Source organism: Umezawaea sp. (assembly GCF_036375055.1).
In the GTDB taxonomy this organism is placed as follows: domain Bacteria; phylum Actinomycetota; class Actinomycetes; order Mycobacteriales; family Pseudonocardiaceae; genus Umezawaea.
Map to the genome: position 1 here is coordinate 1 of NZ_DASUSQ010000078.1, position 56076 is coordinate 56076.

57 protein-coding genes, 1 tRNA gene, 1 pseudogene and 1 riboswitch (1 of these 60 only partly in view) are annotated in these 56076 nt (G+C 71.2%); of the genes and pseudogenes, 34 read left to right on the forward strand and 25 right to left on the reverse strand.

Annotation, left to right across the window (positions count from 1 at the left end; all coding sequences use genetic code 11):
• Both VFZ92_RS21275 and VFZ92_RS21280 read left to right on the forward strand, forming a co-directional pair.
• Positions 1-710: pseudogene (locus VFZ92_RS21275) on the forward strand (hypothetical protein); the annotation flags it as partial.
• Positions 711-1178: 468 nt separating this feature from the next.
• On the forward strand, positions 1179-1463 hold the full coding sequence (locus VFZ92_RS21280) for an Lrp/AsnC ligand binding domain-containing protein (RefSeq protein ID WP_330877751.1): 285 nt from the start codon (positions 1179-1181) through the stop codon (positions 1461-1463).
• Between the two features lie 60 nt (positions 1464-1523).
• On the opposite strand, the gene VFZ92_RS21285 is transcribed toward VFZ92_RS21280, so the two are convergent.
• The 4 genes from VFZ92_RS21285 to VFZ92_RS21300 are packed head-to-tail and all read right to left on the reverse strand — an operon-like array spanning position 1524 to position 5771.
• Positions 1524-3188, reverse strand: a complete 1665-nt coding sequence (locus tag VFZ92_RS21285) for a cytochrome bc complex cytochrome b subunit (protein WP_330877752.1) — start codon at positions 3186-3188, stop codon at positions 1524-1526.
• Positions 3185-4309: a ubiquinol-cytochrome c reductase iron-sulfur subunit gene (locus VFZ92_RS21290; protein ID WP_330877753.1), complete on the reverse strand. Its 1125-nt coding sequence runs from the start codon at positions 4307-4309 to the stop codon at positions 3185-3187. Before VFZ92_RS21290 ends, VFZ92_RS21285 begins: the two co-directional genes overlap by 4 nt.
• On the reverse strand, positions 4306-5112 hold the full coding sequence (locus VFZ92_RS21295) for a cytochrome c (protein WP_330877754.1): 807 nt from the start codon (positions 5110-5112) through the stop codon (positions 4306-4308). Before VFZ92_RS21295 ends, VFZ92_RS21290 begins: the two co-directional genes overlap by 4 nt.
• Positions 5113-5162: 50 nt before the next feature.
• Entirely contained in the window at positions 5163-5771 is a 609-nt protein-coding gene (locus VFZ92_RS21300; protein ID WP_330877808.1) for a heme-copper oxidase subunit III, read from the reverse strand.
• Between the two features lie 93 nt (positions 5772-5864).
• Between VFZ92_RS21300 and VFZ92_RS21305 the strand changes: the two genes are divergently transcribed.
• From VFZ92_RS21305 to VFZ92_RS21320, 4 genes are all read left to right on the forward strand, one after another.
• A complete protein-coding gene (locus VFZ92_RS21305) occupies positions 5865-6269 on the forward strand; it encodes a hypothetical protein (RefSeq protein ID WP_330877755.1) in 405 nt (134 codons plus the stop codon).
• A 51-nt stretch (positions 6270-6320) separates the two neighbouring features.
• Positions 6321-6734 carry a hypothetical protein gene (locus VFZ92_RS21310; RefSeq protein ID WP_330877756.1) on the forward strand — a complete coding sequence of 138 codons (414 nt, stop codon included), beginning with the start codon at positions 6321-6323 and terminating at the stop codon, positions 6732-6734.
• 10 nt (positions 6735-6744) lie between these two features.
• Positions 6745-7794, forward strand: coding sequence for an anthranilate phosphoribosyltransferase (gene trpD / locus VFZ92_RS21315; RefSeq protein WP_330877757.1), 1050 nt, complete (start codon positions 6745-6747; stop codon positions 7792-7794).
• Between the two features lie 181 nt (positions 7795-7975).
• Complete coding sequence (locus VFZ92_RS21320) at positions 7976-8641, forward strand: lysophospholipid acyltransferase family protein (protein WP_330877809.1); 666 nt, start codon at positions 7976-7978, stop codon at positions 8639-8641.
• Positions 8642-8950: 309 nt separating this feature from the next.
• Here VFZ92_RS21320 and VFZ92_RS21325 read toward each other — a convergent pair whose 3' ends face one another.
• Together VFZ92_RS21325 and coxB are read right to left on the reverse strand one after the other, a co-directional pair.
• Positions 8951-9349 carry a cytochrome c oxidase subunit 4 gene (locus VFZ92_RS21325; protein ID WP_330877758.1) on the reverse strand — a complete coding sequence of 133 codons (399 nt, stop codon included), beginning with the start codon at positions 9347-9349 and terminating at the stop codon, positions 8951-8953.
• Positions 9350-9382: 33 nt separating this feature from the next.
• Positions 9383-10318 (reverse strand): cytochrome c oxidase subunit II, encoded by a 936-nt coding sequence (gene coxB / locus VFZ92_RS21330; RefSeq protein WP_330877759.1) that lies wholly within the window; start codon positions 10316-10318, stop codon positions 9383-9385.
• 231 nt (positions 10319-10549) lie between these two features.
• On the opposite strand from coxB, the gene asnB reads away from it, so the two are divergent.
• Positions 10550-12478, forward strand: a complete 1929-nt coding sequence (asnB, locus tag VFZ92_RS21335) for an asparagine synthase (glutamine-hydrolyzing) (protein ID WP_330877760.1) — start codon at positions 10550-10552, stop codon at positions 12476-12478.
• 149 nt (positions 12479-12627) lie between these two features.
• Complete coding sequence (locus VFZ92_RS21340) at positions 12628-12777, forward strand: hypothetical protein (protein ID WP_330877761.1); 150 nt, start codon at positions 12628-12630, stop codon at positions 12775-12777.
• Here VFZ92_RS21340 and VFZ92_RS21345 read toward each other — a convergent pair.
• From VFZ92_RS21345 to VFZ92_RS21355, 3 genes are all read right to left on the reverse strand, one after another.
• On the reverse strand, positions 12765-13058 hold the full coding sequence (locus VFZ92_RS21345; RefSeq protein ID WP_330877762.1) for a hypothetical protein: 294 nt from the start codon (positions 13056-13058) through the stop codon (positions 12765-12767). The genes VFZ92_RS21340 and VFZ92_RS21345 overlap by 13 nt on opposite strands.
• Before the next feature lie 295 nt (positions 13059-13353).
• Positions 13354-13743 (reverse strand): iron-sulfur cluster assembly accessory protein, encoded by a 390-nt coding sequence (locus tag VFZ92_RS21350; protein WP_330877763.1) that lies wholly within the window; start codon positions 13741-13743, stop codon positions 13354-13356.
• A gap of 113 nt (positions 13744-13856) precedes the next feature.
• A complete protein-coding gene (locus tag VFZ92_RS21355) occupies positions 13857-14861 on the reverse strand; it encodes a glycerate kinase (RefSeq protein WP_330877764.1) in 1005 nt (334 codons plus the stop codon).
• 40 nt (positions 14862-14901) lie between these two features.
• Here VFZ92_RS21355 and VFZ92_RS21360 point away from each other — a divergent pair, with 40 nt between their 5' ends.
• From VFZ92_RS21360 to VFZ92_RS21370, 3 genes are all read left to right on the forward strand, one after another.
• Complete coding sequence (locus tag VFZ92_RS21360) at positions 14902-15543, forward strand: DUF3043 domain-containing protein (RefSeq protein ID WP_330877765.1); 642 nt, start codon at positions 14902-14904, stop codon at positions 15541-15543.
• A 142-nt stretch (positions 15544-15685) separates the two neighbouring features.
• Positions 15686-16672 carry an aldo/keto reductase family protein gene (locus tag VFZ92_RS21365; protein WP_330877766.1) on the forward strand — a complete coding sequence of 329 codons (987 nt, stop codon included), beginning with the start codon at positions 15686-15688 and terminating at the stop codon, positions 16670-16672.
• A 48-nt stretch (positions 16673-16720) separates the two neighbouring features.
• The gene (locus tag VFZ92_RS21370) at positions 16721-17101 is read left to right on the forward strand and encodes a GNAT family N-acetyltransferase (RefSeq protein ID WP_330877767.1); all 381 of its coding nucleotides are present in this window, start codon (positions 16721-16723) and stop codon (positions 17099-17101) included.
• On the opposite strand, the gene VFZ92_RS21375 is transcribed toward VFZ92_RS21370, so the two are convergent.
• Positions 17098-17298: a hypothetical protein gene (locus VFZ92_RS21375; protein ID WP_330877768.1), complete on the reverse strand. Its 201-nt coding sequence runs from the start codon at positions 17296-17298 to the stop codon at positions 17098-17100. The two genes, VFZ92_RS21370 and VFZ92_RS21375, sit on opposite strands and share 4 nt — an antisense overlap.
• Before the next feature lie 71 nt (positions 17299-17369).
• Here VFZ92_RS21375 and cobU point away from each other — a divergent pair, with 71 nt between their 5' ends.
• From cobU to cobS, 3 genes are read left to right on the forward strand one after another with little or no spacing between them, the layout of a single operon-like run.
• Positions 17370-17921 (forward strand): bifunctional adenosylcobinamide kinase/adenosylcobinamide-phosphate guanylyltransferase, encoded by a 552-nt coding sequence (cobU, locus tag VFZ92_RS21380; protein ID WP_330877769.1) that lies wholly within the window; start codon positions 17370-17372, stop codon positions 17919-17921.
• Entirely contained in the window at positions 17918-18985 is a 1068-nt protein-coding gene (cobT, locus tag VFZ92_RS21385) for a nicotinate-nucleotide--dimethylbenzimidazole phosphoribosyltransferase (RefSeq protein WP_414719967.1), read from the forward strand. Before cobU ends, cobT begins: the two co-directional genes overlap by 4 nt.
• 42 nt (positions 18986-19027) lie before the next feature.
• Positions 19028-19753 (forward strand): adenosylcobinamide-GDP ribazoletransferase, encoded by a 726-nt coding sequence (gene cobS, locus VFZ92_RS21390; protein WP_330877770.1) that lies wholly within the window; start codon positions 19028-19030, stop codon positions 19751-19753.
• A 30-nt stretch (positions 19754-19783) separates the two neighbouring features.
• On the opposite strand, the gene VFZ92_RS21395 is transcribed toward cobS, so the two are convergent.
• Together VFZ92_RS21395 and VFZ92_RS21400 are read right to left on the reverse strand one after the other, a co-directional pair.
• Positions 19784-20884 carry a branched-chain amino acid aminotransferase gene (locus VFZ92_RS21395; RefSeq protein WP_330877771.1) on the reverse strand — a complete coding sequence of 367 codons (1101 nt, stop codon included), beginning with the start codon at positions 20882-20884 and terminating at the stop codon, positions 19784-19786.
• A gap of 16 nt (positions 20885-20900) precedes the next feature.
• Entirely contained in the window at positions 20901-22211 is a 1311-nt protein-coding gene (locus VFZ92_RS21400) for an amino acid permease (protein ID WP_330877772.1), read from the reverse strand.
• 196 nt (positions 22212-22407) lie between these two features.
• On the opposite strand from VFZ92_RS21400, the gene VFZ92_RS21405 reads away from it, so the two are divergent.
• On the forward strand, positions 22408-23904 hold the full coding sequence (locus VFZ92_RS21405; RefSeq protein ID WP_330877773.1) for a leucyl aminopeptidase: 1497 nt from the start codon (positions 22408-22410) through the stop codon (positions 23902-23904).
• 202 nt (positions 23905-24106) lie between these two features.
• Here the strand turns inward: VFZ92_RS21405 and VFZ92_RS21410 are convergent, their stop codons facing one another.
• Positions 24107-24427 (reverse strand): oxidoreductase, encoded by a 321-nt coding sequence (locus tag VFZ92_RS21410; protein ID WP_330877774.1) that lies wholly within the window; start codon positions 24425-24427, stop codon positions 24107-24109.
• Between the two features lie 193 nt (positions 24428-24620).
• Here VFZ92_RS21410 and lpdA point away from each other — a divergent pair, with 193 nt between their 5' ends.
• The 7 genes from lpdA to VFZ92_RS21445 all read left to right on the forward strand — a co-directional run bounded on the left by lpdA (position 24621) and on the right by VFZ92_RS21445 (position 31757).
• Complete coding sequence (gene lpdA / locus VFZ92_RS21415; RefSeq protein WP_330877775.1) at positions 24621-25991, forward strand: dihydrolipoyl dehydrogenase; 1371 nt, start codon at positions 24621-24623, stop codon at positions 25989-25991.
• Between the two features lie 55 nt (positions 25992-26046).
• A complete protein-coding gene (sucB, locus tag VFZ92_RS21420; protein ID WP_330877776.1) occupies positions 26047-27801 on the forward strand; it encodes a 2-oxoglutarate dehydrogenase, E2 component, dihydrolipoamide succinyltransferase in 1755 nt (584 codons plus the stop codon).
• A gap of 126 nt (positions 27802-27927) precedes the next feature.
• Entirely contained in the window at positions 27928-28821 is an 894-nt protein-coding gene (locus VFZ92_RS21425) for a TIGR01777 family oxidoreductase (protein ID WP_330877777.1), read from the forward strand.
• Positions 28818-29426, forward strand: coding sequence for a phosphatase PAP2 family protein (locus VFZ92_RS21430; protein ID WP_330877778.1), 609 nt, complete (start codon positions 28818-28820; stop codon positions 29424-29426). Before VFZ92_RS21425 ends, VFZ92_RS21430 begins: the two co-directional genes overlap by 4 nt.
• Positions 29413-30156 (forward strand): lipoyl(octanoyl) transferase LipB, encoded by a 744-nt coding sequence (gene lipB, locus VFZ92_RS21435; protein ID WP_330877779.1) that lies wholly within the window; start codon positions 29413-29415, stop codon positions 30154-30156. Before VFZ92_RS21430 ends, lipB begins: the two co-directional genes overlap by 14 nt.
• Positions 30157-30270: 114 nt before the next feature.
• Entirely contained in the window at positions 30271-31278 is a 1008-nt protein-coding gene (locus VFZ92_RS21440; protein ID WP_330877811.1) for a serine hydrolase, read from the forward strand.
• The gene (locus VFZ92_RS21445; RefSeq protein ID WP_330877780.1) at positions 31275-31757 is read left to right on the forward strand and encodes a helix-turn-helix domain-containing protein; all 483 of its coding nucleotides are present in this window, start codon (positions 31275-31277) and stop codon (positions 31755-31757) included. The genes VFZ92_RS21440 and VFZ92_RS21445 overlap by 4 nt, the downstream gene beginning before the upstream one ends.
• A 223-nt stretch (positions 31758-31980) precedes the next feature.
• Here the strand turns inward: VFZ92_RS21445 and VFZ92_RS21450 are convergent, their stop codons facing one another.
• The 3 genes from VFZ92_RS21450 to VFZ92_RS21460 all read right to left on the reverse strand — a co-directional run bounded on the left by VFZ92_RS21450 (position 31981) and on the right by VFZ92_RS21460 (position 34265).
• Complete coding sequence (locus tag VFZ92_RS21450; RefSeq protein WP_330877781.1) at positions 31981-32592, reverse strand: hypothetical protein; 612 nt, start codon at positions 32590-32592, stop codon at positions 31981-31983.
• A gap of 75 nt (positions 32593-32667) precedes the next feature.
• The gene (locus VFZ92_RS21455; protein ID WP_330877782.1) at positions 32668-33594 is read right to left on the reverse strand and encodes an LLM class F420-dependent oxidoreductase; all 927 of its coding nucleotides are present in this window, start codon (positions 33592-33594) and stop codon (positions 32668-32670) included.
• A 26-nt stretch (positions 33595-33620) separates the two neighbouring features.
• A complete protein-coding gene (locus tag VFZ92_RS21460) occupies positions 33621-34265 on the reverse strand; it encodes a TetR/AcrR family transcriptional regulator (RefSeq protein ID WP_330877812.1) in 645 nt (214 codons plus the stop codon).
• A 133-nt stretch (positions 34266-34398) separates the two neighbouring features.
• On the opposite strand from VFZ92_RS21460, the gene VFZ92_RS21465 reads away from it, so the two are divergent.
• The 3 genes from VFZ92_RS21465 to lipA are packed head-to-tail and all read left to right on the forward strand — an operon-like array spanning position 34399 to position 36830.
• Entirely contained in the window at positions 34399-34842 is a 444-nt protein-coding gene (locus VFZ92_RS21465) for a hypothetical protein (protein ID WP_330877813.1), read from the forward strand.
• A gap of 22 nt (positions 34843-34864) precedes the next feature.
• Complete coding sequence (locus VFZ92_RS21470) at positions 34865-35788, forward strand: oxidoreductase (protein WP_330877783.1); 924 nt, start codon at positions 34865-34867, stop codon at positions 35786-35788.
• Between the two features lie 37 nt (positions 35789-35825).
• Positions 35826-36830: a lipoyl synthase gene (gene lipA / locus VFZ92_RS21475; protein ID WP_330877814.1), complete on the forward strand. Its 1005-nt coding sequence runs from the start codon at positions 35826-35828 to the stop codon at positions 36828-36830.
• Between the two features lie 42 nt (positions 36831-36872).
• Here the strand turns inward: lipA and VFZ92_RS21480 are convergent, their stop codons facing one another.
• The 5 genes from VFZ92_RS21480 to VFZ92_RS21500 all read right to left on the reverse strand — a co-directional run bounded on the left by VFZ92_RS21480 (position 36873) and on the right by VFZ92_RS21500 (position 39692).
• Positions 36873-37907: a saccharopine dehydrogenase family protein gene (locus VFZ92_RS21480; RefSeq protein ID WP_330877784.1), complete on the reverse strand. Its 1035-nt coding sequence runs from the start codon at positions 37905-37907 to the stop codon at positions 36873-36875.
• 24 nt (positions 37908-37931) lie between these two features.
• Positions 37932-38204, reverse strand: a complete 273-nt coding sequence (locus tag VFZ92_RS21485) for a hypothetical protein (RefSeq protein WP_330877785.1) — start codon at positions 38202-38204, stop codon at positions 37932-37934.
• Positions 38205-38674: 470 nt separating this feature from the next.
• Positions 38675-38746, reverse strand: a tRNA-Val gene (locus tag VFZ92_RS21490).
• On the reverse strand, positions 38737-39195 hold the full coding sequence (locus VFZ92_RS21495; RefSeq protein WP_330877786.1) for a peroxiredoxin: 459 nt from the start codon (positions 39193-39195) through the stop codon (positions 38737-38739). The genes VFZ92_RS21490 and VFZ92_RS21495 overlap by 10 nt, the downstream gene beginning before the upstream one ends.
• A 65-nt stretch (positions 39196-39260) precedes the next feature.
• Positions 39261-39692, reverse strand: coding sequence for a DUF3052 domain-containing protein (locus VFZ92_RS21500; RefSeq protein ID WP_259621958.1), 432 nt, complete (start codon positions 39690-39692; stop codon positions 39261-39263).
• A gap of 342 nt (positions 39693-40034) precedes the next feature.
• On the opposite strand from VFZ92_RS21500, the gene aceE reads away from it, so the two are divergent.
• Positions 40035-42800, forward strand: a complete 2766-nt coding sequence (gene aceE, locus VFZ92_RS21505) for a pyruvate dehydrogenase (acetyl-transferring), homodimeric type (RefSeq protein WP_330877787.1) — start codon at positions 40035-40037, stop codon at positions 42798-42800.
• A gap of 49 nt (positions 42801-42849) precedes the next feature.
• Here aceE and pnuC read toward each other — a convergent pair whose 3' ends face one another.
• Positions 42850-43479, reverse strand: a complete 630-nt coding sequence (pnuC, locus tag VFZ92_RS21510; protein ID WP_330877788.1) for a nicotinamide riboside transporter PnuC — start codon at positions 43477-43479, stop codon at positions 42850-42852.
• A 73-nt stretch (positions 43480-43552) separates the two neighbouring features.
• Positions 43553-43681: riboswitch (FMN riboswitch) on the reverse strand.
• 114 nt (positions 43682-43795) lie between these two features.
• Between pnuC and VFZ92_RS21515 the strand changes: the two genes are divergently transcribed.
• Positions 43796-45058 carry a phytase gene (locus VFZ92_RS21515; protein ID WP_330877789.1) on the forward strand — a complete coding sequence of 421 codons (1263 nt, stop codon included), beginning with the start codon at positions 43796-43798 and terminating at the stop codon, positions 45056-45058.
• Positions 45059-45299: 241 nt separating this feature from the next.
• Positions 45300-45956, forward strand: coding sequence for an LPXTG cell wall anchor domain-containing protein (locus VFZ92_RS21520; protein ID WP_330877790.1), 657 nt, complete (start codon positions 45300-45302; stop codon positions 45954-45956).
• Positions 45957-46116: 160 nt separating this feature from the next.
• On the opposite strand, the gene VFZ92_RS21525 is transcribed toward VFZ92_RS21520, so the two are convergent.
• Both VFZ92_RS21525 and VFZ92_RS21530 read right to left on the reverse strand, forming a co-directional pair.
• Positions 46117-46911, reverse strand: coding sequence for a mechanosensitive ion channel family protein (locus VFZ92_RS21525; RefSeq protein ID WP_330877791.1), 795 nt, complete (start codon positions 46909-46911; stop codon positions 46117-46119).
• Between the two features lie 200 nt (positions 46912-47111).
• Entirely contained in the window at positions 47112-48629 is a 1518-nt protein-coding gene (locus VFZ92_RS21530) for an alpha/beta fold hydrolase (RefSeq protein ID WP_330877792.1), read from the reverse strand.
• Between the two features lie 96 nt (positions 48630-48725).
• Between VFZ92_RS21530 and VFZ92_RS21535 the strand changes: the two genes are divergently transcribed.
• From VFZ92_RS21535 to VFZ92_RS21555, 5 genes are all read left to right on the forward strand, one after another.
• On the forward strand, positions 48726-49928 hold the full coding sequence (locus VFZ92_RS21535) for a PucR family transcriptional regulator (protein WP_330877793.1): 1203 nt from the start codon (positions 48726-48728) through the stop codon (positions 49926-49928).
• Positions 49929-50132: 204 nt separating this feature from the next.
• A complete protein-coding gene (locus VFZ92_RS21540; RefSeq protein WP_330877794.1) occupies positions 50133-51062 on the forward strand; it encodes an ACP S-malonyltransferase in 930 nt (309 codons plus the stop codon).
• Positions 51059-52036, forward strand: a complete 978-nt coding sequence (locus VFZ92_RS21545; protein WP_330877795.1) for a beta-ketoacyl-ACP synthase III — start codon at positions 51059-51061, stop codon at positions 52034-52036. Before VFZ92_RS21540 ends, VFZ92_RS21545 begins: the two co-directional genes overlap by 4 nt.
• Before the next feature lie 76 nt (positions 52037-52112).
• Positions 52113-52352 carry an acyl carrier protein gene (locus tag VFZ92_RS21550; RefSeq protein WP_259621948.1) on the forward strand — a complete coding sequence of 80 codons (240 nt, stop codon included), beginning with the start codon at positions 52113-52115 and terminating at the stop codon, positions 52350-52352.
• On the forward strand, positions 52349-53584 hold the full coding sequence (locus VFZ92_RS21555; protein ID WP_330877796.1) for a beta-ketoacyl-ACP synthase II: 1236 nt from the start codon (positions 52349-52351) through the stop codon (positions 53582-53584). The genes VFZ92_RS21550 and VFZ92_RS21555 overlap by 4 nt, the downstream gene beginning before the upstream one ends.
• 109 nt (positions 53585-53693) lie before the next feature.
• On the opposite strand, the gene VFZ92_RS21560 is transcribed toward VFZ92_RS21555, so the two are convergent.
• A complete protein-coding gene (locus VFZ92_RS21560; protein WP_330877797.1) occupies positions 53694-54302 on the reverse strand; it encodes a hypothetical protein in 609 nt (202 codons plus the stop codon).
• Positions 54303-55031: 729 nt separating this feature from the next.
• On the opposite strand from VFZ92_RS21560, the gene lanKC reads away from it, so the two are divergent.
• Positions 55032-56076: the beginning of a class III lanthionine synthetase LanKC gene (lanKC, locus tag VFZ92_RS21565; protein WP_330877798.1), read on the forward strand. It continues 1505 nt past the right edge of the window; 1045 of the gene's 2550 nt are visible here — the first part of the coding sequence; its start codon is at positions 55032-55034; its stop codon lies off the right edge, out of view.

Genomic DNA, 56076 nt, shown 5'->3' on the forward strand with positions numbered 1-56076 from the left:
GGTCGCGCCGGGCGGCGGAGACGGCGGCCGACGCGGTGCTGGAAGCGCTGCCGATCCGGGCGTGCACGCAGCGGATCCCGGTGAAGGCGCAGCGGGGCACGCCGTGCGCGCTGCACGAGCTGGGGCGGTGCGCGGCTCCGTGCGCCGGGAAGCAGACGGCGGGGGAGTACTCCCCCGCCGTGGTGGCGCTGCGGGAGTTGATCGCCGGCCGGGACGTGGCGCCGCTGCACGGGCTGGTGGCGCAGCTCGACTCGTACGCGTCGGCGCACCGGTTCGAGGAGGCCGCCGGGCGGAGGGACCGGATGGCGGCGTTGATCCGGGTGCTGGACCGGGGGCAGAGGCTGGCGGCTCTGGCGGCGCTGCCGGAGGTCGTGGCCGCTCGGCCGGACGGGGACGGCGGGTGGGAGTTCGCCGTCGTCCGGTACGGGAGGTTGGCGTCCGCCGGGGTGGCTCGGAGGGGGACCCGGTACCTGCCCGTGGTGGAGGCGTTGGTGGCTTCGGCGGAGACGGTGGTGCCAGGGGACGGGCCGCTGCGGGGGGCTTCGCCGGAGGAGGCCGGGTTGGTGCTGCGGTGGTTGAACCGGGCCGGGACCCGGTTGGTGCGGTGCGAGGAGCCCTGGGCCTCGCCCGCGGCGTCGGCCGGTGGGTGGCGGGAGTGGGTGGAGTTGGCCGACGCCGGGAGGGACCAGTACCGGGAGTACGACCACTGAGGGTTCCGGGGAACCGGGTGACTTGTCGGGTGACTTCCTGGGTGACTTGTCGGGTGCAGTCGGGTGCAGTCGGGCTGTTGGTCCTGGGGACAGTCGCCCCGCTCGCTCAAGTGTCTCGAGCTTCACCCCCGTGTTGTCAATGCGGGAAAGATGCCTTGACAACACGGGGGTGAAGCTGAGGGCGCTGGGGATCGGGGGGACGGGGGAAGTGCGGGCGCCTTCTTCTTGGGTGCTTCCGCTTGGTTCGTGGTGGGACGGTTGCGTGCTGCCGCTTGTGGTGATTCCGCTTGGTCGGTGGCGGGCTCCGCGGTGGGCACGGTTGCGTGTGGTGCGGGTCGGTTGTCGGCCGCTGGGGCCGTGGTCGGTCCTTCTCGGGTGGACGCCGTGGCTGCTGTCGTGGGCTCTGGCGCGACCTGGGTCGCGTTGCCCTCTAGCATTGCCCGCACACCATCTGACTAGGAGGACCCCGTGATCAACGCGATCGTGCTGATCCAGGCCGCTGCCGAATCCATCCCCGAGGCAGCGCAGACGATCGCCGAGATCGAGGGCGTCACGGAGGTGTACTCCTGTGCTGGTGATGTCGACCTGATCGCCATCGTGAAGGTGGCTCGGCACGAGGACCTGGCCGAGCTGGTGCCAGGGCACATCAGCAAGGTGCCCGGTGTGCTGAACACCGACACGCACATCTCGTTCCGGTCGTACTCCAAGCGGGACACCGAGGCGGCGTTCTCGATCGGGCTTGAAGAAGGCTGATCGAGCACAAGCGAAAGGGCCCCGCACCGGAAGTGGTGCGGGGCCCTTGCGCGTCTGACGTCAGGCGTCGGGCTGCTGCGGCTTGCCCGCCAGCTCGCCGGGCATGTTCTCGGCGGAGATCTCCTCCGAGACGCCGTGGGCCTTGCGGGCGTTGACCAGCGCGACGGTCTCCTCGGGGGAGTCCGGGGTGAGGAAGCTGCCGGGGACCGGGTGGCCCGCGGAACCCAGCTTGTTCATCTTCTTGGGCACCGAGGCGCCCTGGTAGGCCAGCGGCAGCGGGTGGCCGTGGTCGTCGACCGGGCCGAGCGGCTGGTGGACCTCGATGAACTCGCCGTGCGGGAGGCGCTTGATGATGCCGGTCTCGACGCCGTGCTCCAGCACCTCGCGGTCAGCGCGCTGGAGACCCAGGCACAGGCGGTAGGTGAGGTAGTACGCCAGCGGCGGCACCAGCAGCATGCCCACGCGGCCGACCCAGGTCAGCGCGTTCAGGGAGATGTCGAACTTCATGGCGATGATGTCGTTGCCGCCCGAGAGCAGCAGGACCATGAAGAACGAGATCGCCATCGCGCCCAGCGCGGTGCGCACCGGGACGTCGCGCGGACGCTGGAGCAGGTTGTGGTGCGCGTAGTCCTTGGTCAGCTTCTTCTCGATCCACGGGTAGACCGCGGCGATGCCGGTCAGCAGCGGGAGACCGAGGAGGAACGGCAGGAACGGCGCCGGGACGGTGTAGTTGCCCAGGTACAGCTCCCACGCGGGCCACAGGCGGATCAGACCGTCGGTCCAGCCCATGTACCAGTCGGGCTGGACGCCCGCGGACACCTGCGCCGGGTTGTACGGGCCGAAGTTCCACACCGGGTTGATCTGGAAGACGCCACCCATGATCGCGGTGATCGCGACGACGACGGCGAAGAAGCCGCCGCCCTTGGCCGCGAACACCGGCATGATGCGCACGCCGACGACGTTGGTCTCCTTGCGGCCGACGCCGGGGAACTGCGTGTGCTTCTGGTACCAGACCAGCGCCAGGTGGACCGCCACGAGACCCAGGATGATCGCGGGGATCAGCAGGATGTGCAGCGTGTAGAACCTGGGGATGATCTCCGTGCCGGGGAACTCCCCGCCGAAGGCCAGCCAGTTGATCCAGGTGCCGACCACCGGGAACGAGATCAGCAGCGCCGCCATCACGCGGAGGCCGGTGCCGGAGAGCAGGTCGTCGGGGAGCGAGTAGCCGAGGAAGCCCTCGATCGCGCCGAGCATGAACAGCAGGATGCCGATGACCCAGTTGATCTCGCGCGGGCGGCGGAACGCGCCGGTGAAGAAGATCCGGAACATGTGCACGACGATCGCGCCCATGAACAGCAGCGCCGCCCAGTGGTGCACCTGGCGGACGAACAGACCGCCGCGGACCTCGAAGGAGATCTGGAGGGTCGACTCGAACGCGCGGGACATCTCGATGCCCTGGAGGTTCGTGAACGCGCCGTTGTAGACGACCTCCTCCATGGAGGGGTCGAAGAACAGCGCCAGGTACGTGCCGGACAGCAGCAGGATGATGAAGCTGTACAGCGCGATCTCGCCGAGCAGGAACGACCAGTGCGTCGGGAAGACCTTGTTGAGCTGCTTCCGCATGCCGCCCGCGAAGTGGTAGCGCTCGTCAGCGGCCTTGGCGGCCCCGCCGACCGCGCGAGCAGCCGCGTTGGGCTGCTTCGTCGGAGTGGTGATGGCACTCATGACTTACGCTCCCAGAACGCCGGACCCACGGCTTCGATGAAGTCACCGCGAGCGATCAAGTATCCGTCCTCGTCCACCGTGATCGGCAGCTGCGGGAGGGCACGGGTGGCCGGACCGAACCGCGGCTTCGCGTAGTGGAAGACGTCGAACTGCGACTGGTGGCACGGGCAGAGCAGCAGACCGGTCTGCTGCTCGTACAACGAGGTCGGACAGCCCAAGTGGGTGCAGATCTTCGAGTACGCGTAGAAGTCACCGTAGTTGAAGTCTTCCTGACCTGCACGCTTGACGACCGGCTGGCCGGGACGCAGGCGGATCAGCATGACCGGACCGTCGGCGCTCTTGATGGCGTGGACGAGCTTGTCCTCGTCCTCCCGGTCGGACTCGCGGAACGGGAAGACGGTCTCGAAGCCACCGGCCTCCAGGTCCTCCGGGCGGACCAGTTCGACCTCGTGGAACCGACCGGTGTGGCGGCGGAGGTAGACCTTCTCGCCGTTCACGGGCTTCCACGCGGTGTGCCAGAGCGACTTGCTGCTCTCGCTGTCCTGCCACGGGTTCTTGATCAGACCGCCGAGCGGGACGGCCAGCACGCCGAGGCCGAAGATGCCCGCGCCGAGGCCGGCGGTCTTCTTGATCAGCGAGCGGCGGCCGAGGGTGCTGCGCTCGCCCGCGTCGGCCAGCTCCGCGAGCACGGTGGCCTGGTCGACCTGGGACGACGGGCCGTCGTGGCGCTGCTGCACCGCCAGCTCGTCCGGGATGAACTTCTTCGTGTAGAGGAGCGCGCCGACGCCGAGGCCGAGGATCGCGATGCCGAGGGTGAGGCCGATGATCGGGTTGTAGAGGCTGTACAGCAGGTGCTTGTCGCTGCCGGGGGCCTCGTAGCGCCACGGCCAGAACAGGAACGCCGCGAGGAACGCCACGCCGCCCAGCGCGGCGATCAGGAACCAGAGCGCGACGACGCGCTCGGCCCGCTTCTCCGCGCGGGTGCCCTTGACCGGCCACTTGTCCTCGTAGTGGACCAGCTCGACGCCGTCCATCTTCAGGCCGAGCTTGACCAGCTCGTCCCTGCTCATCTGCCCGAGCTCGTCCTCAGTGGGCAGCTCGGCCGGCTTGTCGCCGCTCATGCCTTGGCTCCGATCCAGAGGGTCACGCCGATCAGGGCGGCGATCCCCACGATGAACGCGATCAGACCCTCGGATACGGGCCCCAGCCCGCCGAGGGGGGCACCGCCGGGGTTGTTGTTCCCGTCGGTGACCGACTTGATGTACGCGATGATGTCCTTCTTCTCCTCCGGCGTGAGCTGCCGGTCGGAGAACTTCGGCATGTTCTGCGGGCCGGTGAGCATCGCGGTGTAGAGCTGCTCCTCGGTCACACCGTCCAGCTCCGGCGCGAACTTGCCGGACGAGAGCGCCCCGCCGCGGCCGGTGAAGTTGTGGCAGGCCGCGCAGTTCAGGCGGAACAGCTCGCCGCCGCGGGCGGGTTCGTCGCCGCGCAGCGCCTGGCCGGTCTCCTCGGGGCTCTCCGGGCCGCCACCCCTGGACTGGATGAACGCGCCGAGCGCGTCGATCTCCTCAGGGGTGAACTTGACCGGCTTGCGCTGGGCCTGGGCCTCCTGGCGGGCCATCGGCATGCGGCCGGTGGAGACCTGGAAGTACACCGCGGCCTCGCCGACGCCGATGAGGCTCGGGCCGCGGTCCTTCACGCCGTCCAGGGCGGGGCCGTGGCAGCTCAGGCAGGTGTTGTTGTAGAGCTGCTCGCCCTGCCGCACCAGGGCCGGGTCGTCCTGCGCCTGGGCGGTCTGCGGGTTCGGCGCGAGCGCCGTGAACAGAAAGCCGGCGCTGAGCAACGCGAACCCGAGCGCGAGGAGGCCCGAGATCCGCCTGCGCAGCTTGGTGCGCGTCCGGGCCCTCTTGGTGTTGGTGGTCATGTGTGCGGCAACCCTTGCTGTCAGTTCGGGGCTTCGTGCTTCGTGGTGGGTCAGGGCACGATGTAGATGACGGCGAACAGACCGATCCAGACGACGTCGACGAAGTGCCAGTAGTACGACACGACGATCGCGGACGTCGCCTGCGCCGGGGTGAACTTGCTCAGCTTGGTGCGGATGAGCAGGAACACGAAGGCGATCAGGCCGCCGATCACGTGCAGGCCGTGGAAGCCGGTGGTGAGGAAGAAGACGGTGCCGTACGCGGACGACGGGATCGTCGTGCCGTGGTGCACCAGCTCGTAGTACTCCCCGGCCTGTCCAGCGACGAAGATCGCGCCCATGATCAGCGTCACCGTGTACCAGCGGCGCAGACCGAAGACGTCGCCGCGCTCGGCGGCGAACACTCCCCACTGACAGGTGAAGGAGGAGGCCACCAGGATGACCGTGAAGAACAGGGCGTACGGCCTGTTCAGCTCGGTCGGCTCCGGGGGCCAGGCACCTTCGTTCTGGGCTTTCACCGTGAAGAACATGGCGAAGAGCCCAGCGAAGAACATGAGCTCACTGGACAGCCAGACGATCGTGCCGACGCTGACCATGTTCGGGCGGTTCAGCGAGTGCACGCGCTGGCCGGTGGAAGGCGCTGCCGTTGTCACATCACGCATTATTGCTTGCAGGTTTTCCGTCCGCCCATCGGGTCCAACCGGGGCGAACGGCGGCTCACCGCCGCCCGCGAACACGGAGGGTGAACGAAAGCCATGGGAATGCTCGGCTGGTTGCGTGACCGGCTCCGGGGGGATCGGGAACCCGAACTCCTGACCGGATCTCCCGGACTGGTCGTCGTGGTCGAGGCGTTCGACCCGGCGGAGGCCGACTCCGCGGCGCTGGCCCGCTCGCCCCGCTGGCGACCCGATCGGCCCGCGGTGCTGCGCCACCACCTCGTACTACCCCCTGACCAGGTAGAACGTGCCGCCGCACTGCTCGCGCAGGACGGTTACGAGCTGCGGCCGAGCGGTCGCGGGCCCGATCACCTGGAGGCCGTTCGGGTGCAGGTGCTCGACGCGCTGCACTGCGCGCAGGAGCGTTCGCGCATGGCGGGGCTCGCCCAGAGGCTCGGCGGTGACGCACCGGGGTGGGATGCGCTGCAACCGGAGCCCGGCTAGGCCGATAGCATCGCCACACCTGGTCACCCGACCCGCCGGAGGATCGTCCACATGAGCACGCCGACCACGAAGATCCTGGTGTTCAGCCACCGCCCCGAGGTGCGTGAGACGATCATCACGGCCGTGGGTCGTCGGCCCGCCCCGGACCTGGGCAAGGTGGACTACCTGGAGGCGGGCACCATCGCCGAGGTGCTGTACGAGGTGGACAACGGCCACGCCGACCTCCTCATCCTCGACGGCGAGGCGCAGCCGACCGGCGGCATGGGCCTGTCCCGCCAGCTCAAGAACGAGATCACCGACTGCCCGCCCATCGTGGTGGCCGTGCGCCGCCGGGACGACCGGTGGCTCGCGACGTGGTCCCAGGCCGACGCGGTGATCGTGCACCCGCTCGACCCGCTCGCCGCGGCCGAGACGGTGGCCGAGGTGCTGCGGAACGCGGTCTCGCTGCCCGTCGTGCGCGGCTGAGCGCCGGGCCATGTCCAGAACCTGGCCGTTGCTGCTGAACCAGCTCGTCGACAAGGTCGACCTCTCGGCCGAGGACACCGGCTGGGCCATGAACCAGGTCATGACCGGGACCGCGACGAGCGCCCAGATCGCCGCGTTCGTCGTGGCGCTGCGCTCCAAGGGCGAGACGCCCGAGGAGGTCGACGGCTTCGCCACGATGATGCTGGAGCACGCGCGCCGCTTCACCGTGGACGCGCGGGCCGTGGACATCGTCGGCACCGGGGGCGACAACTCCGGGTCGGTCAACATCTCCACGATGGCCGCGATCGTGACCGCCGCCGCGGGCGTGCCCGTGGTGAAGCACGGCAACCGCGCGGCCTCGTCCAAGTGCGGCACGGCCGACGTGCTGGAGGCTCTGGGCGTCGCGATCGACCTGCCGCCGGACCACGTGCGGACGACGGCCGACGAACTGGGCGTCGGGTTCTGCTTCGCGCCGATCTTCCACCCGGCGCTGCGGTTCGCGGGGCCGACCAGGGGCGAGATCGGCATCCCCACGGTGTTCAACCTGCTCGGCCCGCTGACGAACCCCGCGCAGCCCGCGGTGGGTCTCGTGGGCTGCGCGCGGATCAACGCGGCGCCGCTGATCGCGGGCGTGTTCGCCCGGCGCGGCAAGACGGCGCTCGTGGTGCGCGGCGACGACGGGCTGGACGAGATCACCACGACGACCACCACGTCGGTGTGGGTCGCCGACGGCGGCACCGTGCGCACCGACGTGATCGATCCCTCACGCCTCGGCGTGCGGCCCGCGCTCCCGGAGGACCTGCGCGGCGGCGACGCGTCGGTCAACGCCGAGGTCGTGCGCGAACTCCTCTCGGGCAAGCCCGGTCCGGTGCGGGACGCCGTGCTGGTCAACGCCGCGGGCGCCATCGCGGCCCACGGCGGCCTGTCCGGTGACCTGCACGCCGACCTCGCGGGCGGACTCGGCAGGGCGGCCGACGCCATCGACTCCGGCGCCGCCGCCGACCTGCTGCGACGCTGGGCGGCGCGGTCCACCGAGCTGAAGGCTCAGCCGATCGACTGATTAGGCCGTTCGGGGAGTTCGGGGCCCGTTCGCTGAGGTTTCAGTCACTGGTTCACGCACCCGCAACGAAGCGGGTTCATGCTGGTACCACCAACGCGGTCCTGTCGACCGCGTCACCCGGCCAAGCCGTGGCCCGGTCCTGCGCGGCCGAGCCCTCCCGAGCGAGCGAGGAGCGATGACACTGCTGTCCACGGTCATGACGCGAGTGGTTTCACCCATCGCGCGGATGGTGTACCGACCGACGGTCGAGGGCTTGGAGAACATCCCCGGCACAGGGCCCGTGATCCTCGCCGCCAACCACCTGTCCTTCGTCGACAGCATGATCATCCCGATCGTCGTGCCCCGGCGGGTGTACTTCCTCGCCAAGGCCGAGTACTTCGAGGGGACCGGCGTTCGCGGAGCGCTGTCGCGGTGGTTCTTCACGGGGATGGGGAACATCCCGGTGCGGCGCGGGCAGGGGCGGTCGGCTCGGGACTCGCTGGACACGGTGATCAAGGTCCTCGCCGACGGGGAGGCCTTCGGGATCTACCCCGAGGGGACGCGGTCGTTGGACGGGATGCTGCACCGCGGTCGGACCGGGGTGGCTCGGATCGCGCTGGAGTCCGGCGCTCCCGTGGTGCCGATCGGGCTCGTGGGAACGGACCGGGTGATGGCGGTCGGGCGGAAGCTGCCCAAGATCGTGCCGGTGACGGTCCGGTTCGGGAAGCCGTTGGACTTCACGCGCTACGCGGGGATGCAGGATTCGCTGCCGGTGTTGAGGTCGGTCACGGACCAGATCGTGTACAACATCCTTGAGCTGTCCGGGCAGGATTACGTGGACAACTACCAGGCCAGCGCTGCTGCTTGAGTTGAGCTGAGTTGATGGGGCAGCGGTGGGATTCGGCGGCTGCCGGTCCCGTCAGATCGGGTGACTGCCGGTCCCGGCCGGGGTGGCCGATGTGACTCGGGGACCTCTCGATGTGACCCTGTGATCGGGCTCAAGGGCAGGTGGTGGCCACCTGCCCGATCTACCAGGGCAAGGGTCACGTCCCCCGAGTAAAATCGGCCACTGGTTCAGGGAAGGCCCCGGCTCAGGTTTGTTGTCGTGTCGTCATACCGAAAGGGCCGCCCCTGAGGGCGGCCCTTTCGGTTTTGGTTTGTTTTTGCTTTTGTCTTCTTACTCGTGGTTCGGGCCTGTGTGGTACTCGAAGACCAGGCCGCCGATGGTGATCAGGAGCATCACCACGGCGATCACCAGGAGCCAGATGTGCCAGAACGCCATCGCGACGCCCGCTACCGCTGCCGAGGCCGCCAGGGCGATGGGCCAGTAGCTTCCGGGGCTGAAGAAGCCCAGGTCGCCCGCGCCGTCGCTGATCTCCGCGTTCGGGTTGTCCTCCGGGCGCTGTTCGATGCGCCTGGAGACGAAGCGGAAGTAGGTGCCGACGATCAGGGCCAGGCCGCCGGTCAGCGCCAGTGCCACGATGCCCACCGGTTCCTTGGACCAGACGCCGTAGATGACGGCCATCAGGAACGAGAAGACGGTGATCAAGTCAAAAATCCGGGCTTCGACCTTCATGGTTGTTCCTCGCTCTCGCGCTCGCTGCCCGGACTACTTCGAGCCGCCGCCGGACGCCTCGCGGGCGGTCCGATCGGTGTTGAAGGGCTCGGTCGTGGTCGCGTGCGGCGTGCACCAGTCGGCGCAGTTCAGCTCGGTGAGCGCCTCGGCGGCCGTGTAGGTCTTGCCGGTCTTCTCGTTGACCTGCTGGCGCAGCTTGATGTACTTGTCGAAGTCGGCCGACTCCAGGGCGCGGACCTCGAAGTTCATCACCGAGTGGTAGGTGCCGCACAGCTCGGCGCAGCGGCCGACGAACGAGCCGGGACGGTCGATCCGGTCGATCTGGAAGACGTTGTCCTGGTTGTTCTTCTCCGGGTCCGGGAAGACGTCCCGCTTGAAGTGGAACTCCGGCACGAAGAACGAGTGGATGACGTCGGTCGACCTGAGCGTGAAGCGGATCGACTTGCCCGCGGGCAGCACGAGCAGCGGCACCTCGCCGGAGTTGCCGATGGTGCTCACGGCCTGGTTCGCGTTCTCGGTCTTGTAACCGGGGTACTGGAACTCCCAGTTCCACTGGAACGCGATCACGTCGACCGTCACGTCAGCGGGCTTCGACTTGTCCGTGACGTAGTTCTGGGTGATCGCGGTGAAGTAGAAGAGAACCGCCACGATGATCGTCGGAACGACGATGAGCACGAGTTCCAGCGGCAGGTTGTACGCCGTCTGACGAGGGAGTTCCTCGCTCTTCTTGCGGTGGAACGCGATCGACCACGCGATCAGTCCCCAGACGATCACACCCACGACGAGCGCGGCGACCACGGACCAGGTCCACAGCTCGCGCATCTTCTCGGCCTGCGGCGTGACGGCCACGGGCCATCCGAAGCGCAGGACCTCTTCCGTGGAGCAACCGGTGGCCCCGATGCCGACCAGGCCAACCAGCCCGGCGACCTTGGCCGTCCGAGCTGCCCTGGTGCCCTCCTTCAGGCCCACTGCTCGCGCCTCCTCAAAGACGGTGCACGGCCCGCGGGTGGTGGTCTGCGGGCCGGTGAAAAACACGCTGTCCGACCGAGAGGAATTCCTGGCCGGGATCATGCGGGAGCCTAGCCCAGCACGGTGAGCACCACCGCTCGGGGGCAGTGCTCCGTAGTGCAGTTTCGGTCACACCGAGCGACCCCGGCATACTGGTGCCTTCCTTACGCGACACGAAAGGTGCCAATCGCTGTGTGCGGCTTCGTGGGACTGGTTAGCCCAAACAAGAACGAGGCAGAGCACGCGCGCTCCGCGGTGGCGGCGGCGCTGCGCTGCCAGCGGCACCGCGGGCCTGACGAGAGCGGGACGTGGCAGGGCGACGAGGTGGTCTGGGGCTTCAACCGCCTGTCGATCATCGACGTCGAGCACTCCCACCAGCCGATGCCGTGGGGACCGCCGGAGGAGCCGGGTCGGTACACGATCCTGTTCAACGGAGAGATCTACAACTACCTGGAGCTGCGGGCGGAGCTGACGAGCAAGTACGGCGCGCGCTTCTCCACCGACGGCGACACCGAGACCATCGTCGCGGCCTACCACTACCTCGGCCCGGCCGCCGTGGCGCGGCTGCGCGGCATGTTCGCGTTCCTGATCTGGGACTCGCAGCGCAAGGTCGTCTTCGGCGCGCGCGACCCGTTCGGCATCAAGCCGCTGTACTACGCGGTCGGCCCGAACGGCGTGGCGCTGTCGAGCGAGAAGAAGAGCGTGCTGGCCCTCGCGCCGACGATCGGCATCCAGCCGCGGCTGGACCAGAAGGCGCTCCAGCACTACCTGATCCTCCAGTACGTGCCGGAGCCCGAGTCGCTGCACGGGGACATCCGGCGCATCGAGTCCGGCACCTCGTTCACCATCCGCCCCGGCGGCAGGCCCGTCATGGAGCGGTACTTCCCCGCGACCTTCCGGCCGCGCGCGGTCCGCGGCGAGTCGGACGAGAACCGCCTCTACGACGAGATCACCGAGGCGCTGCGCGACTCCGTCGCCAAGCACATGCGCGCGGACGTGACGGTCGGCTCGTTCCTGTCCGGCGGCATCGACTCCACGGTCATCGCCGCGCTGGCGAAGGAGCACAACCCGGACCTGATCACGTTCACCACCGGCTTCGAGCGCTCCGGCTTCTCCGAGGTCGACGTGGCCGCCGAGTCGGCCGCGGCGATCGGCGTGAAGCACGTCGTCCGGACGGTGACCGCGCAGGAGATGATGGACTCCCTGCCGCTGATCACCTGGTACCTCGACGACCCGGTGGCGGACCCGGCGCTGGTGCCGCTGTGGTTCATCGCCCGCGAGGCGCGCCAGCACGTGAAGGTCGTGCTGTCGGGTGAGGGCGCGGACGAGCTGTTCGGCGGTTACACGATCTACCGCGAGCCGCTGTCGCTGGCGCCGTTCGAGAAGGTGCCCGGCGCGCTGCGCAAGGCGATGGGCAAGGTCTCCACGAAGATCCCGCAGGGCGTGCGCGGCAAGGACCTGCTGCGCCGCGGCGCGCTCACGCTGGAGGAGCGCTACTACGGCAACGCGCGCATCTTCATGGACGACCAGGTCCGCGCGGTGCTCAAGACCTACGACCCGAGCGTGACGCACATGGACGCCACGGCGCAGGCGTACCGCGAGTCGGCGAACTGGGACCCGGTGACCCGGATGCAGCACGTGGACCTCTTCACGTGGCTGCGCGGCGACATCCTGGTCAAGGCCGACAAGGTGACCATGGCGAACTCGCTGGAGCTGCGGGTGCCGTTCCTGGACCCCGAGGTCTTCAAGATCGCGTCGCAGATCCCGTCCGAGCTGAAGATCACCAAGGACACGACGAAGTTCGCGCTGCGCAAGGCGATCCGCGACATCATCCCGCCGCACGTCCTCAACCGGCGCAAGCTGGGCTTCCCGGTGCCGATCCGGCACTGGCTGAAGGAGGAGATGCACGACTGGTCGCTCCAGATCGTGGCCGAGTCGCAGACGGACCAGTACATCGACAAGGCCGCGGTGCGCCGGATCATCGAGGAGCACCGCAACAACGTGCAGGACCACAGCCGCCGCATCTGGGCGCTGCTGGTCTTCATGCTGTGGCACGGGATCTTCGTCGAGGGGCGCATCTCCCCCGTCGTGCCGGAGCCGCACTACCCCGTCAAGCTGTAGGCACTCGATCGCGAAAGCCCCCGCCTCGGCGGGGGCTTTCGCGCGTCGTGGGGTCGGTCACCCGGCCGGAGACTACCGTTTGGTAGGGCTATCGCAGGTCAGACCACTCGTCCTACCGTCGGAACGTGACTACTCCAGAGGCTGCGACCATGACCGAGTTGATCGAGGACTGCGCCGGGATCCCGCGGTCGATCACGCACGCGGAGCACCCGCTGCCCGCGCCCCGCGCCGCCGCCTCGTGGGAGGTCGACGAGAGCACCGCGCGGCGGTTCGAGGGGCTCAACGACTACGGCGTCTGACCCCCGGTCCCGGGAGCGCAGGCGGGGCCGCCCCGCCAGAGGGCGTCGGCGGTGCCCGCCTCCGGGTGCTCCTCGTAGAGCCCCGCCTCGAACTCGATGACGTCCGGGGCCTCGTTCAGCTCGGCCACCTGCTGGATGACCCCGGCCTCGTGGGCGCGGAGCAGGTCGGGGCGGGCGGCCTCCGTGCCGGAACCCTCGCGGACCAGTTCGGCGTAGCGGCGGATGCCCGGCAGGGGCGTGCCGGACGAGCGCAGCCAGCCGACCTCGAACTCGGTGAACACGCGGTGGCCCGAGGAGTCGCGCCCCCGCGGGCTCCACGAACAGGTGTTCCCGCTCGTGGAACCGCAGCGTGTGCGAGCGCGATCGTCCTGGTCGAGAGCGGGGAGGTGCCGCTGCGGCTGCCGCTCGGACCGGACACCTACCGCGACGTCCGCGCGTCGCCGGTGGCCCGGCTGGAGGAGCACGACGCGCACCGCGCGCGACGGCGCTGTCCGTGGCCCGCGACGACGTCGCGCTCGTCTGAGACGCGGAAGGGCGGCTCCCGCCGTGGGGAGCCGCCCTTCCGCGCTGTGCGGACTAGTGGAACGAGTCGCCGCAGGCGCAGGAGCCGCCCGCGTTCGGGTTCTCGATCGTGAAGCCCTGCTTCTCGATGGTGTCGACGAAGTCGATGACAGCGCCCTCGACGTAGGGAGCGCTCATGCGGTCGACGGCGACCTTCATGCCGCCGAAGTCGCGGACCGCGTCACCGTCGAGGCTGCGCTCGTCGAAGAAAAGCTGGTAGCGCAGGCCCGCGCAGCCGCCGGGCTGGACGGCGATGCGCAGGTGCATGTCATCGCGGCCCTCCTGGTCGAGCAGCGCCTTCGCCTTCGAGGCCGCCTGGTCGGTGAGCGTCACGCCGTGCGTGGGCGCTTCAGGAGCCGGTGCGGCTGCTTCGGTGGAGGCGGCTGCGTCCTGAGCGGTGGTCATAGCTCTCCCTCAGAGGTCGAAACGGGCGGTCAGCCCTGTCAACACGGGCGGTACCCGCTTTGTTCCACCACCCATGGTGGCACAGTCCGCGCCCGGCACCGACAACTCGGACGTCAGCGTGACCACCGTCCCGCCACCTCGGCGGCCAGAGCGCGCAGGGTGCCCGCCGGATCCGCCATGGCTGCGGCCACGGAGCCCGCGTGCTCGGCGACCGCGTAGGAGTCGGTGATGCCCGCCGCGCCCGCCTCCCGGCGGCCGACGCTCACCTGGCCCGCCAGGACCAGGCACGGGATGCCGCGGGCCGCGGCGCCGGACGCGACGGCGGTGACGAGCTTCCCCCTGAGCGACTGCCAGTCGAAGCTGCCCTCCCCCGTGAGGGCCACGTCGGCGGTGGCGAGGGCGTCGTCCAGGCCGGTCAGCGTCCGCACCAGGCCCGCGCCGGACGTGACGGTGGCGCCGAGCGCGAGGAGGGCCGCGCCGAGGCCGCCCGCGGCGCCCGCTCCGGGCAGGTCGCGGACGTCGCGCAGCCGGTCCATGCCCTCCAGCCTGGCCTCCAGGCGAGCAACGGCCTCCGGGGAGGCGCCCTTCTGCGGGCCGAACGTCGCCGCGGCGCCGTGCGGGCCGAGCAGCGGGTTCTCCACGTCGGACGCGGCCACGAGCCGGGCCGTGACGTCGGTCACGACCGACAGCAGGCCCTCGCCGCCGTCGGTGGTGCCCGAGCCGCCGAGGCCGACGACGACCGTGTGCGCGCCCGAGGCGGCGAGCACCAGTTCACCGACGCCGCGGGTGGTGGCGCGTTCGCACCACTCGGCGCGCTGGTCGGCGGGGACGAGGTGCAGGCCGCACGCCTCGGCGGACTCGACGTACGCCGTGCCGTCGTGCTCCAGCCACCGGGCCGTCACCGGCGTGCCGAGCGGGCCGGTGACCTCGGTGGTGCGCAGTTCACCGCCCAGCGCGGCGTGCAGGACGTCCACGAAGCCGGGTCCCCCGTCGGCCAGCGGACGCAGCAGGAGTTCGTCGTCGGGTGCGGTCGACCGCCAGCCGTCGGCGATGGCGGAGGCCGCCTCGCCCGCCGTCAGCGTCCCGCCGAAGCAGTCCGGAGCCACCAGTACGCGCACCTCGCGGAGGGTACGGAACGCATTGTCATACCCTTGTCGGGTGAGGTTCCTGCGCCGCAGCTCCAACGAGTCCACCGCCACCGTCGACGAGACCGTCCCGGAGGTGGTGACCGACGACGCCGACAAGAGCCGCACGCCGGGCAAGGGGCGCCCCACCCCGAAGCGCCGCGAGGCGCAGGGCAGGCGGACCGGCCCGGTCCCGCCGCCTCCCCGCACGCAGCGCGAGGCGCTCAAGCGCGCTCGGGGCAACAAGAGCAAGCTGACGAAGGAAGAGCGCCGCGCCGCCGCGGCCGACCGCCGGGCGAAGATGATGTCCGGTGACGAGAAGTACCTGCTGCCGCGCGACCGGGGGCCGGTCAAGGCCTACATCCGCGACCTCGTGGACGCGCGCCGCAACCTCATGGGCCTGTTCATGCCGCTGGCGATCGTGGTGTTCGCCGCGCTGCTGACGCCGCTGGTGGTCGTGCAGCAGTACGCGACGCTCGTGACGACGTTCATGCTGCTGGCGATGGTGCTGGAGGGCATCGTGCTCGGCCGCGTCGTCGCGAAGAAGGTGCGCGCGAAGTTCCCGAACGAGACGATCCGGGGCCTGTCGATCGGCTGGTACTCGTTCATCAGGGCGAGTCAGCTGCGTCGTCTGCGGGTGCCGAAGCCGCGGGTCTCGCCCGGCGACACGGTCTAGTGGCCGCTGCTCCGCAGACGGCGGCTTGGCCGCTCTCAGTCGGCAGGTCGGGTCACCACCTGCCGACGCGGCCTCGCTGCCTCGCGGCCGACGTGATCTGAATCCTTAGCAAGCCGAACGACATCGGTCTAGGCTCGGACCCATGGAGTTTCGACGTCTCGGCCGCAGCGGCCTGAACATCAGCGAGATCTCGTACGGCAACTGGCTCACCCACGGCTCGCAGGTCGAGGAGGACCAGGCGCACGCGTGCGTCCGGGCCGCACTGGACGCGGGCATCACCACGTTCGACACGGCCGACGTCTACGCCAACACCAAGGCCGAGTCGGTGCTGGGGCGGGCGCTGGCCGGTGAGCGCCGCGAGTCGTTGGAGATCTTCACCAAGGTCTTCTGGCCGACCGGCCCCGGCGGTCCGAACGACAAGGGCCTGGGCCGCAAGCACATCATCGAGTCGGCCAACGCCTCGCTGAAGCGGCTCCAGACCGACTACGTCGACCTCTACCAGGCGCACCGGTTCGACCGGACCGTGCCGCTGGAGGAGACGATGCTCGCGTTCGCGGAACTGGTGCGGCAGGGCAAGGCGCTCTACATCGGGGTGTCCGAGTGGAACGCCGAGCAGATCACCCGCGGTGCCGCGCTGGCCCGCGAGCTGAACGTGCCGTTCATCTCGAACCAGCCGCAGTACTCGATGCTGTGGCGGGTCATCGAGTCGCAGGTCGTGCCCGCGTCCGAGCGCGAGGGGCTCAGCCAGATCGTGTTCTCCCCCATCGCCCAGGGCGTGCTGACCGGCAAGTACACGCCGGGCGGCGAGCTGCCCTCCGGCTCCCGGGCGACCGACGAGCGCGGGTCGAAGATGATCTCGCGCTGGATGCGCGACGACGTGCTCGCGAAGGTGCAGGAGCTGAAGCCGCTCGCCGACGAGGCGGGTCTCACGCTGTCGCAGCTCGCGGTCGCGTGGGTGTTGCAGAACCCGAACGTGGCCAGCGCGATCACCGGTGCCTCGCGGCCCGAGCAGGTGCACGAGAACGTGAAGGCGGCGGGCGTGAAGCTGGAGGCCGAGCTGCTGGAGAAGATCGACGCGGTGCTCGACGGCGTGGCCGAGACCGACCCCAGGCTGACCGTCACCGTGTGACGCGGAAGGGGCCCCGCGGGTTCGCCCGCGGGGCCCTGTCGTGCCCGGATGATCGAGTACCGAACCGCGGTGGACGGCCTGCGGCCCGAGCAGCTGCGCGGCTTCTTCGTGGGCTGGCCCGCGCCGCCCTCGCCCGAGCGGCACCTGGCGCTGCTGCGCGGTTCCACGCACGCGGTCGTCGCGCTGGACGGTGACCGGGTCGTGGGGTTCGTCACGGTGCTGTCCGACGGGGTGCTGATGGCGAGCGTCCCGCTGCTGGAGGTGCTGCCCGAGCACCAGGGCCGGGGCGTCGGCCGGACGCTCGTCGAGACCGCCGTGGCCCTGGTGGGCGAGCTGTACCAGGTGCAGCTGTGCTGCGACGACGACGTGCGGGCGTTCTACCGGAAGCTGGGCTTCCAGCGGGTGGACGGCATGGTCCTGCGGCTCTAGTCGGCCGGTGCGAGCGACATCGGGCCGTACACCTCGGACTCGCTGCGCAGCAGCGTGACCTGGGCGATCCCCGCCTCGGTCAACTCCTGCCACCGCGCGCTGAACCAGTCCTCGGCGTCGGCCTGGTCGGCGAAGGTCTCGGCCGGTCCGTCGACCTCGCGACCCTGCTCGTCCTGGTAGCGCCACCGGTAGTCCACGACGGCCTCCTGGGGATGTCCTCCGGGTAACGTTCCAGGTCAGGCTAAGCGATCGGTGGACGGAGTTCGGTGTGACGCGTCGGACACTCGTGCTCGGCGGCACCCGTTCCGGGAAGTCGGCCCACGCCGAGGGGTTGCTGACCGACCCCGTGGTGACGTACGTGGCGACCGCCCGCCGCTACCCCGGTGACGACGACTGGGACCGGCGGATCGCGCGGCACGTCGAGCGCAGACCGGCGGCGTGGACGACGGTCGAGGCGCCGGACCTGCCGGAACTGCTCGCGGCGGCGGGCGGGGACGACCCGCCGCTGCTCGTCGACGACCTCGCCACCTGGCTCACCGGGGTGCTGGACGACGCCGGCGCGTGGGAGGGCGGAGGGACCGACGAGGTCGAGCGGGAGTGCTCGGCCCTGGTCTCCGCCGCCGCCGCGTGCCGGACGCGCCTGGTCGTCGTGTCGGCCGAGGTCGGCCTCGGCGTCGTGCCGTCCACCCGCTCTGGCAGGCTCTTCCGAGACCACCTCGGTTCGCTGAACGCACGGCTGGCCGAGGTCTGCGACGAGGTGTTCCTGCTCGTCGCCGGAATCCCACTGACACTGCGCGAAGCTGGAGGTGCTGGGCCGTGAACACCAGCGATGACACGGGCGCGGGCTTCACGTTCCCGCCCGTGGACCCGCCCGACGAGCAGGTGCTGCTCCAGGCGTTGGCCCGGTTGGACACGCTGACCAAACCGGTCGGCTCGCTCGGCAGGCTGGAGGGCGTCGCCGCGTGGGTGGCGTCCTGCCAGGGCGTCTGCCCGCCCCGGCCGTTCACCCGACCCCGCGTCGTCGTGTTCGCGGGCGACCACGGCGTCGCCGAGCACGGCGTGTCGGCCTACCCCAGCGAGGTCACCGCCCAGATGGTGGCCAACTTCCTCGCGGGCGGGGCCGCGGTGAACGTGCTGGCCGCGTCCGCGGGCGCGACGGTGCGGGTGGTCGACGTGGCCGTCGACGGCGACACGCCGGAGGAGGTGCGGGCGCACAAGGTGCGCCGCGGCTCGGGGTCGATCGACCGCGAGGACGCGCTGACCCGCGAGGAGGCCGTCCAGGCCATCACCGCGGGCAGGCGGATCGCCGACGAGGAGGTCGACGGCGGCGCCGACCTGCTGATCGCCGGTGACATGGGCATCGGCAACACGACGCCGTCCGCGGTGCTGATCGCGTCGCTCACCGGGTCGGAGCCGGTGAACGTGGTCGGGCGCGGCACGGGCATCGACGACGCGGCCTGGATGCGCAAGACGGCCGCCATCCGCGACGCGATGCGCCGGGCCCGCCCGCACATCAGCGACCCGGTGGCGCTGCTCGCGACCGCGAGCGGCGCGGACATCGCCGCGATGGTCGGCTTCCTCGCGCAGGCGGCGTTCCGCGGGGTGCCGGTCATCCTGGACGGCGTCGTGGTCGGCGCGGCGGCCGTCGTGGCCGAGGAGCTGGCTCCGGGCGCCCGCGAGTGGTGGACGGCCGGGCACCGCTCGGCCGAGCCGTCGCACGCGCTGGCGCTGGGCCACCTGAGCCTCCAGCCTCTGCTGGAGTTCGACATGCGCCTCGGCGAGGGCACGGGCGCGGTCACCGCGCTGCCGCTGGTGATGATGGCCACGAGGATCCTCGCGGAGATGGCCACGTTCGACAGCGCGGGCGTCTCGGGCAAGGAGTAGCGGGGTGGTCCACCGGGGAGTCCGGCCGTCCGGGTGGGACGGGTGAGGGCCGACGGCGTTCGGCTCGCCCTGTCCTGGCTGACCGTGCTGCCGGTGCGCTCCGGCGCGGTCGACGCGCGCGTCGCGCGGCAGGCCATCGCGCTGGCGCCGCTGGTGGGCGTGCTGCTGGGTGCCGTCACCGCCGCGTTCCTGCACGGCCTCGCCTGGCTGGGCGCGCCGTCCGCGGTGGCGGGGCTGCTGGCCGTGGGGCTGCTCGCGCTCGGCACCAGGGGGATGCACCTGGACGGGCTGGCGGACACCGCCGACGGGCTCGGCTGCTACGGGCCGCCGGAGCGGGCCCTCGCCGTGATGAAGGACGGCGGTGCGGGCCCGTTCGCGGTCGTCACGCTCGTCGTCGTGCTGGGCGCGCAGGCGTCGGCGTTCGGCGACGTGCCGTGGGGCGCGGTGGTCGTGGCGCTGGCGGCGGGCCGGGCCGCGTTCGCCGCGTGCTGCCTCGAGGGGGTGCCCGCGGCGCGGCCGGAGGGGCTCGGCGCGCTGGTGGCGGGCAGCCAGTCGTGGCCCGTGGTGGCGCTCTGGTGGACCGCGCTCGCGGCCGCGAGCTTCGTCGTCGTGCCGCACGGCCCGGTCGCCGTGGCGGTCGCGCTCGGCGCGGTGCTGCTGCTGGTGCGGCACACCCGCAAGCGCTTCGGCGGCATCACGGGTGACGTGCTCGGCGCGGCCTGCGAGCTGGCGACGCTGATCGTGCTGGTCGGCTGCACGCTGGGGTGAGGGCCCCCTCGCGGAGGCCCCCACCGGTGCTCAGACGAGCGTCGTCATCCAGCCGTGCACGTCCTCGACGGTGCCGTGCTGCAACCCCGTCAGCCGTTCGCGCAGCTTCTTGGTCACCTCGCCGGTCTCGCCGCCGGAGACGCTGAACTCGCCGTCCGCGTGCTTCACGTGGCCGACGGGCGTGATCACGGCGGCGGTGCCGCAGGCGAACACCTCGGTCAGCTCGCCGGACTCGGCCTTCTTCTCCCACTCCTCGGTGGAGATGCGCCGCTCCTCGACCGGGAGGCCGAGGTCGGCCGCCATCCGCAGCAGCGAGTCGCGGGTGATGCCGGGCAGCAGCGTGCCGGTCAGCTCGGGCGTGACGACGCGGGCGGTCGAGCCGGAGCCGAGGACGAAGAACAGGTTCATCCCGCCCATCTCCTCGACCCAGCGGCGCTCCACCGCGTCGAGCCACACGACCTGGTCGCAGCCCTTCTCGGCGGCCTGCGCCTGCGCGACCAGGGAGGCGGCGTAGTTGCCCGCGAACTTGGCCGCGCCCGTGCCGCCGGGGGCCGCCCGGACGTACTCGGTCGACAGCCAGACGCTCACCGGCTTCACGCCGCCGGAGAAGTACGAGCCCGCCGGGGACGCGATGAGCGCGTAGAGGTACTCGCTCGCGGGCCGAACGCCGAGGCCGACCTCGCTGGAGATCATGAACGGGCGCAGGTAGAGGGACTCCTCCGCGGCGGAGGGCACCCAGCGCTCGTCGACGGCGACCAGCCGGCGGATGGACTCCAGGAACAGCTCGTCCGGCAGCTCCGGCATGGCGATGCGCTGCGCGGACAGGCGGAAGCGGGCCGCGTTCGCCTCGGGGCGGAACGACGCGATGGAGCCGTCCGGCCTGCGGTACGCCTTGAGGCCCTCGAAGATCGCCTGGCCGTAGTGCAGGACCATGGAGGCGGGATCGAGTTCCAGCGAGTGGTAGGGCTCGACGGCCGGGGAGTGCCAGCCCCGCGCCCGGTCCCAGCGGATCGTCACCATGTGGTCGGTGAAGTGCTGGCCGAAGCCCGGCCTCGCCAGTACCTCCGCTACGCGTTCCGGGGTGGCCGGCTGCGGGTTCGAGGTCACGGTGAAAGGCGGCGCTGTCGTCATGGGTAGACGATAATCCCTACTCTTGCATCAGAAAATCGCCATCCCGAGAATCGGACGTCCGACTTTCCCGCGGCGGGAGCTGGTCGCGCCTCCGCCGGGCTCCGACCAGGGCTCCCAGCCCCAGCGCACCGGTTCCCACCAGCATGACCACGGCCGTCGTGAGCAGGGCGGCGACCGGTGCGCTCATCGCCAGCAGGACCGACAGCCCGAGCCCGAGGCAGGCGGTGCGCATCGGCCACGTCCGGTCCTCGTGCAGCAGCAGGCGTGCCGAGGCGTTCGTGAACGCGTAGTAGAACAGGGTGCCGCACGCGCCGATCGCGAGGGCCGTGGCGGGCGGGGCGAGCAGCAGCACCACGACGACGGCCAGTCCGCCGAGCAGGTCGAGCAGCGGTGCCCGGCCGTCGCCGCGGGGGGCGAGCCGGACGGGCAGGTCGCCGGTCGACGCGAGGCTGCCGAGCGCGCGCCGCATGCCGCCGAGGACGGGCGTGAGCACCGCCAGCGCCGCGACCACCGCGCCGACCTGGACGAGCGGCACGAGCCAGCCGCCGTCCGCGGCGAGGAGAGCGTCGCGCAGCGGGGCGGGCGACAGGGCGAGCCGGGCGGAGCCGAGCTGGTACCGCACGGCGGCGGCGACGGCGAGGGTGGTGACGAGCGTGACCGCGACGAGCAGCGGGATCGCCAGCCGCAGCGTCCTGGCGGAGTGCACGGGGTCGCCGTGCGGCGGCGCGGTGATCCGCTCGAAGCCGGAGAACGCGACGAACATGATCGCGGCCACGGCCATGAAGGACGTGAAGCCCTCGTCGGCGGGCGGCGGCGCGGCGGCCTGGGGCGGTGCGACGCCGAAGCAGGTGACCACGACGAGCGCGAGCACGGCGAGGACGGTCGCGCCGACGAGCCAGAGCGCGGTGCGGCTCCAGCGCACGCCCGTGGCGCTGAGCACTCCGGCGCAGACGAGCACGAGCAGCGCGACGAGCGCCCGGTTCTCCGGGAAGGCGTAGGCGGCGGCCGTGCCCGCCAGCGCGGCGGCGATGCCCGCGCGGCCCAGCAGGTAGGCGCTCGCGCCGAGCCGGGCGGGCCACGGGCCGAGCTGGTCGCGGATGTGGGCGTGGCCGCCTTCGGCGGCGGGGTGGGCGCGCGACTGGTCGGCGGTCGAGAGGGCGCTGCAGAGGGCGGCCAGCGCGGCGACCACGACCGCCGGGAGGAGCCAGCGGCCCGCGACGGACGCCGCCGGGGCGAGCCCGAGGAAGATGCCCGCGCCCGTGGTCGACGTGAGTCCGAGCACCAGGGCCGTCGGCACCGCCGAGCGGCCCTGAGGCGATTCCGTCACGGCTACACACTGGCAGATTCCCCGCAAGAACCGTAACCGCCCTACGACGGTCCCACGATCGTGTTAATTGTTACTCGCCGCAATCGATGGTGCCGTGGACAGTCGAGGTCGCCAGACCTTTAGCATCCATCAGCATCCATCCTCGTTCCCGCCGCACAGATCAGCAGTGCCGGGAGGAATCGCCAAGGAGCACCACGTGACAGGGCCGAAACTGGCGCTTACTGACAGTGACCTCACCACCCTTGCCGCGGATGTCGTGGTGGTGGGCACGGTGCAGGGTCCGGACGGCCTCGCGCTGGCCGACGGCGCCGCCGCCGTCGACGCCGCGTTCGAGGGCGGGCTGGTCGCCCTGCTCGACACCCTCGGCGCCAAGGGCAAGGCCGAGGAGGTCGTGAAGCTGCCGACGCTCGGCAAGCTGGCCGCGCCCCTGCTGATCGCGGTCGGCCTCGGCAAGCCCGACGCGGGCGGCGCCCTCACCGAGGAGCAGGTCCGCCGCGCCGCGGGTGCGGCCGCCCGCGCGCTGACCGGCCGCAAGCGGGCCGTGACAACGCTGTCCGCCGTCCACCTCGGCGCCACCGTCGAGGGCGCGCTGCTCGGCGGCTACGGCTTCACCGCGTACAAGTCCGAGGCGGGCGACGGCCCGCTCGGCAGGCTCGACCTGGCCGTCCCGGCCACCGGCACGCTGAAGGCGCACCGCGCCGCGCTCAAGGCGTCCACGGCCATCGCCGAGGCCGTCACGACCACGCGCGACCTGGTGAACACGCCGCCGAACGACATGTTCCCGGCCTCGTTCGCCGACCGCGCCGCCGCGCTCGGCCGGGACGCGGGCCTCGACGTCGAGGTGTTCGACGAGAAGGCCCTGCGCAAGGCGGGCTACGGCGGCATCCTCGGCGTCGGCATGGGCTCGTCCCGCCCGCCGCGCCTGGTGCGCCTGACCTACACCGGTCCCAAGGCGACGAAGAAGGTCGCGCTGGTCGGCAAGGGCATCACGTTCGACACCGGCGGCATCTCCATCAAGCCCGCCGCGGGCATGGACGAGATGACCTCCGACATGGGCGGCGCCGCCGCGATCGTCGCGACGGTGGTGCTCGCCGCGAAGCTCAAGTACCCGCTGGAGATCACCGCGTGGGTGCCGATGGCGGAGAACATGCCGTCCGGCACGGCCTACCGGCCCGGCGACGTCCTGACCATGTACGGCGGCAAGACCGTCGAGGTGCTCAACACCGACGCCGAGGGCCGCCTGATCCTCTCCGACGCCATCGCGCGCGCCTGCGAGGACAACCCGGACTACCTGATCGAGGCGTCCACGCTGACCGGCGCGGCCGTCGTCGCGCTCGGCAAGAAGACCACGGGCGTCATGGGCTCCGACGAGTTCCGCGACCGCGTCGCCGCCACCGGCCGCGCGGTCGGCGAGAACGCGTGGGCCATGCCGCTCCCCGAGGAGCTGCGGGCCGACCTCGACTCCCGCCTCGCCGACCTGGCCAACGTGATGGGCCACCGCTGGGGCGGCATGCTCGCCGCGGGCATCTTCCTGCGCGAGTTCGTCACCGAGGGCGTCCAGTGGGCGCACCTCGACATCGCGGGCCCGTCCTGGCACTCCGGTGGCCCCACCGGCTACACCACCAAGGGCAGCACCGGCGTCCCCGTGCGCACGCTCGCGGCCGTCCTGGCGGACATCGCCGCACACGGCTAGTAACAGAACGTGACAAGGCCCCCGCTGAGCAGCGGGGGCCTTTCACATTTCCCCCACCCGCCCGCCACGCGAGGCCGCGCCGGTAGGTCGATTCCCTTTTTTGAGCCGGGCGGTGACGAAGTCCCCGCCCGGCTCGAAAAAAATGCGGTTCCGACGTGCCGACTTCAGGCGGCCGAGCCGCCGCGACGAAGTCGCGGCCGTGTCACGGCCGCTTTTTCTGCCTGGCCGTGTAATCGCGCATGCGCTGCGGGTAGCCCACGATGCCCGCGTCGTAAATGGGCATACCCAGTTTCCGGGCGAACTTCTTCGCGCCGTCCGTGCCGTCGATCCGCCTGCGGGTCCACTCGCCGTCGTGTGCGACCAACACCACGGTGGTTTCCGTCACGGTGGTCTTGGGCTCGACGAACGCCTCGACGCCGTGGCGCGCCGCCGCCCACTCCTCCAGGTGCCCGGTGTCGTTCGACGACGCGGTGCGCAGCACTCCCGGCTTGGGCTTCCTGCGGAAACGATCTAAGAGCCCCACGGGGCCACCTCCTACGAGACCTGTCGCACCATGGTGCCGGCAGGCCTGTGAAGCAGGCGGCAAAATCGTCCCGAAGGGACACCCGATCGAGGCCCCGTCGCCGCTTGCTCCAAGCTAGTGACAAGATGACTTGAGTACCCGCGCGCACCCGCGCGGATGCAAGGCGTGTTCCACCACTGTCGAGGAGTTCGAAGTGACCGACACCTCCGCCGACCTCGTCATCCTCGGCGGCGGCTCAGGCGGCTACGCCTGCGCGTTCCGCGCGGCTGAGCTCGGTCTGTCCGTCGTCCTGGTCGAGAAGGACAAGCTCGGGGGGACCTGCCTGCACCGCGGCTGCATCCCGACGAAGGCCCTGCTGCACGCGGCCGAGGTCGCCGACAACGTCCGCGAGGGCGACCAGTTCGGCATCAAGAGCTCGCTCGAGGGCATCGACATCGCGGGCGTCAACTCGTACAAGGACGGCGTGATCAGCAAGCTCTACAAGGGCTTGCAGGGTCTGGCCAAGGCCAACAAGGTCACCCTGGTCGAGGGCGCGGGCACGTTCGTCGGGCCGAACACCGTCGTGGTGAACGGCGAGCGCTACACCGGCAAGAACGTGGTCCTCGCGACCGGTTCGTACGCCAAGAGCCTGCCCGGTCTGGAGATCGGCGGCCGGGTCATCACCAGCGACCAGGCGCTCAACCTGGACTTCATCCCGGAGAGGGTCGTCGTCCTCGGCGGCGGCGTCATCGGTGTGGAGTTCGCCAGCGTGTGGCGCTCGTTCGGCTCCGAGGTGACCATCGTCGAGGCGCTGCCGCGACTGGTCCCGGCCGAGGACGAGTACGCCTCCAAGCAGCTCGAACGCGCCTTCCGCAAGCGCGGGATCAAGTTCAAGACCGGCGTCCGGTTCACCGGCGCCACCCAGACCGACTCCGGTGTCTCGGTGTCGCTGGAGTCCGGCGACGTCATCGACGCCGACCTGCTGCTGGTGGCCGTCGGTCGCGGCCCGAACAGCGCGGGCCACGGCTACGAGGAGGCGGGCGTCGCCACCGACCGCGGCTTCGTCACCACCGACGAGCGCCTGCGCACCAACCTGCCGAACGTGTACGCCGTCGGCGACATCGTGCCCGGCCTCCAGCTCGCGCACCGCGGCTTCCAGCAGGGCATCTTCGTCGCCGAGGAGATCGCGGGGCACAACCCGAAGGTCATCGACGAGGCGGGCATCCCCCGCGTCACGTACTGCAAGCCCGAGGTCGCCTCGGTCGGCCTCTCCGAGGCCGCGGCCAAGGAGAAGTACGGCACGGTCGAGACCTTCGTCTACGACCTGGCGGGCAACGGCAAGAGCCAGATCCTCAAGACCGCCGGTGGCGTCAAGCTCGTGAAGGCGCCCGACGGCCCGGTCGTCGGCATCACCCTGGTGGGCGAGCGCGTCGGCGAGCTGATCGGTGAGGCCCAGCTGATCTACAGCTGGGAGGCTTTCCCGGAGGACGTGGCTCCCCTGATCCACGCCCACCCGACCCAGACAGAAGCCCTCGGCGAGGCCTTCCTCGCCTTGGCCGGCAAGCCGCTGCACGTGCACGGCTGACCGTCGCAAACAAGTCAGCCGAACCTGCAACTCAAGCACGAGGAGTCAGCGAACGATGGCCTTCTCCGTCCAAATGCCCGCACTCGGCGAGAGCGTCACCGAGGGCACGGTCACCCGCTGGTTGAAGCAGGAGGGTGACCGGGTCGAGGTCGACGAGCCCTTGCTGGAGGTCTCGACCGACAAGGTCGACACCGAGATCCCGTCGCCCGCCGCCGGGGTGCTGCAGAAGATCGTCGCCCAGGAGGACGAGACCGTCGAGGTCGGCGCCGAACTGGCGGTGATCGGCGACGGTGCCGGTGGTGGCGAGTCCGCTCCCGCCGCGCCCGCCGAGGAAGCCCAGCCCGAGTCCGAGCCCGAGCCCGAGCAGGCGCCGGAACCCGAGGCCGAGGCCCCGGCGCAGGAGCAGCAGGAGGCGCCCGCGCCGTCCAGCGGCTCCGGCGGCGGCACCCCGGTCGTCATGCCCGCTCTCGGCGAGTCCGTCACCGAGGGCACCGTCACCCGCTGGCTCAAGCAGGTCGGCGACTCGGTCGAGGTCGACGAGCCGCTGCTGGAGGTGTCCACCGACAAGGTCGACACCGAGATCCCGTCGCCCGTGGCGGGCACCGTGCTGGAGATCACCGCGGCCGAGGACTCGACCGTCGAGGTCGGCGGCCAGCTGGCCGTGGTCGGCTCCGGTTCCCCGGCGCAGTCCTCCGCACCGGCCCCGACGCCCGCTCCCGAGGCGCCGAAGCAGGAGGCCCCGAAGCAGCAGGAAGCCCCCGAGCAGGAGGCTCCCAAGGCTGCTCCGGCCCCCGCAGCCGCACCGGCTCCGGCCCAGTCGGCCCCGGCTCCGGCCGCGTCGTCCTCGTCCGAGGAGTCGTCCAACGGCACCCCGTACGTGACGCCGCTGGTCCGCAAGCTGGCGTCGGAGAACGGCATCGACCTGAACTCGCTGACGGGCACCGGTGTCGGTGGCCGCATCCGCAAGCAGGACGTGCTGGCCGCGGTCGAGGCCAAGAAGGCCCCGGCTCCCGCGCCCGCCGCTCCGGCTCCGGCCGCCGCCGCTCCCGCCCGCGCCGCGGCTCCGGCCAAGGCCGACCAGAGCGGTCTGCGGGGCAGCACGCAGAAGCTCCCGCGCCTGCGCCAGATCGTCGCGCAGCGCACCCGCGAGTCGCTCCAGATGTCGGCGCAGCTCACCCAGGTGTTCGAGGTCGACGTGACCAAGATCGCCCGGCTGCGCACCCGCGCCAAGTCGGCGTTCGAGCAGCGCGAGGGCGTCAAGCTCACGTTCCTGCCGTTCTTCGCGAAGGCCACCGTCGAGGCGCTCAAGCAGCACCCGAAGCTGAACGCCTCGATCAACGAGGAGGCCAAGGAGGTCACCTACTACGGCGCCGAGCACCTCGGCATCGCGGTGGACACCGAGCGCGGCCTGCTCAACGCGGTCATCCACAACGCCGGTGACCTCAACCTGGCCGGTCTGGCGCACAACATCGCCGACCTCGCCGCCCGCACCCGTGCGAACAAGGTCACCCCGGACGAGCTGTCCGGCGGCACCTTCTCGCTGACGAACCTGGGCAGCAACGGCGCGCTCTTCGACACCCCGATCATCCAGCAGCCGCAGGTCGGCATCCTGGGCGTCGGCGTGGTCAAGAAGCGCCCCGTGGTGATCACCGACGAGAACGGCGACGACAACATCGCCATCCGCTCGATGGCGTACCTGGCGCTGACCTACGACCACCGCCTGGTGGACGGGGCCGACGCCGGTCGTTTCCTCACCACCATCAAGAACCGCCTGGAAGAAGGCGCGTTCGAGGCCGACCTCGGCCTGTAGTACCGCTCGTCGAGAGCCCCCCGGTGCGGTGTCGGCACCGGGGGGCTCTTGCTGTCGCCACCTGTCCCCGTCTGGGAAAACGCCCCCTGCCGTGCACGAACCCCACCCTTGGGAGACGATCAACCCATGCGCGTCGTGATCGCCGGTTCGTCCGGGATGATCGGAACCAGTCTGGTGGCGGCGCTGCGCGGCGAGGGGCACGAGGTGCTCCGGCTGGTGCGGCGCACACCGAAGGCCCCCGACGAGCGGGGCTGGGACCCGCCCGCGGGCCGGGTCGACGACGGCGCGCTCGACGGTGTGGACGCCGTGGTGAACCTGTGCGGCGCGGGCGTGGCGGACAAGCGCTGGAACGACGCCCGCAAGCAGGTGCTGCGCGACAGCCGGAGCGTGCCGACCGAGGTGCTGGCCGCCGCCGTCGTGGAGCACGGGGTGCCGACGCTGGTGAACGCCTCGGCGATCGGGTTCTACGGCGACACCGGCGACGCCGTGGTGGACGAGACGCGCGGGCCGGGCACCGGGTTCCTGGCGGACCTGTGCCGCGAGTGGGAGGCTGCCGCGGCGGTCGCCGACCAGGCGCCCGGAGTGCGCGTGGTGAAGCTCCGCACCGGTCTGGTGATCGGCCCCTCCGGCGGCCTGTTCGGCCGGATCAAGCCGCTGTTCTCGTTCTTCCTCGGCGGCAGGCTCGGCGACGGCACCCAGTACATGCCGTGGATCTCCCTGGACGACGCGATCTCCGCGATCCGCTTCGCCGTCGAGCACGCCGCGGTGGCGGGCCCGATCAACCTGACCGCGCCGAGCCCCGTGACGAACGCGGAGTTCACCCGCACCATCGGCCACGTGCTGCACCGGCCGACGCCGTGGATCGTGCCCGGATTCGTGCTGAAGGCCGCGCTCGGCGAACTGGCGGAGGAGGGGATCCTCGCGGGCCAGCGGGCCGTGCCGAAGGTGCTGGAGCGCAACGGCTTCCACTTCCTGCACCCCGCGCTCGGAGCGGCGGTGTCGGCAGCGGTGAACGGTTGAGCGCGCTCCGCCTCGCCCTCGTCGGTCTGCTGCTCGTGGGGATGTCGACCGCGCTCGGGGTGCTCGTGCGCGACGAGGTGCCCGCGCTGGACGCCCGGCTCAACGGCTACGCGCCGCTGCACACCCGTCCGCTGACGTTCGTCGCGGAGTGGATCAGCTTCGTGCTCAGCCCCGGCCTCGCGACCATCACGCTGCTGGGGCTGGCCGTGCGGTCGTGGCTGGCGAGGGACCCGCTGCTGTTCCGGATCGCCGTGCTGCTCGGGCTGTGCTGGGCCACGGTGCTGGTGCGCTACGCCTACCGGCGGGTGCGGCCGATCGACTTCCCGAAGTGGAGCTACCCGAGCGGGCACGTGACCGCGGTGACCGCGCTCGCGTTCACCTCGGTCGTGGCGTGCTCCTGGCTGGCCCACCGGTGGCTGCGGACGGTCGTCGTGCTGGCGGTGACGGCCGTGGTGCTGACGGCGGCGAGCCGGGTCGTGCTGCGGATGCACTGGTTCACCGACACCGCGGGAGCCGTGTCGGCCGTGGTCGGTGTCGGGTTGCTCGCCGGACTCGCCCTGGGACTGGTGAGACCCGGAGTAACCTCGGACCGTGACCGGATCTGACGTCTCCTGCCGCACCTCGAACCACCCCTTCGACGTGCGTGAGCTGGGCACCATCGACTACGTGGCCGCCTGGGACCTGCAACGCGACCTCGCCAACGCCCGTGCCGACGGCACGGTCGGCGACACGCTCCTGCTGCTGGAGCACCACCCCGTCTACACCTGCGGCCGCCGCACCGAAGAGGCCGACCGGCCCGTGAAGAGCACCATCCCGGTCATCGACGTCGACCGCGGTGGGAAGATCACCTGGCACGGTCCGGGCCAGCTCGTCGGCTACCCCATCGTGGAGCTGACCGAGCCCATGGACGTCGTGCAGTACGTGCGCAGGCTGGAGCAGGCGCTGATCCACGTGTGCGACCAGCTCGGGGTGCCCACGGGTCGGGTCGACGGGCGCAGCGGCGTGTGGCTGGCGGCGGACGACCGGGGTCCGGAGCGCAAGATCGCCGCGATCGGCATCCGCGTGCAGCGCGGCGTGACGATGCACGGTTTCGAGATCAACTGCAACGCCGACCTGGCCCCGTTCGGCGACATCATCCCGTGCGGCATCAGGGACGCCGGCGTCGCGTCCCTGTCGCAGGAGCTGGACCGGGACGTGACGGTGGCCGAGGTGCTGCCGATGGCGCGCGACGCCGTGCTGGCCGCCCTGGACGGCAGCCTCCCGCTGACCGACCGGGTGGTGGAACGCGGTGGGCCGAACGCCGCCGGGATCACCTTCGCCGTTCGGACGGGCTGACAAGGCCGACCCCGCTCCTCTAGTATTCCGTAATTACGGACTACCAGAGGGGGAATTGTCGTGCTCTTGACCCGACGACAGGCGCTCACCGCCGCGGGGGTGGCGGGTGCCTCGATGGTGATCGGTGCAGGGCGGGCGGCGGCAGAGCCGAAAGGGTGGCTCGGCTGGATCTCCGGACATCGCGACCACGTCGGAGTAGTCGTCGACGACGGACGCGGAGGCCGGTTGAGCCATCGGCCCCACCAGGAGCACCTCCTGGCATCGGCCGTGAAGGCCGTGCACGCGGCGGGCTACGCGCTCGCCGTCGAGCGGGGTCGCGTCCAGCCGGACGAGCAGGTGCGCGTCGGCGACTGGGAGGCCTACTACCTCGGCCTCGACGGTGGCGCGCACCAGGCCGCGCTGACCGACCTGCGGATCCCGTTCTCCAACGGCCTCACCGCCGACGACCCCGACCGGCTCGTCCCGCTGGACGACCTCGTGAAGGTCGCCCTGCTGCACAGCGACAACGCCGCGTCGGACTTCGTGCGCAACCGGGTCGGTGACGCCTCCCTGCGCGCGGCGGCGCTGCGCTGCGGGTGGCCGTCGCCGGACACGCGGTCCATCTCGGGCGAGGTGCTGATGCTCATCCTCCCCGAGCGCGCGCCCGCGAACCCCGCGCACCGCAAGCGCGTGGGCGACGAGCTGGCCGCGCGGCTGCTGACCGACACGAACTTCCAGCTGGAGGTCATCGGCCGGTTCCCGCACACCCCCGCCACCTACGACGCCCAGCGGCCGTGGGCGAGGCGGACGTGGCACGGCTCCGCGGCGCACCTGCACCGCCTGCACCGCTCCATCGCGGGCGGGAGGTTCCCCGCCGCCAGGGTCCACCTGGAACGCGCCTACGCGGGCTCGCTGCCCGAGGGCGTGCGGGCCATCGGGTTCAAGGGCGGTTCGCTGCCGGGCGTGCTGACGCTGGCGTTCACCGTGCGGTGGGAGGACGGGCGGATCGGCACCGCCGTGCTGCTCGCCGACGAGGTCGACGAGCCGATGTCCACTCAGGCCGGTGCCCTGGTCGACCTGACGCTCACCTCGCTCCTCGACCCGGCGGCACTGCGAGAACTGCGGGACTCAGTCGTAGGATGACCACGGTGGACGTGGCGCGGAGGCTGGCCGAGTTGGAAGAGCGCGTCGCCGCGCTGGAGGGCGACGACCGGGAGACCGTCGAGATCCCCCGGAGCGAGGACGGCGGCGGCACGATCGCCTACCGCGGCCTCGTGACGCTCGGTGGCGGCGAGGTGCGGTGGCAGATCGACGTGCGGGCCGAGCGCGTGCTCGGCCTGCCGGACCGCGGCCCGATCGACGTGCTCGCCGCCCTGGCCCACCCCGTGCGCGTGGGCATCGTGCGCTCCCTGCTCGTGGACGGCCCGCAGCCCGGATCGGCGTTGCAGGAGGCCGCCGGGCTCGGGTCGACGGGCCAGCTCTACCACCACCTGAAGTCGCTCACGTCCTCCGGCGTGGTGGAGCAGGACAAGCGCGGCAGCTACCGGCTGAGGACCGCCGCCACCGTGCCCGTGCTGGTGCTGCTCACCGCCGCGTCCGACGTCGCAGGTCAGCTGAGATAGGGATTTTCGCTGTGGGACGAGGGGGTGACGGCGTCCGCTCGGGAGGGTGGACTTCCGCGCGTCGTTCCGGATCCACAGCGGACTCGTCGCGCTGGACATGGTCAAACCCGTGCGGTACCAGGAGACCCGGTTCGCCGGGGCGCTGGGCGCGGTGTGGATCGAGGCGCCGTTCGCCTTCATCGGGTGTCTCCAGGGGCCTGCGCCGGTGCGGGAGCGCGGGCGACTAGCCCACCGACCAGATCGCCCAGCCGCCCGCCGCGTTCTCCACCCGGACGACTCGGCCGTCGGTCGTGCGGGCGAGGACCTCGGTGGCGCCCGTGCCCGCGTCCGTCACCGGCGTCAGCGCCCCGGTGACCGTCCAGTCGCCGATGGCCGTCCACGGCGCCCACTCCCCCGCCGAGTCGTCGGTGTGGACCAGCCTGCCGTCGGCACCGCGCGCGAACACCTCGGTCGTGCCGGTGTTCGGCTGGTGCACGGCCAGCGGGTCGCCGTCGAGGCGCTGGTCGCCGATGGCCGTCCACGGCGACCAGCCCGAGCCGGAGTTGTCGGCGTGCACCAGTCGGCCGTCGGTGCCGCGGGCGAAGACCTCCGTCGACCGGGTGCCCGGCTGGTGGACGCCGCTGGGCGTGCCGAGCACCCGCTGGTCGCCCACCCGCGCCCACGGCGTCCACCCCGTCCCGGTGCGGTACGTGTGCAGCACCGCGCCGTCCGCCCCGCGCGAGAACCCCTCAGCGCTGCCCGGCAGGTAGGCGGGATCGGCGGAGGCGGGTGTGGCGAGCGCGGCCAGGACGGTCATCCCCAGCAGGGTCGAGCCGAGCTTGGCCGCGTTCGTCACGTGTTCTCCCGAGGTCCGGACCTGCGTCGTGCTCGACGCTAGGGACCGGACCTTGGAGGAATCTCAAAGCGACCTTCAAGCCAGCGCCGGGGCGACCTCGGCGGCGACGAGTTCGACGTGGTCGAGGTCGGCGAGGTCCAGGACCTGGAGGTAGACGCGGTCGACGCCGGTCTTCTCCCGCCACTCCGAGAGCCGTTCGACGGCTTCCGCCGGCGTGCCCGCGATGCCGTTGGCGCGCAGCTCGTCGACCTCTCGGCCGATGGCCGCGGCCCGCCTCGCCACCTCGGCGTCGTCGCGCCCGACGCACAGCACCAGCGCGGCGGAGCGGATCACCTCGGCGGGGTCGCGGCCGATCTCGACGCAGGCCTCGACGACGCGGGTGAACTGCCGGTTGGCCACGTCGTGGCCCTGGAACGGCAGGTTGAACTCGGTCGCGAACCGGGCGGCCAGCGCGGGGGTGCGCTTCGCCCCGACACCGCCGATGAGCACCGGCAGGGGCGACTGGACGGGCTTGGGCAGCGCGGGCGCGTCCACGAGCCGGTGGTGCTCGCCCTCGAAGGAGTACGGGCCCTCGGCCGCCCAGAGGCCGGTGATGACCTCCAACTGCTCGGCGTAGCGGTCGAACCGCTCCCCGACCGGCGGGAACGGGATGCCGTAGGCGCTGTGCTCGGCCTCGAACCAGCCCGTGCCGAAGCCGAACTCGACCCGGCCGCCGGACATCTGGTCCACCTGGGCGACGGTGATCGCGAGCGGGCCGGGGTGGCGGAAGGTGGCGGCCGTCATCAGCGTGCCGAGCCGGATGCGGGACGTCTCGCGGGCCAGGCCCGCCAGCGTGGTCCAGGCGTCCGTGGGGCCGGGCAGCCCGTCGCCGTCCCCCATCGCGAGGTAGTGGTCGGAGCGGAAGAACGCGTCGTAGCCCGCGTCCTCGGCGGTCCGCGCGACGCGCAGCAGGTCGTCGTAGGTGGCCCCTTGCTGGGGCTCGGTGAAGATCCGGAGTTCCACCACGCCAAAGTAGTACGCCGAGCGAACTAGTGCCGCCGGGACCGCGAGCGACCGCGGACCGGGACCGGCGCGGGCTCCCCGTCGCGCACCCGCAGGCCCTCGACGACGCGCACGATCGTCCACTCGACCTCGGCGCTGGCCTTCTTCGGGTCCGACGCCGCCGCGATCGTGCTGGCGCCCGCCGACAGCGAGCCGAACAGCAGGCGCGCGGTGGTCTCGACCGGCACGTCCTCGATCTCGCCGGAGTCGACCAGCAGCTCGATGGCGGTGCGCAGCAGGCCGTAGCTGAAGTGCTCCTCGGCCTCGCGCCAGCGCTCCCAGCCCATCACGACCGGGGCCTCGTGGATGACGATCCGCTGGTAGGAGGGCTCCAGGCAGACCCGGACGTAGGCGCGCAGGCCCGCGATGGCCGTCTCCCACGGGTCGCCGGGGGCGGAGACGATCTCCGACAGGCGGCGCATGAACTTGTTCTCCACGGCGTCGAAGGCCGCTTCGAACAGGGCCTGCTTGCCGCTGAAGTGGTGGTACAGCGCGCCCTTGGTGACCCTCGCGCGCTTGGTGACCTCGTCGAGCGACGTGCCCGCGTAGCCGCGCTTGGTGAACAGCTCCACCGCGTTGTCCACGAGCGCCTGCCGCGTGGACTCCGAGTACTCGACCCGCCTCGAACCGATTGTCACCACGCTCACAACCGTACGACATACCGCCGGTACGTACCGATGGTATGTTGGCCTCACGCGGTCATACCGGCGGTATGCGAAAAACTGCGAGTATGACCCCGGCCACCCCACGAGAGGAGGCGTGACGATGGGCTGGAACGACTTCTACCGACGGCGCGACGCCCTGGACGCCGTGCTGCGGCGCGACCCGGCGGGCCCGCTGGAGTTCGACCGCACCGTGTTCGGGACCGCCGACGAGCTGCTGCTCGCGCTGCACCACCGCTGGCTCCAGCAGCTCACCGGCCGCCTGGGCGTCGCGCTGGCCGACGCCGACGACCGCGCCGACGCCGTGCTGAGGACCTGGCGCGCCCTGCGCGCCGAGCAGCCCGTGCTGCGCTCCGTGCTGGACTCCCACCTGACCGACCCCGCGGCCGTCGAGCGCGAGGAGCGCCTGCTGGCGCTGACCTCCGGTCTCGCCGAGATGTCCGAACCCCCGACCGAGGTCGCGAGGATCGGCGCCGCGTTCCTCGACCTGATCCGCTCGGAGCCCGCCGCGCGAACGTCGGGGAGCAGGCTGCTCAGCCGCACCTGAACGACCTTGGTTAGGTGGAGCCATGTGGACCGAAGCCGACATCCCCGACCAGACCGGCCGCACCGTCGTGGTCACCGGCGCGAACTCGGGCCTGGGACTGCGCTCGGCCGAGGTGCTGGCCGCCAGGGGCGCTCGGGTGCTCATGGCCTGCCGTTCCCCCGAACGGGGCGCCGAGGCGCTCCGGCGGGTCCGCGCGAGCGGTGGTGAGGCCGAACTCGTGGCGCTCGACCTGGCCGACCTGTCGTCCGTGCGGACCGCCGCCGCGGACGTCCGCGAGCGGACCGGTGACGCGGTCGACGTGCTGATGAACAACGCGGGCGTGATGGCCACCCCGCGCGGCTGGACCGTCGACCACTTCGAGACCCAGTTCGGCACCAACCACCTCGGGCACGCCGCCCTCACGTGGCTGCTGATGCCCGCGCTGCGCACCCGAGCGGGCGCGCGGGTCGTGACGCTGTCGAGCCTCGGGCACCGGATGGGCGGGTTCCAGGTCGCCGACCCGAACTTCGAGGCCCGCCGCTACTCGGCGTGGCCCGCCTACGGCCAGTCGAAGCTCGCGAACCTGCTGTTCGCGAACGCCCTGGCCAGGCACCTGGTGGCCGCGGGCCTGGACGTGACCTCCGTCGCAGCCCACCCCGGCCTGACCCGCACGAACCTCGGCCTGAACCACGCCAAGGCCCAGGGCAGCGCCGTGCTCGACAAGATCGTGCGGATGTGGGACGCGGTGGGCACGCAGAGCGTCGAGAAGGGGGTGTTGCCGCAGCTCTACGCTGCGACGGCGCCCGGCGTGGCGCAGAACGACTACTTCGGACCCGACCGGCTGGGCGAGACCCGCGGCCACCCGAAGCCCGCCGCGCGGTCGAGCGCCGCGAAGGACGAGGTCGCGGCCGACCGGCTGTGGGACCTCACGGCCACGCTCACCGGGGTCGATCCCGATCCGGCGTGACCCCGCACACGCGCGCGCGGAGCGTAGGGTGACCTCTGTGACGCCGGTACCAGAGGGTCGGAAGCTGCTGCGGCTCGAGGTCCGCAACAGCCAGACGCCGATCGAGAAGAAGCCCTCGTGGATCAAGACGAAGGCCAAGATGGGCCCCGAGTTCCGGGAGCTCAAGGGCCTCGTCAAACGCGAAGGGCTCCACACGGTCTGCGAAGAGGCGGGCTGCCCCAACATCTACGAGTGCTGGGAAGACCGCGAGGCCACCTTCCTCATCGGTGGCGAGCAGTGCACCCGGCGGTGCGACTTCTGCCAGATCGACACCGGCAAGCCCTCTGACCTCGACCGCGACGAGCCCCGGCGGGTCGCCGAGTCGGTCCAGGCGATGGGTCTGCGCTACTCCACCGTGACGGGTGTCGCCCGCGACGACCTGCCCGACGGCGGCGCGTGGCTGTACGCGGAGACCGTGAACCAGATCCACGCGCTGAACCCCGGCACCGGCGTCGAGCTGCTGATCCCGGACTTCAACGCGGTGCCCGAGCAGCTGGCCGAGGTCTTCGAGTCCCGGCCCGAGGTGCTCGCGCACAACGTGGAGACCGTGCCGCGCATCTTCAAGCGCATCCGGCCCGCGTTCCGCTACGAGCGGTCCCTCGACGTGATCACCAAGGCCCGCGAGTTCGGCCTGGTCACCAAGTCGAACCTGATCCTGGGCATGGGCGAGACCCCGGAAGAGGTCACCCAGGCGCTGCGCGACCTGCACGAGGCGGGCTGCGAGATCATCACGATCACCCAGTACCTGCGGCCCTCGCCGCGGCACCACCCGGTCGAGCGCTGGGTGAAGCCCGAGGAGTTCGTCGCGCACTCGGACGACGCCAAGGCCATGGGCTTCTCCGGCGTGATGGCCGGACCGCTCGTGCGCTCGTCCTACCGCGCGGGCAGGCTGTACGCGACCGCCGTGGAGAAGCGCGGCGAGGAGCTGCCGGAGAACCTGCGGCACCTGCTCCAGGCCGGTTCGGCGGCCCAGGAGGCCAGCTCGCTGCTGGCCCCCCGCTAGCCACACGACACCCCGTGCCCCGGCGTCCGCGCCGGGGCACGGCTATGCCCGGACCGGCTCGTCGACCACCACGCCGTCCAGGGTGCGCACGAAGTCCGCACCGAACGCGCTGGACGGCGTGTGCGACCCCGCGGGCACGTCACCGGCGAGCAGCCGGTCCACCACGCGGACGACCGCGTCGGCGGTGAGGTCGTAGCCGTTGGGCGTGGTGAGCGCGATGGACACGGTGTGCCCCTCGGCGTCCGACGCCTCTCCCCACACCTCGGAGCGGGTCCGGCCGCGCAGGGCCTCGTCCGGGCCGCTGACCCGCTGCGCCAGCGCCTTGCCGACGTTCTGCGCCAGCGACGAGCGCAGCAGCGGCGCGAACAGCGCCTGGACGTGCCCGGTGAGGCCGGGCAGGACGGTGAACGTGGTGATGTTCGGGATGCCCGTCGACCGGTAGGCCGTGCTCACGTCGCCCCACGGGATCGACCCGACGTCGCGGGCACCCGACCGGAACGCGGCGCTGCGCCTGCGGTGGCCGAGCCGGACCCGGCGCAGCTCGCCGTCGACCCGCGCCCGGCCACCCGCCGCGCTGCCCTCGACGGACGTCTTCGTCGTGCCGGGGCTCGCCCCGCCGCCCGCGGCGAACGCGAGGTCCAGGTGCGTCGCGCTGGGCAGTTCGGCCTTGAGCATCGCCGCCACGCAGTCGGTCGGCACGACGTCGAAGCCCGCGCCGGGCAGCAGCACCACCCCGGCGGCGCGCGCCTCGGCGTCACGGGTCGCGACGGCCTCGAACACGTCGATCTCGCCGGTGATGTCGACGTAGTGCGTCCCCGACGCCAGGCAGGCGTCCACCATCGGCGCGGACGTCGCGGAGAACGGGCCCGCGCAGTGCACGACCAGGTCGACGTCGGCGAGCGCCTGCTCGGCGTCCTCCAGCCCGAACACCCGGTGCTCCAGCCCGAGCCGCTCGGCGAGGGGGGCGACCTTCGCCGCGGACCGTCCCGCCAGGACGGGCCGGTGGCCTCGTCGCACGGCCAGATCCGCGATCAGCTCGCCGGTGTACCCGTTGGCGCCGTACAGCATCCACGTCATGCACAAGACGCTACCAACGAGTAGCTAGTGTCGGGAGCGCCGTCTGCCGACGAGCCCGCCCGCCGCCAGCAGCACGCCTCCGCCGATCGCCATCGGCAGGGCCCAGCCCATCCGCTCGTTCCGCAGCCGCTCGCAGATCCCGACGAACGTCGGATCGATCTTCTCGACCTCAACCTGGTCGAAACCGATGCCCAGCGCGTTGCCGCACGACACGGGTGAACCGCCGGGGGTGTCCGACGACATCGGCACGAACATGATCAGCAGGCCGGCGAGCAGGAATGCGAGACCAATCACCATCGTGACCGTCCTCGGCGCCATGGGGAGAAGTTACGTCCGAATTGGACTCCCGTACAGAGCCCGAACGGCCTCATGTTGATCAATCGCGTTCCAGTTGGCCGAGACGTCCGACGTCTCCCGTTCGAGAGGGTCGATGCCGAGTGGTCGAGCCGGCCTGGACGGAGGGGGCCAGCCTCGGGAGCACGGCGCCGGACACGATCCACGAGCCCCAGGGGTCGACCCCTCCACTGCGGATCGATGGCCCGCCCGCGAACAGCCCGACTTTCGCCGTTCGGAGCACCGAGGACGTAGCGGCATCCGGGAAAGCCCCGAGCGCACTGCGGTGGACGAGCGTCCTCACCCCGAGGCGACCGCCACCGGGGGTCCGGGGGCGGAGCCCGCCGGGCGGGGTCTGGGGGTCGCACCCCCGGAGAACACGACGGGGCGAGTCCGTTCGCGCATTCCGCGAACAGGGCTCACCCCGAGAACCGTGGGCGCGGCAGGGTTCGAACCTGCGACCGCTCGGGTGTAAACCGAGTGCTCTTCCGCTGAGCTACACGCCCTGGTCGGCCGCCAACGCGGCAACCGCATGCTGCCATGCCGTCTGGTCGCGGGGTTCGCCGGGTTCGTTCACCTCGGCGTACCGGACCACCCCGGCGACGTCCACGAGGAACGTGCCGCGGTTGGCCATGCCCTTGGCCTCGTTGAACGTGCCGTAGGCCCGCGCGACGGCCCCGTGCGGCCAGAAGTCGGACAGCAGCGGGAACCGGTAGCCCCGGTCGAGGGACCACGCCTTGAGGCTGTACGGCGTGTCGACCGAGATCCCCAGCACCGCCACGCCCGCCGCCGAGTACACCTCCAGCCCGTCCCGCAGCGCGTCCAGCTCACCCTGGCAGGTGCGGCTGAACGCGAAGGGGTAGAACACCAGCAGCACCGCTGAGGCACCGCGGTAGGACGACAACGACACGACCTGGTTGTTGGCGTCCTTGAGGGTGAAGTCGGGGGCTCGCACGATCTCCCTGGAAGGCGTGAGCACAGGCCCCCGTACGTCTCGGGGTGCCCGTGCTCAGCCTTCGGTCAGCGCTTGACCTTCGCCGAGCTGGGGCGCACGAGCCTCGTGCCCGACCAGTCCTCGGCGACGGTGATGTTGGACGTCTGGGACAGCCCTGCGGTCGGCACCGCCTCGGCGATCTCACTCGGCTCGACGTGTCCAGGGCGTCCGGTCTTGGGCGTCAGCACCCACACCACGCCGTTCTCGGCCAGCGGACCGGTCGCGTTGATCAGGTCGTCGACCAGATCTCCGTCACCGTCCCGCCACCACAACAGGACAACGTCCACAACATCGTCCGCGTCCTCGTCGAGGAGATCGCTACCGATCCTCTCCTCGATGGCGGCACGAACGTCGTCGTCAACGTCCTCGTCCCAGCCGATCTCCTGAACTGCCTGGCCCGGTGCAATCCCGAGCTTGTCGGCGACACCGCCCTTGTCGGCGTCTCCCGCGGCGACCACGGCTTCCACTCCTCCAACTACGCAAGAGCGGCAGTCGACTCGACTGCCGCGCGATGTATCAACACCTGTCGCGGCTAGCGAACACTGACAGATGGCCTCCGCGCAACCGTTGACCTCATGACACGCCGCAATCCGACCCCCCTGAACCGTCACCCGACCGGATGACGCACACTGAACACACCTCATACCGCGCGCGCGAGGGACACGATCCAGAACTACTGGCCGGTAGGGGGTCGTCTGGGGTGTCCCACGGGCGCCGATGAGGAATCATGGACAGGTAAACCGCCTGAACCCGCAGTGAACGCCGGCAGAAGTCGGCTGCAACCCTGGCGAGGAGAACCCTTGGCCCCGCAGAACAACGGCACCGCCCCCGAACGGGTGCGTGTCATCCGTGACGGTCTCGCCGCACACCTGCCGGACATCGATCCGGACGAAACTGCGGAGTGGCTGGAGTCGTTCGACGCCGCGCTCAAGGGTGGCGGCCAGCAGCGTGCCCGTTACCTGATGCTCCGGCTCCTGGAGAAGGCGCGCGAGGGCGGCGTCGGCATCCCGTCCCTGACCAGCACGGACTACGTGAACACCATCCCCACCGAGCGGGAGCCGTGGTTCCCCGGTGACGAGGAGGTGGAGCGCCGGTACCGGGCCTGGATCCGCTGGAACGCGGCGATGACGGTGCACCGCGCGCAGCGACCGGGTGTGGGTGTCGGTGGTCACATCTCGACCTACGCGTCCTCCGCGAGCCTCTACGAGGTCGGTTTCAACCACTTCTTCCGGGGCAAGGACCACCCCGGCGGCGGCGACCAGGTGTTCATCCAGGGCCACGCGTCGCCCGGCGTCTACGCCCGCGCCTTCCTCGAAGGCAGGCTGACGGAGGACCAGCTCGACGGGTTCCGCCAGGAGTACTCGCACGGCGGCCTCGGCAAGGGCCTGCCGTCGTACCCGCACCCGCGGCTGATGCCCGGCTTCTGGGAGTTCCCCACCGTGTCCATGGGCCTCGGCCCGATGAACGCGATCTACCAGGCGCGGTTCAACCGCTACCTCCAGGACCGCGGGTTCAAGGACACGTCCGACCAGCACGTGTGGGCGTTCCTCGGCGACGGCGAGATGGACGAGCCCGAGTCGCGCGGCCTGCTCCAGCTTGCGGCGAACGAGCAGCTCGACAACCTGACGTTCGTGGTCAACTGCAACCTCCAGCGCCTCGACGGGCCGGTGCGCGGCAACGGCAAGATCATCCAGGAGCTGGAGTCGTTCTTCCGCGGCGCGGGCTGGAACGTCATCAAGGTCGTCTGGGGCCGCGAGTGGGACTCGCTGCTGCACGCCGACCGCGACGGCGCGCTGGTGAACCTGATGAACACCACGCCCGACGGCGACTACCAGACGTACAAGGCCAACGACGGCGCGTACGTGAAGGAGCACTTCTTCGGCCGCGACCCGCGGACCAAGGAGCTCGTCGCGCCCCTGACCGACGACGAGGTGTGGAACCTCAAGCGCGGGGGCCACGACTACCGCAAGGTGTACGCGGCGTACAAGGCGGCCACGGAGCACCACGGCCAGCCGACGGTCATCCTCGCCAAGACCATCAAGGGCTACGGCCTGGGCCCGCACTTCGCGGCGCGCAACGCCACGCACCAGATGAAGAAGATGACCCTCGCGGACCTGAAGATGTTCCGCGACAGCCTGCGCATCCCGATCACGGACGAGCAGCTGGAGAAGGACCCCTACCTGCCGCCGTACTACCACCCCGGCCCGGACTCCCCGGAGATCCAGTACCTGCTGGAGCGGCGCAAGCAGCTCGGCGGGTTCGTCCCGGAGCGGCGGAACCCGGCGAAGGCGCTGACGCTGCCCGACGACAAGGTCTACGAGGTCCTCAAGCGGGGCTCGGGCAAGCAGCAGGTCGCCACGACGATGGCGTTCGTGCGGCTCGTGCGCGACCTCGCGAAGGACCCGGAGATCGGCAAGCGGCTCGTCCCGATCATCCCGGACGAGGCGCGGACCTTCGGCATGGACTCGATGTTCCCGTCGCAGAAGATCTACAACCCCAACGGGCAGATGTACACCTCCGTGGACGCCGAGCTGATGCTCGCGTACAAGGAGTCCGAACAGGGCCAGATCCTGCACGAGGGCATCAACGAGGCCGGGTCGACGGCGTCCTTCACGGCCGTGGGCACGTCCTACGCCACGCAGGGCGAGCCGATGATCCCGATCTACATCTTCTACTCGATGTTCGGGTTCCAGCGCACCGGTGACGGCCTGTGGGCCGCGGCGGACCAGATGGCGAGGGGCTTCGTGCTCGGCGCCACCGCGGGCCGCACGACGCTGACCGGCGAGGGCCTCCAGCACGCCGACGGCCACTCGCTGCTGCTGGCGCACACGAACCCCGCCGTGGTCGCGTACGACCCCGCGTGGTCGTTCGAGGTGGGCCACATCGTGCGGGACGGCCTGCGGCGGATGTACGGCGAGGACGCCGAGAACGTCTTCTACTACATGACCGTCTACAACGAGCCGTACCAGCAGCCCGCGGAGCCGGAGGGCCTCGACGTCGAGGGCCTGCTGCGCGGCCTGTACCGGTACCAGGCGGCCGCGGACGGCGAGGGCCCCCGCGCGCAGCTCCTGGCGTCCGGTGTGGCGATGCCGTGGGCGATCGACGCCCAGCGCGTCCTGGCCGAGGAGTGGGGTGTGCGGGCCGACGTGTGGTCCGCGACCTCGTACTCGGAGCTGCGCCGCGAAGCGGTGGAGATCGAGCGGGAGAACCTGCTGCACCCGGAGAACGAGCCCCGCGTCCCGTACGTGACGAAGGTGCTCTCCGAGTCCACGGGTCCCGTCATCGCCGTGTCGGACTGGATGAAGGCCGTTCCGGACCTCATCCGCCCGTACGTGCCGACGGACATGCACACGCTCGGCACCGACGGGTTCGGCTTCTCCGACACCCGCCCTGCCGCGCGCAGGCACTTCCTGGTCGACAAGGAGTCGATCATCGTCGCGACGCTGGCCGCGCTGGCCAAGCGCGGCGAGATCGACCCGGCCCTGGTCGTGAAGGCCGCGCGGCAGTACCGGATCGACGACGTCATGGCGGCCGGGCCGTCGACGGGCGACGCCGGTCTCGCGTAGTCGGGTACCTCGGGGGGAGTCCCGTTCGCGGGACTCCCCCCGAGGCGTCTCAGGCGGTGGCCCGGACGGCGGTGGCGCGCTGCTTGGCCGCCCGGTTCCAGTCGAGCCAGCCGCGGACCACCAGGACGGCGAACACGGTGTAGATCAGGGCGCTGAAGTACAGGCCGGACCGGATCTGGAGCGGCACGCCGATGGCGTCGACCGCGAGCCAGACGATCCAGAACTCGACCAGGCCGAAGCCCTGGAGCGCGAACGCCAGGACGGTGCCGACGAAGATGGCGGCGTCCGGCCAGGGCGCCCACGAGGCGTCCAGGGCGTCGAGCAGCAGCGCGAAGGCGACCGTGCCGAGCACGAACGCGGCCACGACGGCGATCCGCTCGCCGGTGGACCCCTTGCGCACGACGACGCCGAACACCGGGTCGCGCCTGCGCAGCCACGCGTACCAGCCGTAGAGGGCGATGAGGCCGACGACGACCTGCCGGATCGCCAGCCCGCCGAGCTGGGCGGACAGGTAGACGGTGAACAGCAGTGCGACGGAGGCCAGTTGGACCGGCCACGTCCAGAGGGACCGGCGCTGCGCCAGGAAGACCACGGCCAGCGCGAACACCTGGCCGAAGAACTCGGCGTAGGCGATCCTCTGCCCCAGAACGGTGAAACCCTGCTCCAGCAACACGTGCACCGCGTCCTCCATCCCCAGGGCGGTCCGGGGCGTGGCGCGGCACCGGTGCACGGGCGCGCCGGACACCGGTGGCGTGCGCGCCTCTCATCCGGACTCTCACCGTCGGCCCCGGAGTTCCACCGGGTCAACCGCGGGCCACGGGGCTCGCGGGTCGTGGGCTGTCACCACCGGTTCGGACTTCCACCGACCCCGGAACGCACGTCTCCTGATTGCTCGAACATCGTCGCGCGGATCCGGTGTTCCGTCCTCGTTTGTGACGCGTGGCACTCGTTCGCCGTACACCGCGCGTTCACCCCGGCTCACTAGCGTCCCCAGCATGGTCCCCACCTCGCTGGTGCTCCCCCTGGTGCTGCTGCTGGCGCCCGTTCCCGCCACGCCCGCGGTGGTCGTGCCGACCGCGCAGACCCGCGCGTTCGTGGACGACCCCTCCGCCGACCCGGCCAACTCCGACGCCGACGACCCCGCCGTCTGGGTGCACCCGAGCAGGCCGGAGCGCACGGTCGTGCTCGGCACCCTGAAGGAGGGCGGGCTGGCGGCGTTCGACCTCCGCGGGCGCACGCTGGGCACCTACCCGGCGCCGCCCGCGCCGACGCCGGGGGCCAAGCCGGGCCGGTTCAACAACGTCGACGTGCTGTCCGGTGTCGCGGTCGGCGGCCGGAAGCGCGACCTCGCGTTCGTGAGCGACCGGGGGCGCGACCGGATCCGGGTCTACGAGGTCGACGGTCGCGGGTCGGCGGTGGGCTCGACGGTGCTCTCCGACGTGACCGACCCCGCCGCGAAGCCGGTGTTCTCCGCCTCGGAGGCGGCCGTCGACGACCAGCGCAACGCCTACGGGCTGGCGGCGGGGGTCGACCGGCGCACCGGCACCCCGCTGGTGCTGACCAACCGGCGCAGCGAGACCCGGATCGCGCTGCTGCACGTCGTGCCGGGGCGGGCGGGCACGGTCGGCACGGAGGTCGTGTCCACCGTGGACCTGCCGTCGAGCTTCCCCCTGCCGGACGGCACGACGTGGACCCCGTGCGGCGACCCCGGCGACCGGCCGCAGGCCGAGGGGATGGTCGTGGACTCCGCGCACGGCGTCGCCTACGTGGCGCAGGAGGACGTGGGGATCTGGCGGATCCCCGTGCGGGTGAGCGGTTTCGGTTCCCCCGAACTGGTGGACGTCGTTCGCTCCTTCGGGGCGCCCCAGCGGTACGACGAGGCCACCGAGGAGTGCGTGCCGGACGGTCCGGACCCCGGTTTCGGGGGCGAGTGGCTCAGCGCGGACGCCGAGGGCCTGACGATCGCCGAGGGGCGGGGAGGCGGCGGTGAGCTGATCGCGTCCAGCCAGGGCGACTCGCGGTTCGTGCGGTACGAGCGGACGGGGCGCAACAGGGTGCTGGGCGACTTCGTGGTGGGCGCGGGCCGCGGTCTGGACTCGGTGGAGCACTCCGACGGCGCCCAGGTCGTCACGGCCGACCTGGGCCGCGGGTACCGCGAGGGGCTGCTGGTCGTGCACGACGGCGAGCGCCGCCCGGCGGTCGGCGACCAGGCCACGACCGGCTTCTCCTACGTCAGCTGGGGCGACGTCGTCCACTAGGGACACCTGTTGACCTGCGCGTGGCGCTCCACTCACAACGAGTCGACGTGACGCGACCTCGCTTTTACCTTAACGGGTGTTTAAATATCGCTCGCTGATCCACCCGTGATCAGAGCGTTGCCAAACAGCGACCTGAGGACTTGTAGGGGTTGCTACGGTCGCGTGCTGTATCACCCACAAGGGTGAGTCTCATCGCATTTCACTTCTTGTGATCTTGCATGTATTCAGAGCGGGAGACCACATGGCAGGCAGAGTTCTCGGTGCGATCACGGTGGCCGCCACCTCCGGTCTGGCCCTGTTGGCACTGGCGATCCCGGCTTCCGCGCACACGCCGACCTCCAAGGCCGAGTGCGTCGCGGACAAGGCCGTGGTGAGCGTGAAACTCAAGGCCTACGCCCGGCAGGGCAACACCATCGTGGTCAAGGACGGCGAGACCGAACTGGTCAACACGTCGTTCGGCGACAGCTACGAGAAGTCCTGGACCACTCCGGGCGACGTCGCCCACACCTTCACCATCACCGTGAAGGCCTCGGACGGCAACCAGCACAACTACTCCAAGACGCACAAGGTCGACGCGTGCGTGAAGCCCACGTCGTCCAGCAGCACGACCCCCACCACGACCACCACGACGTCGCCGGTGGAGACCACTCCTCCCAGCTCGACGAGTGAGAGCACGCCTCCCGCCGAGGTGACCACCACCACGACGCCCGCGTCCTCCTCGTCCGAGACCGTGCCCGTCACCACCACCACGACCCCGGTCGCGGGCGGTGGCGGCGAGGCCCAGCCGCCGCTGGCCTCCACCGGTGCCTCGCCCGGTTGGGCGCTGCTGGCGGGCCTCGGCCTCGTCGGCGCCGGTGCCGGTGCGGTGTTCGTGGTGCGCCGCAAGCGCGCCGCCTAGCACCACCCGCTCCACCCGAACAGGGCGCTCCCACCTCGCGGTGGGGGCGCCCTGTTCGCACGTCCGGCCGAAGTGGACCGACGGCGGACGTGAGCCGTGAACGCCACGAGGGCCGTCCCGCGTCGGCGGGACGGCCCTCGTCGGTGGAGGACGGCGCGGACTACTCGCCGGACGGCATCGGCATCCCCGCGGGCGGCGTCGGGGTGTCCGACCCCGCGGGTGGCGCGGTGGCGTGGCGGCGGGTGCCCGCCGCCACCGGCTCCTGCGAGCGGCGCGGCGCCGGGGCGGTCAGGGCGGCCTCGTCCTGCACGCGGGTCAGCCAACCCTCCCAGCGCTGCTGCATGGGGCGGATGAGGCCGCCGCCGACACCGATGACGATGACGCCCGCGACCGTCGCGAGCACGGCGATCAGCACCGGCATGGTCACCGAGACGGCGATGCCGAGCTGGTTCAGCGCGGCGATGACGCCGAGCGCCATGATGAAGCCGTAGGTGATCGTGCCGAGCACCCTCGTGTACGACCGGCCGCCGAGCGCGCCGGTCACGAGGCCCTGCACGGCCTTGGCGATGGCCGAGGCCACCAGGACGAGCACCAGCGCCACCACGATCCGCGGCAGGTAGGCGATGACGTCGTTGAGCAGCGCGCTCACGGCGTTGTCGGTGCCGAAGACGCCGAACGCGAGCTGGAGCGCGATCAGCAGCACGAAGTAGTAGACGAGCTTGACGATCAGGCCGGACGCGTCCACGGGGGACTGCGCCATCATCGAGCCGAGGCCGGACCTGTCGACCAGGCGGTCGAAACCGACCCGCTTCAACAGGAAGCCGACGGCCTTCGACAACGCCTTCGCGATGAACCAACCAACCAGCATGACGAGCGCGAAGCCCAGGAGCTTCGGCACGAAAGTGGCGATCATGGCCCAGGCCTGTCCAAGACCTTCGGTGATCTGGGAGCCCACGACGCCCTCCTTACCTCTTCGTTGCCTGTTCAGTGACGGGGGAGATGGTTTCCCGAACGCGGACCGGTGGGCAATTCGGCGCGCTGGCACGAAAGGGTGACCAACTGGCGTTCTTCACATTTTCGGTTCACAGTGGACGGACCGGTGGGGACCGGGGAGAGGGAACCGCCCGGCGCCGGCGGCGCCGGGCGGTTCTCCGTTCAGCGACCGAACCGGTGATCCACCTCATCCAAAAAGGATTCAACCGATCGAGTGACGGTGTGCGCGGGGTCGGGCCGGGGGTCGCCGGGGCAGGTGGAGCTGTTGCCCGGCAGGACGCCGTCGATCAGGTACCGGTCGACGGCCGCGTCCACGCAGGCGTTGCCGCTGCCGTAGATCCCGTGCTTGCCCTCGTCCAGGACGGTGAGCAGGTTGTCGCCCAGCGCCGCGGCCATCGCTGGCCCGCCCTCGTACAGGGTGCGCGTGTCGCCCTCGGCCTGCACGACCACGCCGACGGGGTAGCCGTCGCGCGCGAGCGGGACCATCGGCTCGGACGGGGTGAAGGTCCGGAAGGTGCACGCGGTCGGCGCGGCGCGCACGACGCCGAGGCCGTACGGGTAGCGGTCGCGGAACGCCCGCATCTCCTCGTAGTAGGACTCCAGGTCGCGCGGCCAGTCGGCCTCGCAGGTGACCGTGTCGTAGACGCCGGAGCGGAGCTCCTCGCGCGCCGAGGCCGCCATCCGGGCCCCGCGCTCGGCCGCCGCCCACGGGTCGGCCCCCGCGGCCAGCTCGTCCACCACGTCCGCGAGGTCGGCCCACAGCGGGCGGAACCGGGCGCCGACGCCGACGGCCGCGTCGAACTCGGTCCGGTCGTGGCCGCCGACCGGTTCGACCGCGAGGCGCGCGGAGACCTTCTCGACGGTCGCCAGCACCTCGGCGGCGTTCGCGCCGAGCCGGGGCACCCTGTTCTCCCCCGCGGCCCACTCGGCCCAGAGGTCGACGTTGCGCCGGGTGGCGATCGCCTGGCCCTTGAGCTGCCCGTGCCACAGCCGCTCCGGGTGCACCGAGGAGTCGAGGACGGTGCGGTCCAGGTGCCGGGGGAACAGCGAGCCGTAGACGGCGCCGAGGTACGTGCCGTAGGAGTAGCCGAGGTAGTTGATCCGCTGCTCGCCCAGGACGGCGCGGATGACGTCCACGTCCCGCGCGGAGTTCGCCGTGTTGACGTACCGGCGCACGCCGCCTGCGGACCGCTCGCAGGAGTCCTCCGCGGCCCGCGCCTCGGCGGCCCACTTCGGGAACTCCGAGTCCGGCGGGCGCGAGTCGGGCGTGGCGATCTCGGGCACCACCGCGCAGGTGAGCGGGGTCGAGCCCCCGACTCCCCTCGGGTCGAAGCCGATCAGGTCGTAGGACCCCGCCAGCGCCGTGGTCGCGAGGAACGCGGGCATCCGGACACCGGACCCGCCGGGACCGCCGGGGTTCAGGACGAGCACGCCGCGCCGGGCCCCGGTCGCCTTCTTGCGGCTGATCGACAGGGACAGGCGGCCCGCGCCGACGTCGCGGTAGTCCAGCGGCACGACGACGGTCGCGCACTCCAGGACGTCGAGGCACGGCCCCCAGGCCGGTTTCTGGTCGAGGAACTCCGCGAGCGGGTCCGGTGGGCCGGACCCCGCGGCGGAGGGCGGGGCCGCCGTGGCGAGCACGGTGAGCACCGCCAGACCGACTGGGACGAAACTCCGCACGACCGGGCCTCCCGTCGTTGAGCGCCACCGCACCGAACGTAGGACCGGGTGGACCCTCGGGCGCGAACTGTCACCCGGACGTGCGATCGTTGGGGCATGACCGGCTCAGCCGCCGCGGACGGGCAGGAGGCATGGCCCGAGCTGTCGCGTTCGACGCTGCGGGACCTGGAACGGGCCTCGGGCGACCTGGCCGCGTCCAGCGTGTCGGAGATGGAGCGCAGGCTCCCCTGGTTCCGCCGGATGCCCGCCGACCAGCGCGCCAGCGTGCTGCTGCTGATCCAGAACGGCGTGGCGGGCTTCGTGTCGTGGCTGGACGACCCCCGCCAGGCGATCAGGCTGACCGCCGAGGCGTTCCGGTCGGCCCCGAAGGACATCTCCCGGTGGGTGAGCCTGCGCCAGACCGTCGAGCTGGTCCGGATCGCGCTGGAGCTGTTCGAGCAGCAGCTGCCGAGGCTGGCGGCGAACGACGAGGAGCGGGCCCGGCTGACCGAGGGGGTCCTGCGGTACGGGCGGGAGATCGCGTTCTCCGCGGCCACGTCCTACGCCACGGCGGCGGAGGCCAGGGGCGCGTGGGACGCGCGGCTGGAGGCGCTCGTGGTCGACGGGATCGTGCGCGGCGACGCCGAGGAGTCGCTGCTGTCGCGGTCCTCCGCGCTGGGCTGGGACCCGGCGGCCGAGGCGACCGTGCTGGTGGGCAACCCGCCGTCCGACGACCCGCCCGCGGTCGTCTACGAGGTGCGCAGCCGCGCGGCCCGCAGCGGGCGGCCGGTGCTGCTGAGCGTGCAGGGCTCCCGGCTGGTCGTCGTGCTGGGCGGCGAGACCGACGAGGGCGACGTGCTGGGCAAGATCGCCGAGGCGTTCGGCGACGGCGCCGTGGTGGCGGGCCCGACCGTGGCGAGCCTGGCCGAGGCGCACCGCAGCGCCAGCGACGCGCTGTCCGGGCTGCGGGCGGTCGTCGGGTGGCCGACGGCGCCGCGGCCGGTGCGGTCGCTCGACCTGCTCCCGGAACGGGCGCTCGCGGGCGACCCGGAGGCCGAGTGGCAGCTCGTGGACCGCATCGCCCGGCCCCTGGAGGAGGCCAGCGGGGCGCTGCTGGAGACCGTGGACACCTTCCTGGAGGTGGGCGGGGTGCTGGAGACGTGCGCGCGCAAGCTGTTCGTGCACCCCAACACCGTCCGGTACCGCTTGCGGCGGGTGACCGAGCTGACGGGGCGCAACGCCCACGACGCCCGCGACGCCCTCGTGCTGCGCATCGCGCTGTCCGTCGGGCGGCTCGCGAAGGCCCGCGGTTTGTGGTGATCGGGACCGGAATGTCGCTTTGCGCCCTCCCGGTGTGACGGACACCGCACCCTTTGGTGGGTGACACAGGTCGCTGTGCACAACACGCCACGACGTTCTCCGGACACTTCGCGGCAACCTTTGTAGGAACCCTACAAATCCGACCCGTGTACTTCGTGTACGACGGCATGAGTGGGAACGGCTCCGACCGTGTTCAGTTGCACTGTGATCGCACTCCTCGCACCCGGACAGGGCTCGCAGACCCCCGGCATGTTCGGCCCCTGGCTCGAACTCGACGGCGCAGAGCAGCGGGTCGCGTCCTGGTCCAAGGCCACCGGCCTGGACCTGGTCCGCCTCGGCACCACCGCGGAGGCCGAGGAGATCAAGGACACCTCGATCACCCAGCCGCTCGTCGTGGCGCTGGCGCTGCTCGCGTTCGAGGAGCTGCGCAAGCGCGTCGAACTGCCGGCCGACACGATCATCGCGGGCCACTCCGTCGGCGAGCTGGCCGCCGCCGCGATGGCAGGCGTGCTCAGCCCCGACGACGCCGTGGCGCTGGCCGCGGTGCGCGGGTCGGAGATGGCCGCCGCGTGCGCGCTGCACCCGACCGGGATGGCCGCCGTCCTCGGCGGCGACGAGGCCGAGGTGCTGGCGAGGCTGGCCGAGCTGGGCCTCACGCCCGCCAACCGCAACGGCGCGGGCCAGATCGTCGCCGCGGGCCCGCTGGAGGCCCTCGACCAGCTGGTCGGGTCGCCCCCCGGCACCGCGAAGATCCGCAAGCTCCAGGTCGCGGGCGCGTTCCACACCTCGTTCATGGCCACGGCCGAGGACGCGCTGCGGACCCGCGCCGCGGGCACCACCGCGCACGACCCGGTCCTGCCCCTGCTGTCCAACGCCGACGGTGCCCTCGTCACCGACGGCGCGGACGTGCTGCACCGGCTGATCGCCCAGGTGACCCGCCCCGTGCGGTGGGACACCTGCCAGGCCACCCTGGCCGAGCACGCCGTGCACGCGGTCGTCGAGCTGCCGCCCGCGGGCGCGCTGACGGGCTTGGCCAAGCGCGAGTTGAAGGGCACCCCCACCTTGGCGTTGAAGACTCCGGAGCACCTCGACAAGGTCGCCGAGCTCCTGGCCACCGCGGAGGCGTCCCGATGACCGCCTTCACCCTGCCCGCGGCCCTGACGGGCACGCGCATCCTCGGGATGGGCAGCTACCAGCCCGAGACGATCGTGAGCAACCACGACCTCGCGAAGGTCATGGACACCAACGACGAGTGGGTGCGCGAGCGGGTCGGCATCGTCAACCGGCGCTTCGCGGGCAAGGACGAGCTGCTCGTCGACATGGCCGTGGAGGCGGGCGCGAAGGCCATCGCCGACTCCGGCCTCCAGCCCGCCGACGTCGGCGCGGTCATCGTCGCGACCTGCACCATGCCGTCGCCGATACCGAACGCGGCGGCCCAGGTCGCCGAGCGCCTCGGCGCGAAGGCCGTCGGCGCGTTCGACGTGAACGCCGCGTGCGCCGGGTTCTGCTACGCCCTGGCCACCGCCTCCGACATGGTCCGATCGGGCAGCGCGAAGAACGTGCTGGTCATCGGGGCCGAGAAGCTCACCGACTGGGTGGACCCGACCGACCGGTCCACCGCGATCATCTTCGCCGACGCGGCGGGCGCCGTCGTCGTCGGCGCGGGCGACGAACCGGCCATCGGGCCGGTCGTGTGGGGGAGCGCGGGCGACATGGCGGACGCCATCGCCATCGCCGACCGCAACTCCTCGATCCACCAGGAGGGCCAGGCGGTCTTCCGCTGGGCGACCACCCAGATCGCCCCCGTGGCGATCCGCGCGGTCGAGCTGGCGGGCCTGGAGCTGTCCGACGTGGACGTGTTCGTGCCGCACCAGGCCAACCTCCGGATCATCGAGCTGATCGCGAAGCGCCTGCGCGCCAAGGGTGCGCGTGAGGACATGGTCGTCGCACGTGACATCGTGGAGTCGGGCAACACCTCGTCGGCCTCGGTGCCGATGGCGCTCGACCACCTGCGGGCGGCGGGCGAGATCTCCAGCGGTGACGTGGTGCTGCTCGTGGGCTTCGGTGCGGGCCTGTCCTACGCGGGGCAGGTCGTCCGGTGCCCGTGATGTCGGGCCCCAACAGTGTTCCGGCGGGACGGGACAGCCGTTCCAGCCGTCCGATGCACGAAGGAAGGGATTTTCAGTGAGCAACGAGGACATCCAGAAGGGGCTTGCCGAGATCGTCGAAGAGGTCGCCGGTGTGGCCGCGGACGACGTGACGGCCGAGAAGTCCTTTGTGGACGACCTGGACATCGACTCGCTGTCCATGGTGGAGATCGCCGTGCAGGCCGAGGACAAGTTCGGCGTGAAGATCCCGGACGACGAGCTGGCCAACCTCAAGACCGTGGGCGATGCGGTGTCCTACATCGCCGGCAAGGCATGACCACTAACCACGACGTCGTCGTCACCGGGCTGGGTGCCACCACCCCGCTCGGTGGCGATGTCGCCTCCACGTGGGACGCGCTGCTCGCCGGTCGCAGCGGCGTGTCCACGATCGACATGGACTGGGTCGAGCGCTTCGACCTGCCGGTGAGGATCGCCGCGAAGCTCGCGGTCGAACCGACCGAGGTGCTCCCCAGGGTCGAAGCCCGACGGCTCGACCGCAGCGAGCAGGTGGCCATGATCGCCGCTCGCCAGGCGTGGGCGGACGCCGGGCACGGCGACGGCACCGTGGACCGGGAACGGCTGGCGGTGATCGTCGGCACCGGCATCGGTGGCGCGATGACCCTGCTGAACCAGGACGACCTGCTGGAGGAGCACGGCCTGCGCAAGGTCTCGCCCCTCACCATCCCGATGCTGATGCCGAACGGCCCGGCCGCGCACGTGGGCCTGGAGTTCAAGGCGCAGGCCGGGGTGCACGCGCCGGTCTCGGCCTGCGCGTCGGGCGCCGAGGCGCTCGCGTGGGCGTGGCGGATGATCCGCAGCGGCGAAGCCGACGTCGTGGTGGCCGGAGGCGCGGAAGCGTGCATCTGCGCCATCCCGGTGGCCGGGTTCTCGCAGGCCCGCACCATGAGCACCCGCAACGACGACCCGGCGGGGGCCTCCCGGCCGTTCGACACGGGCCGCGACGGCTTCGTGCTCGGCGAGGGTTCCGGGATCATGGTGCTGGAGCGCGCGGACTTCGCGGCCGCTCGCGGCGCCAAGGTCTACGGCCGTCTCGCGGGCATCGGCACCAGCTCCGACGGCTACCACATCACCGCTCCGGACCCCGAGGGCGTCGGCCAGTCCCGGGCCATGGCGGCAGCCATGCGCACCGCCGGGCTGACCGGCGGCGACATCGGCCACGTGAACTGCCACGCGACGTCCACCCCGGTGGGCGACGTGGCGGAGACCGTCGCCGTGCGCAAGGCGATCGGCGACCACCCGGTGCTGACCGCGCCGAAGGGCGCGCTCGGCCACATGCTGGGTGCGGCGGGCGCGGTGGAGGCCATCATCACGGTGCTGTCGCTGCGGGACGGGATCGTGCCGCAGACGCTCAACCTGGACAACCTCGACCCGGCCGTCGAACTCGACGTCGTCGCGGGCGAGCCCCGCAAGATCAAGCTGGACGCGGCGATCAACGACTCGTTCGGCTTCGGCGGGCACAACGTGGCGCTCGCGTTCACGACCGCCTAGCGACCCCGCCGGTCCACCGCGGGCTCGCGGTGGACCGGCGGGCGCGGTGCTCCCGCTCGACCGGCGTGGCCCGTCTCCCCCGTGGAGGCGGGCCACGCCTGCGTTCGGGTCAGCAGGCCTCGAACTGCGGGGTGTGGCTCTCGGGGCCCATGTCGACGCGGAGGGTGCCGTCCTCCTCGCGCAGCGGGTAGACGACGCGCCAGCGGATGCAGTCGACCGGCAGCTCGGCGGGTGCCCTGGTGACGTCCTGGACGCTGACGAAGCTGGCCAGCACGCGGAGCCGTTCGCCGGAGGAGGCGTCGATCCGCTGGACCAGGACGGTGCCGTCGGACGTCGTCTCGTAGTTGGCCCGCCACTGCGGTGCGCGCAGCCTGCGGGAGAACTCCGCGGTGACCGCCCCGCTCCACGACTGGTAGTCGCGGGCGTTGATGGCGTCGAAGTACCGCTGGAACAGTGCCCGGACGCGCTCGCCGTCCGGGTGCAGCTCGGCGTCGACGCTGAGCCGCACGGTGCGGTCCCCCGGCTGGGCCGAGCGCGGCACGGAGGTGGACGGCGGGGAGCCGTCGGACGCGGTGGCGGAACCGGCGCTCGTGGTGGTGGCGGGCCGGGTGTAGAGGTCGCGCACCAGGAGGCCGCCCGCGACGGACCCCGCGGCCACCACGAGGGCCGTCGGGAGGACCCAGAGGGCGCGAGGACGCCTCGGTTCTTCGGTCGTCACCGTTCGAGCGTGCCACAGCGGTCGGGCCCGATCCGAGCCGGCCGACCGTCAGCGGTATCCCACCGGTGAAGCCTTTAAACCACCCATACGGGTGACGAAAGGGCCCCGATGTCACTGAATAATGCATGAGGATTACTCATAAATCCCAATCGTGTGACAGAAACAATCCTATGGATACCATTGAATTACCCAATAACACAGCAAGTGCGTACCGCTGCGAGTTGCGCACCACGGCGACACCCGTTCGAAACGAGCCTGCTGACGCAACCACCTGCACAAAGACGAAGGCGTACCGCCGAACGGACACCGGGGACGCGACGAAAGGCTCCGTCCTCCCGACGTGCCCGACAGGCTCGACGGCGACTCTGGGTAGCACCCAGCCACCTCCGGCCGATTTTCTGGGGCACGGGGAAGAAACCGCAGGTAGGACGAGGTGACCGTTGCTGAACTAGAGAGTTTCGTTTAGTTGCGCCACCCTCCGCGTGGTCAGCGTTACACCCGAACAAACGTCGCGATCGAGTGAATCTAGGCAAAGATCGTTGCACTCCGTCGTAAATCCGAGGGTAATTCACCATTTTTTGACCCACTAACGGGCCAACCTGCATCGCCCGTGTGGCGGCTTGGAAACTCTCCGCAAACTGTGCGGAAATATGGCCGTCGCATTGACGACAAGCACATCGCCCACCAGTTCGGGGCGCGCCGCTCAACACGCCAGGGGAGGTAATTCCAGTGGATCTCCGCTATGAGGCTTACTGCTTCGCGGATCGTCACTTCTACGACGTGCAAAGCCACGCGGAAACCTCCGCCGACGATTTCTCCCGCGAGCTCCCCGAGCTGCCGGAGGGCTGGTCGCAGGGCGAGAAGAACATCTGGCGGCACCTGCACCCCAAGGGCGCGGTGCTGGCCAAGCAGGGCTGGAAGATCCACGTGTCGGCCACCGTGGCCAACGCGGGCCGCGTCCTGAAGACCACCTACGACTACTGCGTCGAGCACCGGATCTCGTTCAAGTACCTGCGGACCCAGTCGATCGTGCTGGCGCGCAACTCCAAGTACGCCCCCCGCGAGGCCAGCGGCAAGCTGATCGCGATCTACCCGGCCGACGAGGTCGAGCTGGAGCGCGTCCTGGTGGAGCTGTCCGCGCTGCTGGACGGGGAGCAGGGCGCCTACATCCTCAGCGACCTCCGCTACGGCGCGGGCCCGCTCTACGTCCGCTACGGCGGGTTCGTCGAGCAGTGGCTGGAGAAGGACGGCAAGCAGGTCCTCGCGATCGAGGGCCCGGACGGCGAGCTGGTCCCCGACCAGCGCAAGCCGAACTTCTGGGTGCCCGAGTGGGTCGAGCTGCCGCCGTTCCTGGTGCCGCACCTCGCCGCCCGCAACGGCGGCGACCCGGACGAGTTCCCCTACGACGTGGTGCGCTCGCTGCACTTCTCCAACGGCGGCGGCGTCTACCTCGCGACCCGCAGGTCCGACGGCGCCGAGGTCGTGCTGAAGGAGGCGAGACCCCACGCCGGCCTCGACCGCGACAACGTCGACGCGGTCGCCAGGCTGGACCGCGAGTTCGCGATCCTGTCCAGGCTGGACGGGATCGCGGGCGTTCCCAGGGTGTACGACCGGTTCACCGTGTGGGAGCACCACTTCCTGGCGATGGAGTACATGCCGGGCAGATCGCTCGGGCAGTGGCTCGGCATGCACTACCCGTTGACGCACAACGAGATCAGCGACGAGCGGATCGCCGAGTACCGGACGAGGGCGCTCGCCGTGCTCGACAAGGTCG

Excerpts from the sequence above, each read along its gene's own strand:
- VFZ92_RS21545 (WP_330877795.1), top strand. The coding sequence starts at position 51,059 with ATGACCGCCTTCACCCTGCCCGCGGCCCTGACGGGCACGCGCATCCTC.
- VFZ92_RS21485 (WP_330877785.1), bottom strand. The coding sequence starts at position 38,204 with ATGGTGATTGGTCTCGCATTCCTGCTCGCCGGCCTGCTGATCATGTTC.
- VFZ92_RS21350 (WP_330877763.1), bottom strand. The coding sequence starts at position 13,743 with ATGACCACCGCTCAGGACGCAGCCGCCTCCACCGAAGCAGCCGCACCG.
- VFZ92_RS21480 (WP_330877784.1), bottom strand. The coding sequence starts at position 37,907 with ATGACGTGGATGCTGTACGGCGCCAACGGGTACACCGGCGAGCTGATC.
- sucB (WP_330877776.1), top strand. The coding sequence starts at position 26,047 with ATGGCCTTCTCCGTCCAAATGCCCGCACTCGGCGAGAGCGTCACCGAG.
- VFZ92_RS21305 (WP_330877755.1), top strand. The coding sequence starts at position 5,865 with ATGGGAATGCTCGGCTGGTTGCGTGACCGGCTCCGGGGGGATCGGGAA.
- VFZ92_RS21295 (WP_330877754.1), bottom strand. The coding sequence starts at position 5,112 with ATGACCACCAACACCAAGAGGGCCCGGACGCGCACCAAGCTGCGCAGG.
- VFZ92_RS21310 (WP_330877756.1), top strand. The coding sequence starts at position 6,321 with ATGAGCACGCCGACCACGAAGATCCTGGTGTTCAGCCACCGCCCCGAG.
- VFZ92_RS21300 (WP_330877808.1), bottom strand. The coding sequence starts at position 5,771 with ATGCGTGATGTGACAACGGCAGCGCCTTCCACCGGCCAGCGCGTGCAC.
- VFZ92_RS21425 (WP_330877777.1), top strand. The coding sequence starts at position 27,928 with ATGCGCGTCGTGATCGCCGGTTCGTCCGGGATGATCGGAACCAGTCTG.
- VFZ92_RS21440 (WP_330877811.1), top strand. The coding sequence starts at position 30,271 with ATGGTGATCGGTGCAGGGCGGGCGGCGGCAGAGCCGAAAGGGTGGCTC.
- VFZ92_RS21515 (WP_330877789.1), top strand. The coding sequence starts at position 43,796 with ATGGTCCCCACCTCGCTGGTGCTCCCCCTGGTGCTGCTGCTGGCGCCC.
- VFZ92_RS21365 (WP_330877766.1), top strand. The coding sequence starts at position 15,686 with ATGGAGTTTCGACGTCTCGGCCGCAGCGGCCTGAACATCAGCGAGATC.
- VFZ92_RS21285 (WP_330877752.1), bottom strand. The coding sequence starts at position 3,188 with ATGAGTGCCATCACCACTCCGACGAAGCAGCCCAACGCGGCTGCTCGC.
- VFZ92_RS21395 (WP_330877771.1), bottom strand. The coding sequence starts at position 20,884 with ATGACGACAGCGCCGCCTTTCACCGTGACCTCGAACCCGCAGCCGGCC.
- VFZ92_RS21535 (WP_330877793.1), top strand. The coding sequence starts at position 48,726 with ATGACCGGCTCAGCCGCCGCGGACGGGCAGGAGGCATGGCCCGAGCTG.
- VFZ92_RS21370 (WP_330877767.1), top strand. The coding sequence starts at position 16,721 with ATGATCGAGTACCGAACCGCGGTGGACGGCCTGCGGCCCGAGCAGCTG.
- VFZ92_RS21445 (WP_330877780.1), top strand. The coding sequence starts at position 31,275 with ATGACCACGGTGGACGTGGCGCGGAGGCTGGCCGAGTTGGAAGAGCGC.
- trpD (WP_330877757.1), top strand. The coding sequence starts at position 6,745 with ATGTCCAGAACCTGGCCGTTGCTGCTGAACCAGCTCGTCGACAAGGTC.
- VFZ92_RS21325 (WP_330877758.1), bottom strand. The coding sequence starts at position 9,349 with ATGAAGGTCGAAGCCCGGATTTTTGACTTGATCACCGTCTTCTCGTTC.
- VFZ92_RS21555 (WP_330877796.1), top strand. The coding sequence starts at position 52,349 with ATGACCACTAACCACGACGTCGTCGTCACCGGGCTGGGTGCCACCACC.
- VFZ92_RS21520 (WP_330877790.1), top strand. The coding sequence starts at position 45,300 with ATGGCAGGCAGAGTTCTCGGTGCGATCACGGTGGCCGCCACCTCCGGT.
- VFZ92_RS21470 (WP_330877783.1), top strand. The coding sequence starts at position 34,865 with ATGTGGACCGAAGCCGACATCCCCGACCAGACCGGCCGCACCGTCGTG.
- VFZ92_RS21290 (WP_330877753.1), bottom strand. The coding sequence starts at position 4,309 with ATGAGCGGCGACAAGCCGGCCGAGCTGCCCACTGAGGACGAGCTCGGG.
- VFZ92_RS21465 (WP_330877813.1), top strand. The coding sequence starts at position 34,399 with ATGGGCTGGAACGACTTCTACCGACGGCGCGACGCCCTGGACGCCGTG.
- VFZ92_RS21340 (WP_330877761.1), top strand. The coding sequence starts at position 12,628 with ATGACCGAGTTGATCGAGGACTGCGCCGGGATCCCGCGGTCGATCACG.